51 protein-coding genes (1 of these 51 only partly in view) are annotated in these 55,992 nt (G+C 65.4%); 23 read left to right on the plus strand and 28 right to left on the minus strand.

Annotation, left to right across the window (positions count from 1 at the left end):
• Positions 1–1,701: 1,701 nt before the first annotated feature.
• Both L0D16_RS03810 and L0D16_RS03815 read left to right on the plus strand, forming a co-directional pair.
• Entirely contained in the window at positions 1,702–2,049 is a 348-nt protein-coding gene (locus L0D16_RS03810) for a hypothetical protein (protein WP_243030123.1), read from the plus strand.
• A 205-nt stretch (positions 2,050–2,254) separates the two neighbouring features.
• The gene (locus L0D16_RS03815) at positions 2,255–2,512 is read left to right on the plus strand and encodes a hypothetical protein (protein WP_243030124.1); all 258 of its coding nucleotides are present in this window, start codon (positions 2,255–2,257) and stop codon (positions 2,510–2,512) included.
• A gap of 604 nt (positions 2,513–3,116) precedes the next feature.
• On the opposite strand, the gene L0D16_RS03820 is transcribed toward L0D16_RS03815, so the two are convergent.
• Both L0D16_RS03820 and L0D16_RS03825 read right to left on the minus strand, forming a co-directional pair.
• Positions 3,117–3,539 carry a DUF1640 domain-containing protein gene (locus L0D16_RS03820; RefSeq protein ID WP_279231164.1) on the minus strand — a complete coding sequence of 141 codons (423 nt, stop codon included), beginning with the start codon at positions 3,537–3,539 and terminating at the stop codon, positions 3,117–3,119.
• 460 nt (positions 3,540–3,999) lie between these two features.
• On the minus strand, positions 4,000–5,220 hold the full coding sequence (locus L0D16_RS03825; RefSeq protein WP_243030125.1) for an ATP-binding protein: 1,221 nt from the start codon (positions 5,218–5,220) through the stop codon (positions 4,000–4,002).
• 129 nt (positions 5,221–5,349) lie between these two features.
• Between L0D16_RS03825 and L0D16_RS03830 the strand changes: the two genes are divergently transcribed.
• The 6 genes from L0D16_RS03830 (at position 5,350) to L0D16_RS03860 (ending at position 11,734) form a co-directional block, all read left to right on the plus strand.
• A complete protein-coding gene (locus L0D16_RS03830) occupies positions 5,350–5,976 on the plus strand; it encodes a LexA family protein (protein ID WP_243030126.1) in 627 nt (208 codons plus the stop codon).
• Complete coding sequence (locus L0D16_RS12385) at positions 5,976–7,220, plus strand: Y-family DNA polymerase (RefSeq protein WP_279231165.1); 1,245 nt, start codon at positions 5,976–5,978, stop codon at positions 7,218–7,220. Before L0D16_RS03830 ends, L0D16_RS12385 begins: the two co-directional genes overlap by 1 nt.
• Positions 7,171–7,320, plus strand: a complete 150-nt coding sequence (locus tag L0D16_RS03840; protein ID WP_243030127.1) for a hypothetical protein — start codon at positions 7,171–7,173, stop codon at positions 7,318–7,320. Before L0D16_RS12385 ends, L0D16_RS03840 begins: the two co-directional genes overlap by 50 nt.
• The gene (locus tag L0D16_RS03845) at positions 7,293–10,397 is read left to right on the plus strand and encodes a helix-hairpin-helix domain-containing protein (RefSeq protein ID WP_279231166.1); all 3,105 of its coding nucleotides are present in this window, start codon (positions 7,293–7,295) and stop codon (positions 10,395–10,397) included. The genes L0D16_RS03840 and L0D16_RS03845 overlap by 28 nt, the downstream gene beginning before the upstream one ends.
• Before the next feature lie 526 nt (positions 10,398–10,923).
• Positions 10,924–11,271 (plus strand): hypothetical protein, encoded by a 348-nt coding sequence (locus L0D16_RS03855; protein WP_243030128.1) that lies wholly within the window; start codon positions 10,924–10,926, stop codon positions 11,269–11,271.
• A 205-nt stretch (positions 11,272–11,476) separates the two neighbouring features.
• The gene (locus tag L0D16_RS03860; protein ID WP_243030129.1) at positions 11,477–11,734 is read left to right on the plus strand and encodes a hypothetical protein; all 258 of its coding nucleotides are present in this window, start codon (positions 11,477–11,479) and stop codon (positions 11,732–11,734) included.
• A 285-nt stretch (positions 11,735–12,019) separates the two neighbouring features.
• On the opposite strand, the gene L0D16_RS03865 is transcribed toward L0D16_RS03860, so the two are convergent.
• The 7 genes from L0D16_RS03865 to csm5 form a co-directional block, all read right to left on the minus strand.
• Entirely contained in the window at positions 12,020–12,280 is a 261-nt protein-coding gene (locus L0D16_RS03865) for an AbrB/MazE/SpoVT family DNA-binding domain-containing protein (RefSeq protein ID WP_243030130.1), read from the minus strand.
• A 203-nt stretch (positions 12,281–12,483) separates the two neighbouring features.
• A complete protein-coding gene (locus tag L0D16_RS03870) occupies positions 12,484–14,124 on the minus strand; it encodes a hypothetical protein (RefSeq protein ID WP_243030131.1) in 1,641 nt (546 codons plus the stop codon).
• Positions 14,125–14,170: 46 nt separating this feature from the next.
• Positions 14,171–15,769 (minus strand): hypothetical protein, encoded by a 1,599-nt coding sequence (locus L0D16_RS03875; protein WP_243030132.1) that lies wholly within the window; start codon positions 15,767–15,769, stop codon positions 14,171–14,173.
• Positions 15,770–15,849: 80 nt separating this feature from the next.
• Complete coding sequence (locus L0D16_RS03880; protein WP_243030133.1) at positions 15,850–16,107, minus strand: hypothetical protein; 258 nt, start codon at positions 16,105–16,107, stop codon at positions 15,850–15,852.
• A 285-nt stretch (positions 16,108–16,392) separates the two neighbouring features.
• Positions 16,393–17,934 carry a hypothetical protein gene (locus tag L0D16_RS03885; RefSeq protein ID WP_243030134.1) on the minus strand — a complete coding sequence of 514 codons (1,542 nt, stop codon included), beginning with the start codon at positions 17,932–17,934 and terminating at the stop codon, positions 16,393–16,395.
• A 276-nt stretch (positions 17,935–18,210) separates the two neighbouring features.
• Complete coding sequence (locus tag L0D16_RS03890) at positions 18,211–18,804, minus strand: helix-turn-helix domain-containing protein (RefSeq protein WP_243030135.1); 594 nt, start codon at positions 18,802–18,804, stop codon at positions 18,211–18,213.
• A gap of 521 nt (positions 18,805–19,325) precedes the next feature.
• The gene (csm5, locus tag L0D16_RS03895; RefSeq protein WP_243030136.1) at positions 19,326–20,153 is read right to left on the minus strand and encodes a type III-A CRISPR-associated RAMP protein Csm5; all 828 of its coding nucleotides are present in this window, start codon (positions 20,151–20,153) and stop codon (positions 19,326–19,328) included.
• Between the two features lie 177 nt (positions 20,154–20,330).
• Here csm5 and L0D16_RS03900 point away from each other — a divergent pair, with 177 nt between their 5' ends.
• From L0D16_RS03900 to gcvPB, 7 genes are all read left to right on the plus strand, one after another.
• On the plus strand, positions 20,331–22,061 hold the full coding sequence (locus L0D16_RS03900; RefSeq protein ID WP_243030137.1) for an NAD-dependent malic enzyme: 1,731 nt from the start codon (positions 20,331–20,333) through the stop codon (positions 22,059–22,061).
• 4 nt (positions 22,062–22,065) lie between these two features.
• The gene (locus tag L0D16_RS03905; protein WP_243030138.1) at positions 22,066–22,983 is read left to right on the plus strand and encodes a DNA double-strand break repair nuclease NurA; all 918 of its coding nucleotides are present in this window, start codon (positions 22,066–22,068) and stop codon (positions 22,981–22,983) included.
• A complete protein-coding gene (locus tag L0D16_RS03910) occupies positions 22,983–24,734 on the plus strand; it encodes an ATP-binding protein (RefSeq protein ID WP_243030139.1) in 1,752 nt (583 codons plus the stop codon). Before L0D16_RS03905 ends, L0D16_RS03910 begins: the two co-directional genes overlap by 1 nt.
• 15 nt (positions 24,735–24,749) lie before the next feature.
• Positions 24,750–25,799: a glycine cleavage system aminomethyltransferase GcvT gene (gene gcvT, locus L0D16_RS03915; RefSeq protein ID WP_243030140.1), complete on the plus strand. Its 1,050-nt coding sequence runs from the start codon at positions 24,750–24,752 to the stop codon at positions 25,797–25,799.
• Between the two features lie 18 nt (positions 25,800–25,817).
• The gene (gcvH, locus tag L0D16_RS03920; protein ID WP_114312099.1) at positions 25,818–26,204 is read left to right on the plus strand and encodes a glycine cleavage system protein GcvH; all 387 of its coding nucleotides are present in this window, start codon (positions 25,818–25,820) and stop codon (positions 26,202–26,204) included.
• A 117-nt stretch (positions 26,205–26,321) separates the two neighbouring features.
• Positions 26,322–27,638, plus strand: coding sequence for an aminomethyl-transferring glycine dehydrogenase subunit GcvPA (gcvPA, locus tag L0D16_RS03925; RefSeq protein ID WP_243030141.1), 1,317 nt, complete (start codon positions 26,322–26,324; stop codon positions 27,636–27,638).
• A complete protein-coding gene (gene gcvPB / locus L0D16_RS03930; protein WP_243030142.1) occupies positions 27,635–29,059 on the plus strand; it encodes an aminomethyl-transferring glycine dehydrogenase subunit GcvPB in 1,425 nt (474 codons plus the stop codon). The genes gcvPA and gcvPB overlap by 4 nt, the downstream gene beginning before the upstream one ends.
• Positions 29,060–29,095: 36 nt before the next feature.
• Here gcvPB and L0D16_RS03935 read toward each other — a convergent pair whose 3' ends face one another.
• The 4 genes from L0D16_RS03935 to L0D16_RS03950 form a co-directional block, all read right to left on the minus strand.
• Positions 29,096–29,557, minus strand: a complete 462-nt coding sequence (locus L0D16_RS03935; protein ID WP_243030143.1) for a rhodanese-like domain-containing protein — start codon at positions 29,555–29,557, stop codon at positions 29,096–29,098.
• An 82-nt stretch (positions 29,558–29,639) separates the two neighbouring features.
• Positions 29,640–30,524: a riboflavin biosynthesis protein RibF gene (gene ribF / locus L0D16_RS03940; protein WP_243030144.1), complete on the minus strand. Its 885-nt coding sequence runs from the start codon at positions 30,522–30,524 to the stop codon at positions 29,640–29,642.
• Positions 30,502–30,990 (minus strand): NUDIX domain-containing protein, encoded by a 489-nt coding sequence (locus tag L0D16_RS03945; RefSeq protein ID WP_243030145.1) that lies wholly within the window; start codon positions 30,988–30,990, stop codon positions 30,502–30,504. The genes ribF and L0D16_RS03945 overlap by 23 nt, the downstream gene beginning before the upstream one ends.
• 58 nt (positions 30,991–31,048) lie before the next feature.
• Entirely contained in the window at positions 31,049–32,164 is a 1,116-nt protein-coding gene (locus tag L0D16_RS03950) for a hypothetical protein (RefSeq protein ID WP_243030146.1), read from the minus strand.
• 138 nt (positions 32,165–32,302) lie between these two features.
• Between L0D16_RS03950 and L0D16_RS03955 the strand changes: the two genes are divergently transcribed.
• Entirely contained in the window at positions 32,303–32,803 is a 501-nt protein-coding gene (locus tag L0D16_RS03955; protein ID WP_243030147.1) for a 2'-5' RNA ligase family protein, read from the plus strand.
• Between the two features lie 3 nt (positions 32,804–32,806).
• On the opposite strand, the gene rpoD is transcribed toward L0D16_RS03955, so the two are convergent.
• Entirely contained in the window at positions 32,807–34,096 is a 1,290-nt protein-coding gene (rpoD, locus tag L0D16_RS03960) for an RNA polymerase sigma factor RpoD (RefSeq protein WP_423247856.1), read from the minus strand.
• Between the two features lie 216 nt (positions 34,097–34,312).
• Positions 34,313–35,443 carry a class I SAM-dependent methyltransferase gene (locus tag L0D16_RS03965; RefSeq protein ID WP_243030149.1) on the minus strand — a complete coding sequence of 377 codons (1,131 nt, stop codon included), beginning with the start codon at positions 35,441–35,443 and terminating at the stop codon, positions 34,313–34,315.
• 88 nt (positions 35,444–35,531) lie between these two features.
• Here L0D16_RS03965 and L0D16_RS03970 point away from each other — a divergent pair, with 88 nt between their 5' ends.
• Both L0D16_RS03970 and L0D16_RS03975 read left to right on the plus strand, forming a co-directional pair.
• Positions 35,532–36,749 carry an aspartate kinase gene (locus tag L0D16_RS03970; RefSeq protein WP_243030150.1) on the plus strand — a complete coding sequence of 406 codons (1,218 nt, stop codon included), beginning with the start codon at positions 35,532–35,534 and terminating at the stop codon, positions 36,747–36,749.
• Positions 36,749–37,255 carry a phosphoribosyltransferase gene (locus L0D16_RS03975; protein WP_243030151.1) on the plus strand — a complete coding sequence of 169 codons (507 nt, stop codon included), beginning with the start codon at positions 36,749–36,751 and terminating at the stop codon, positions 37,253–37,255. Before L0D16_RS03970 ends, L0D16_RS03975 begins: the two co-directional genes overlap by 1 nt.
• On the opposite strand, the gene L0D16_RS03980 is transcribed toward L0D16_RS03975, so the two are convergent.
• Genes L0D16_RS03980 through L0D16_RS04005 form a run of 6 tightly spaced genes read right to left on the minus strand, consistent with a single transcriptional unit; the run spans position 37,252 to position 45,936 of the window.
• Complete coding sequence (locus tag L0D16_RS03980; RefSeq protein ID WP_243030152.1) at positions 37,252–38,235, minus strand: malate dehydrogenase; 984 nt, start codon at positions 38,233–38,235, stop codon at positions 37,252–37,254. The two genes, L0D16_RS03975 and L0D16_RS03980, sit on opposite strands and share 4 nt — an antisense overlap.
• Positions 38,236–38,274: 39 nt before the next feature.
• Positions 38,275–40,005: a DNA primase gene (dnaG, locus tag L0D16_RS03985; RefSeq protein ID WP_243030153.1), complete on the minus strand. Its 1,731-nt coding sequence runs from the start codon at positions 40,003–40,005 to the stop codon at positions 38,275–38,277.
• The gene (locus tag L0D16_RS03990; RefSeq protein ID WP_243030154.1) at positions 39,984–42,647 is read right to left on the minus strand and encodes an AAA family ATPase; all 2,664 of its coding nucleotides are present in this window, start codon (positions 42,645–42,647) and stop codon (positions 39,984–39,986) included. Before L0D16_RS03990 ends, dnaG begins: the two co-directional genes overlap by 22 nt.
• 1 nt (position 42,648) lies before the next feature.
• Positions 42,649–43,071 (minus strand): hypothetical protein, encoded by a 423-nt coding sequence (locus L0D16_RS03995; RefSeq protein WP_243030155.1) that lies wholly within the window; start codon positions 43,069–43,071, stop codon positions 42,649–42,651.
• A gap of 9 nt (positions 43,072–43,080) precedes the next feature.
• Positions 43,081–45,282 (minus strand): DEAD/DEAH box helicase, encoded by a 2,202-nt coding sequence (locus tag L0D16_RS04000; protein ID WP_243030156.1) that lies wholly within the window; start codon positions 45,280–45,282, stop codon positions 43,081–43,083.
• 30 nt (positions 45,283–45,312) lie between these two features.
• On the minus strand, positions 45,313–45,936 hold the full coding sequence (locus tag L0D16_RS04005) for a GNAT family N-acetyltransferase (protein ID WP_243030157.1): 624 nt from the start codon (positions 45,934–45,936) through the stop codon (positions 45,313–45,315).
• Between the two features lie 30 nt (positions 45,937–45,966).
• On the opposite strand from L0D16_RS04005, the gene L0D16_RS04010 reads away from it, so the two are divergent.
• A complete protein-coding gene (locus L0D16_RS04010; RefSeq protein ID WP_243030158.1) occupies positions 45,967–47,046 on the plus strand; it encodes a PIG-L deacetylase family protein in 1,080 nt (359 codons plus the stop codon).
• Here L0D16_RS04010 and scpB read toward each other — a convergent pair.
• Both scpB and L0D16_RS04020 read right to left on the minus strand, forming a co-directional pair.
• A complete protein-coding gene (gene scpB / locus L0D16_RS04015; protein ID WP_243030159.1) occupies positions 46,993–47,514 on the minus strand; it encodes an SMC-Scp complex subunit ScpB in 522 nt (173 codons plus the stop codon). The two genes, L0D16_RS04010 and scpB, sit on opposite strands and share 54 nt — an antisense overlap.
• Positions 47,507–48,097: an L-threonylcarbamoyladenylate synthase gene (locus tag L0D16_RS04020; RefSeq protein WP_243030160.1), complete on the minus strand. Its 591-nt coding sequence runs from the start codon at positions 48,095–48,097 to the stop codon at positions 47,507–47,509. Before L0D16_RS04020 ends, scpB begins: the two co-directional genes overlap by 8 nt.
• Between L0D16_RS04020 and pilC the strand changes: the two genes are divergently transcribed.
• Positions 48,096–49,316: a type IV pilus assembly protein PilC gene (pilC, locus tag L0D16_RS04025; protein WP_243030161.1), complete on the plus strand. Its 1,221-nt coding sequence runs from the start codon at positions 48,096–48,098 to the stop codon at positions 49,314–49,316. The genes L0D16_RS04020 and pilC overlap by 2 nt on opposite strands.
• Here pilC and L0D16_RS04030 read toward each other — a convergent pair.
• Positions 49,291–49,743, minus strand: a complete 453-nt coding sequence (locus L0D16_RS04030; RefSeq protein WP_243030162.1) for an EVE domain-containing protein — start codon at positions 49,741–49,743, stop codon at positions 49,291–49,293. The genes pilC and L0D16_RS04030 overlap by 26 nt on opposite strands.
• A gap of 69 nt (positions 49,744–49,812) precedes the next feature.
• Between L0D16_RS04030 and L0D16_RS04035 the strand changes: the two genes are divergently transcribed.
• Genes L0D16_RS04035 through L0D16_RS04045 form a run of 3 tightly spaced genes read left to right on the plus strand, consistent with a single transcriptional unit; the run spans position 49,813 to position 52,657 of the window.
• The gene (locus L0D16_RS04035) at positions 49,813–50,298 is read left to right on the plus strand and encodes a hypothetical protein (protein WP_243030163.1); all 486 of its coding nucleotides are present in this window, start codon (positions 49,813–49,815) and stop codon (positions 50,296–50,298) included.
• A gap of 9 nt (positions 50,299–50,307) precedes the next feature.
• Complete coding sequence (locus tag L0D16_RS04040; protein ID WP_243030164.1) at positions 50,308–51,672, plus strand: FAD-binding oxidoreductase; 1,365 nt, start codon at positions 50,308–50,310, stop codon at positions 51,670–51,672.
• A 49-nt stretch (positions 51,673–51,721) separates the two neighbouring features.
• Positions 51,722–52,657: a GGDEF domain-containing protein gene (locus L0D16_RS04045; RefSeq protein WP_243030165.1), complete on the plus strand. Its 936-nt coding sequence runs from the start codon at positions 51,722–51,724 to the stop codon at positions 52,655–52,657.
• Here the strand turns inward: L0D16_RS04045 and L0D16_RS04050 are convergent.
• From L0D16_RS04050 to mqnE, 4 genes are all read right to left on the minus strand, one after another.
• Positions 52,654–53,733, minus strand: a complete 1,080-nt coding sequence (locus L0D16_RS04050) for a prephenate dehydrogenase (RefSeq protein ID WP_243030166.1) — start codon at positions 53,731–53,733, stop codon at positions 52,654–52,656. The two genes, L0D16_RS04045 and L0D16_RS04050, sit on opposite strands and share 4 nt — an antisense overlap.
• Positions 53,730–54,764 (minus strand): 3-deoxy-7-phosphoheptulonate synthase, encoded by a 1,035-nt coding sequence (gene aroF / locus L0D16_RS04055; protein ID WP_243030167.1) that lies wholly within the window; start codon positions 54,762–54,764, stop codon positions 53,730–53,732. The genes L0D16_RS04050 and aroF overlap by 4 nt, the downstream gene beginning before the upstream one ends.
• Positions 54,765–54,997: 233 nt before the next feature.
• Entirely contained in the window at positions 54,998–55,810 is an 813-nt protein-coding gene (locus L0D16_RS04060; RefSeq protein WP_243030168.1) for a menaquinone biosynthetic enzyme MqnA/MqnD family protein, read from the minus strand.
• Positions 55,810–55,992, minus strand: partial view of an aminofutalosine synthase MqnE gene (gene mqnE, locus L0D16_RS04065; protein WP_243030169.1) — the end only. 966 nt of this gene lie beyond the right edge of the window; only the last 183 of its 1,149 coding nucleotides appear in the window; the start codon falls outside the window, past its right edge; its stop codon occupies positions 55,810–55,812. The genes L0D16_RS04060 and mqnE overlap by 1 nt, the downstream gene beginning before the upstream one ends.

Below are 55,992 nucleotides of genomic sequence, written 5' to 3' on the forward strand. Positions count from 1 at the left end.
CACCCGCAGTCTTGGGCATTGCGAACCCCTCTTCAACGATTAGAGATATGGCCGTTATTGGCCAACAAAGCGTGATTGGCTACCCCTGCAGGGCTGACCCAGCAAGAGGGCCCGGAGCGCCGAGGCATCCAGCACGGCCCTCACTCTGCCTCCTCCTTCCGGGCCTCCTCCCGGCGCTCTCGGATCAGCTCCTCCACCGGGCTCACCCCGGGGGCTAAATGGCCAAGGATGCCATAGGTTTCCCCTACCACCTTCTGCAGGGGTTCCTCTTCGGGGGGAGGGGGCCACTGTAGCTCCGAGCCTCAAGGGGTTCGGACACCCCCAGAAGCCCAGTTCCCAAGCCCAGAGAGGCCCCCACGCCCCTCATGGAGAGCGAGGGGCAGAGCCTGCTCACTGAGGCCTGCTTCCTTGGCCCTACTTCCTGGGCCAGAGGGGAGCTTCTGGGAAAGCCCTCCTTCCCCGAGCCAGAGCCTGCTCCTCCCCCCAAGCCTCCCCACCTTCCCAAAGCCCTAGCCCTACAGTAATCTGCACTACACTCCCACCCCTAACTTGACATGGCGCAAAGGAAACTATCCCAAGCTGTAGTATTGGAACGAACCTTTCCAGTAGCATCCTCTGCCACGCCCACTAGACGCGGTCAAATCTTCGCGGAACTGGTATAATGCTCTTGTCCGGATGCCCGGACGGGGATCTTGAAAGCCTATCCTTCCCATGCCCAAGGGCAATATGCGCTTTATACATCTCATCGCCCCTTCCGAAAGCGGCCCATCATCGCACCAAACCCCGCAAAACCCCCTCTATTCGCCCTATGCATATTCCAAACTTCATCTTTCTCATAAACCCCCTTTTGCCTGCCCTGCCCAGGACGTGATTTCTTGGGGGTTACCGTTGCAAGAGATGCTTCCCCGTAAGGGGATTGCGACCCGAACCACCTTCCGATTTCTTCCCTGACTTCCTTTACCCGTTGCAAGAGATGCTTCCCCGTAAGGGGATTGCGACCTTTTCACCCACGTCCGCATAATCTCCAAGGTGGGTGGAGCGTGTTGCAAGAGATGCTTCCCCGTAAGGGGATTGCGACCGGCGGCATAGGACATGATGTCCCAAGCTGCCTCGTACCTGTTGCACGAGATGCTTCCCCGTAAGGGGATTGCGACCTTTGGACAGGAAGGGGGAAGGGATAGTCCGGAGAATATGTTGCACGAGATGCTTCCCCGTAAGGGGATTGCGACCAAAAAGAATCTTGCACTCCTCATAGGTGGGTTCCAACGTTGCACGAGATGCTTCCCCGTAAGGGGATTGCGACAAGCCTCCTTCCCGCAGCGTATCCGCCGCCAGGAGACCGGGTTGCAAGAGATGCTTCCCCGTAAGGGGATTGCGACACAAGGGCTGGGACATACATCCTCGTAATCTTTTCGTGTTGCACGAGATGCTTCCCCGTAAGGGGATTGCGACGTCCTAGACTCATGCGCCTGGTCCCAGAGATTGTCTTCCCAGTTGCAAGAGATGCTTCCCCGTAAGGGGATTGCGACCCCGACGGTGTCGTCGCCGTTAGGGCGCTGGAAAGAAACAGGTTGCAAGAGATGCTTCCCCGTAAGGGGATTGCGACTTGTTAGTCCTGCAATTCGGACACTTGCTGGGAGGCCGAGTTGCAAGAGATGCTTCCCCGTAAGGGGATTGCGACGATGTGGTAAAATGGAATCCATGGAAGAGACTCTGGACCCCATCACCGCTGAGAAGGCTAGGAAGGCCCTTTACTACCTTCAGGTTGTGGCTAGTGGGGGTGAGTCCCTCCCCCCTGAGGAGAGGGAAGAGACCATGAACACCGGCCTGGAGGACTTCTATGTCCCCGAACTAGTGGGCCTAGCCGAAGACCTGGGCCTAGACAAGATGACCCTTGATGAGATTGAGGAGTATGTCCGGGAACTCTACCGGAAGAATGCTCCCACCTTCATAGAGTCCAGGGGAGAACCGGAAATCCTGACCCCGGAGGAGGTGAAGGAGTTTTACCGCAAAAGCTGGGGTATCACCCTTGAGGAGGAGGGGAAATGAGGTTGAAGAACAAAGGTCCATGGCCCCTATCGGTCCCCTTCCCCCCGCGGGAAGGAGTGGAGAGGCGAATGGCTGACCCCTCCTCGCCCTGAGCGGAGGCGAAGGAGGAGGCAGGAGCGGACAAAGGGTCCACGTCGGCCCGTCTGGAGGCGAAGGGCCGGAATCCGGATTCCGTAGCGGCACCTGGTGGTGTTCAGGAGGCAAGATGGAGAGGCTGGTGCGGCTTTGGGAGTTTGATTGGCATACGAGGAAACGAAAACTGATCTACGAGGGGGATATTGAGGGGCTGCCGGAAGGGGAGGCCAAGGAGTACTGGGAGGAGATCAAGAGATACCACAAGGGCCTAGCCTGGGAGTACTTCTTGGCCAAGGCCCCTCCGGATGCCCTCTTGTACCGGGGATATGCGCTAGAGCCCGTGATGGATGAGGAGGAGGCTGACGGGGAGGGGTTTTCCGTGGATTGATGGGCTTCCGCGGGGATCGCCCGGAGGCTTCCTCGCCGCATCCTGGGTTCGCCTGGCGTTGGCCCGGTACAACCCCCAAAGAGGTTGCCGGCACCCTAAGCCTGGACGGAAGCCCAAGCTGAGCCCGGAAGAGAGCTAGGTTTTGCTCAAGGGCCCCTACCCGACGGGGGCCTGAAGACGGGGCCAAGCTGCGGGCTTGGGTGAGGGAATCCTTGAGCCCCATCTGCCGATATCAGACCTTTCCGCACTTTAAGGCCAGCTACCCTCTTAGAGAAAAAGGGGGGTGTGGGGGGCTATAATCCCCCGGTTTTCAAACCGGGGATACATGGACCCCCCACGTGCCCCGCAGGGGCACATGGCATAGTTCTCGGGAGATGTGTGGTACACTTTTCTTGGGGGCAGCGTTTCCCGGGGACCTTGAAACTTGGAGTAGGGGGTTCCATCGGGTAGTCCGATGGGTAAAACTCCAAACGAACACCCGTGGCAGAGCCAGAAGCATTGGGCTCGCCTGCCGATAAGGAGTCAGGGGTTTTCTGGGGTCGGACGGAGCCTTCAGGGATGAGCACTGGGCAAGCAGTCTCATCGTTCCTGAGAAGCCCTGTTCTTAAGAACAGGGAGTCGTCACCAGGGTGAGGATGGTTAGGACGACGGCCAAACCGGTAAGGTACAGGGTGAGACGGTTGAAGGCCACCCCAATATCCCCCTTAAGCTCCTGGCGCAGGGCCTGGAGATCCGATTTGACTTCCCGGCGCAGACCTTGAATCTCTTCCTTTACCTCCTGGCGCAGGCCCTGGAACTTTTCCTCCATTTCCTGGCGTAGGGCCTCGCTGTCCCCCTTGACCTCCTGGCGCAGGCCTTGCAGGTCCGACTTGACCTCGTGGCGCAGGAGGTCCAGGCGGGCTTCCAGGGAGGTCATCCGGTTCTCCAAAGCCTCCATCCGCCCCGGGAGGATGACCATCACCCCCTCCACCAGACCCTCCAGTTTGTAGACCCGCTCCTCAATGGTTATCTCCTTCCAGCCTAGCATGGTGCGGTGCCCCTTTCCACGGTTCCCACCCGGACCTTGGGGTCCAGCTTTGGGCATCCCTCGGGACGGACCCTGGGGAGGGCTCCGCCTGGACCCCTGAAGGCGCAACCCCTGGCGGGGGGGAGGTCTGGGGATGAGGCTCTTGACTACATGGACTATGGGTCAACACCCTGTAGCCAAGATGCCCGCCAGCCCATCCCTTTGAGTAGGGGCCCACAATGGCAATCCCCTTACGGGGGGCACCCTTGCAACCGCACCCCGCTAAGAACCGTCTCCCGGGCGATGCCCCCAGAGGGGGTCTTGGGGGCAACCCGGGTTTTCGTACCTGGCAAGGAAGCCATGGGCACAAGGCCCCCCGGGGCCAAGAGCCTTGGCTGGGACCGGCAGGCGCCTCGAGGCCCTCATCCCTGAGGGGATTGGGGGTAGGGAAGGGGCCCCCAGGTCCTCCCCCAAAGGCCCCTTAGGCCACCATCCACCAGGGGGCCGCCACCACCCGGTCCACCAAGGGGAAGACCTCTTCTCCCCCATGGAGGAGGAGGCCTCCTGGGGCCTCGGGGTACTCGGCCAGAAAGGAGAGGAGTCCCTGGGCGTCCTTGGGGGTGGGCCTGGCGGTGGCCTTCACCTCCACGGGCAGGAGCTTCCCCTCCGCCTCCAGGATGAAGTCCACCTCCTGGCCGGAGGCGGTGCGCCAGTAGTAGAGGCCGGGAGGGTTTACCTGGGAGTGGGTAAAGGCCAGGAGGTCCAGAAGGACCAGGGTCTCCAGGTGGGCGCCGGAGGGTTGGCCCCCCGTCAGGTGGAGGGCCAGGGCGGGGTCCGGCAGGTAGGCCTTGGGGGCCTTGATCAGGCGCTTGGTGCGGCTACGGGCGTAGCCCCGAAGCCGGATCAGGAGGAAGCTCACCTCCAGGAGGTTCAGGTAGCGGTGCACGGTGGGTTGGGAGATGCCCAGGTCCCGCGCCAGCTCGCTCTGGTTCAGGAGGCTTCCCGAGCGCAGGGCCAGGGCTTCCAGGAGCCGGCGGAGCTCGGGCAGGTTCTCCACCGCCCTCAAGGCCGGCACGTCCCTTTCCAGGTAGGTTTGGAGGTAGGCCCGGAGCCACATCCGCCGCTCCTCCCAGTCCTTGAGGAGGAGGGCGGGCACCGGAAAGCCGCCCCGGGCCACGGCCTGCTGCCAGTCTTCCCTCAGCCCCGGTAGCTCCCTTAGGAGGTAGGGCCAGGCCCGCACGGGGGCGGCGAGGAGTTCCCCCCAGGGGCCCGCCCTCCCCAGGCCCTGCTGCTCCCGTCGGGTCATGGGCCAGATGACCAGATGGGCGGCCCTCCCCGCCAGGGTTTCCCCCAAGTGGGCGTGGAGGAGGAGGTGGGCGGAGCCCGTGAGCACGAAGCGTCCGGGGATGCGGGCCGCATCCACGGCGCGCTTGATGGCCAGAAGGAGCTCGGGTACCCGCTGTACCTCGTCCAGGATGAGCCTCTCCCCCCTGTGGAGGAGGGCTTGGGGGTCGGCTTCCGCCTGGAGGCGGAGATCCAGGTCGTCCAGGTTGAGGTAGAGGTGCTGGCCCAGGCTGGGCAGGTGGCGCACCAGGGTGCTTTTGCCCACCTGGCGGGCCCCCATGACCGCCACCACGGGAAAGACGCCCAATAGCCTCTCCAGATGGGGCCCGGCCGCCCGGGGGAGAAAACCGGTTTCCATATCTGAATGATAGTCATTCATATGCGGAAAGGCAAGGGGCATCCTCCTGGCCTGGGGAGGGCTAGGGGGTGGCGTGCCCCCTTGACGATCCCGTATACCTGCTATATAACAGGTACTCAAGGAGGAGGTATGAGGCTACCCCCTGGACAAAGACGGGTCCTCGAGGCCCTCTCCGCCCTGGTGCGGGAAGGCCTCACCCCCACGGCCCACGACCTCACCCGGGCCCTGGGGCTCAGGCCCCAAAGCCTTCGGCAACACCTGGAGGCCCTGGAGAGGAAGGGCCTCCTGCGCCTCTACCCTGGGGGGCACGGGAGGCCCACCCACCTGGAGCTCACCCCCGAGGGGAGGCTCCTCGGGGGCCTGGCCATTCCCCTGGTGGGGCGGATCCCCGCCGGCCCCCTGGAGGCCAACCGGGAGGAGGTGGAAGGCCTCCTCCTCCTTCCCGGCAAGCCCCACCTCTTCGCCCTGGTGGTGGAGGGGGACAGCATGGCGGAGTACCTTCTGGAGGGGGATGTGGTGGTGGTGGAGCGGGGGGCCAAGCCCCGGCCGGGGGAGGTGGCCGCCCTCCTCCACGAGGGCCGGACCACCCTGAAGTACGTCTACCCCAAGGGGGACCGGGTGGTCCTCAAGCCCCACAACCCCGCCTACCCCACCCTGGAGCTCCCCGCGGGGGAGGTGGAGATCCAAGGGGTGTTCCGCTTCCTCCTTAGGGGCCAGGAGGCCCTGGAGCGCCTTGGGCTCCTCTGGAGGCCCTGATGGTGGCCGCCCTCCTCTTCCTCCCCTGGCCGGTGTGGTTCTGGCGCCGGGAGGACCCGGCCCTGGAGGCCTTCCCCCTGGCCGTCCATCGGGGGGGGCGGGTGGTGGCCCTCTGCCCCTGGGCCCGCCGGCTTGGGGTGCGGGAGGGGATGGACGGGGAGGTGGCCCGGATCCGGGCCCCGGGGCTGCGGCTCCTCCCTTACCCCCTCCAGGGGGAGGTGGCCTGGCGGGGCCTCCTCCGGGAGCTCCACCGCCATAGCCCCAGGGTGGAGGCCCTGGGGCCGGGGACGGCCCTCCTGGCCCTGGCCCCCGGAGAGGGGCCGGCCCTGGCCCAGGCCTTGGCCCGGGCCTACCGGGCCCGGGTGGGGGTGGCCCCGTGGCGGGAGGTGGCCCTCCTGGCCGCCTGGGCCAGCCGGGAAGGCCAGGCCCGCTGGGTGGGGGAGGGGGAGGAGGTGGCCTTCCTGGACCGCCTGCCCCTCCACGTCCTGCGGGGGGTGGGGCTTTCCCCGGAGGGGCTTGGGCGGCTTCGCCTTCTGGGGCTAAGGCGGGTGGGGGAGCTCCGCCGCTTCCGCCCTCCCCAGCTTCTGGCCTACCTCCGGGAGGGACGGGCCCTTTGGCCCTACCTCTTTGGCCCTTGGCGCCGGGAGGTGGCCCGTTTCCTCGAGGAGGAGGGGGTGGAGGCCGGGGTGGTCCTGGACCCTCCCGCCGAGGCGGAGGAGGGGCTTTTCCGGCACTTGGCCCGGGAGTTGGCCCGCGGGCTTGCGGGAAGGGCGGCCTGGCGCCTGGAGGTGGAGGCCTTGGCCGAGGGCCTGGCCTTCCGGGGGGAGGACTGGCCCAAGGCCCCCGTGCGGGAGGTGGGGGAGGTGTACCGGGCCTTGGTGCGGGCCTTCGGGAGGAGCGGGGCCCTGGGCCTGGCCCTGGAAGGGGTGAGGGTGCGGGCCCACGGGCTGGTGCGGCCCGCCCAGCAGGAGGGCCTTTTCCGAAGCCCTGGGGAGGGGCTTGGCCTCCTCTTGGGGCGCCATCCCGGGGCCCTTTTGCGGGTGGAGGTGGTGGACCCCGGGGCCCTGGCCCCGGAGTGGGGGTTCCGCCTCCGCCCATGGGAGGTGGAGGATGCGGCTCTATCTGCAACCCGTGGCGGTGGTCCTGGAGGGGGGGAGGCCCCGGTGGGTGGCCTACCGGGGGCGGCGGAGGGTGGTGCGCCAACTGGACCGCTGGCGGGCCGGGGGGAGGTGGTGGCGCTTTGAGGAGGGCCGGGACTACTTCCTCCTGGAGGTGGAGGGAGGGCTGGTCCTGGAGGTTTTCCGCCAGGGGGAGGCATGGGTGCTGAGCCGGGTTTGGGACTAGCCCTCCTCTGGGCCGAGTCCTACTTCGGCCGCGGGGTTTCCTCCCCCGAAAGGCTTCTGGAGAGGGCCCAGGAGCTGGGGCACACCCATCTGGCCCTCACGGACTGGCTCTCCCTCTCCGGGGGGGTGCGGCTTTTCCGGAAGGCCCGGGAAGGGGGGGTGGTGCCCCTCATCGGGGCTGGGCTTCCCCTGAGGACCCCGGAGGGCACCTTCCCCGTCCTCCTCCTGGCCGCGAGCCGGGAGGGGTACGCCCGGCTTTCCGGGCACCTGACCCGGGCCCTGGAGGAGGGGGAGCTGCCCCTGGAGGCCCTCCTTGCGGACCACCAGGACCTGGTCCTCCTCACGGGGGGAAGGTGGGGCTTCCCCAGCCGCCTCCTGGCCCAAAGGCGCCTGGAGGCCCTAGGGCGCCTCCTGAGGGCCCTCAAGGAGGCCTTCTGGGAGCGGCTCTTCCTCTCCCTCTACCACGGCCGGCTCCCCGGGGACGACCGTCGGGTGCGCATCCTCCGGAGCCTGGCCCAGGAGGAGGGCCTCCCCTATGTGGCCGCCTTGGAGGTGCGCCAGGCCACGCCGGGGCTCTACCCCCTCCTGGACGCCCTCACCTGCGCCCGGCTGGGGGTGGAGGTGGAGGCCTCCCCCCAGGGGGCCTTTCCCTGGGAGAGGCCCCGCAACGAGGCCCTGGCCCTCCCCTCCCGGGAGGAGGCCTGGGACCGGATCCCCTTCCCCGAGGCCTGGGCCAACGCCCGGGACCTGGCCAGGAACCTGGCCTTCCCCCTCCTGCCGGAAAGGCTCCTGGACCCCCCCGTTCCCCTGCCCCCAGGGCGCACCCCCATGGAGGAGCTTAGGGCCCTGGCCTGGAGGGCCCTGCGCTCCCGCTACCCCCACAGGCCCGCCTACGAGGCCCGCCTGCGGGAGGAGCTGGCCACCGTGGAGGCCCTGGGCCTGGCGGGGTTCTTCCTCCTGGCCCACGGGGTGGCCGCCTGGGCCCGGGGCCGGGGCATCCTGGCGGTGGCCCGGGGGAGTGCGGTGGGGAGCCTCCTGGCCCACCTCCTGGACCTGACTCCCGTGGACCCGGTGGCCGAGGGCCTCCTCTTTGAGCGCTTCCTGCACGGGGGGATGAAGGCCCTTCCCGACATAGACCTGGACCTCTCCAGCCGGAGGCGGCAGGAGGTGATCCGCCACCTGGAGGAGGCCTACGGGGCCCAGGAGGCCATGGCCGCCGCCTACGTCACCTACCGCCTGCCCCTGGCGGTGCAGGACCTGGGCCGGGCCCTGGGCCTGCCGGCGGAGCTCAGGCGGCGCCTCACCCGGGCCCTGGGCCGGGACTTCCGCCACCTGAGCCCCCACCGGGCCCAGGAGGCGGAGCCCCTCTTCCGGGAGGTGCTGGGGGAGGCCCCGGTCAAGGGGCTCCTCCTGGGCCTCCTCTCCCAGATGGAAAAGGGGCATGTGCGCCACCTGAGGCCCCATGTGGGCGGGGTGGTGGTGGCCCCCAGGCCCTTGAGCCACTACGCCCCCCTGGTGCGGAGCAGCGGGGGGGTGCGGATGCTCACCCTGGACAAGGACGACCTCGAGGCCCTGGGCCTGGTGAAGCTGGACCTTTTGGGCCTCCGGACCCTCTCCGCCCTGGAGGCGGCCCGGGAGGAGGTTTTCCGCACGGAAGGGGTCTGGCTGGACCTGGAGGCCCTGCCCCAGGAGGAAGGGGTCTACCGCCCCTTGTGGCGGGGGGAGACCCTGGGGATTTTCCAGCTGGAAAGCCCAGCCCAGACGGCCATGAGCCGCAGGCTTCGCCCCCAAAGCCTCCAGGACCTGGCCCACCAGATCGCCCTGGTGCGCCCCGGGCCCATCCAGTCAGGCACGGTGCGCCCCTACCTCAGGAGGCGCCTGGGCCAGGAGGAGGCCAGGCCCATCCATCCCGTGGTGGACCGCATCCTGGCCCGAACCCATGGGGTCCTGCTCTTCCAAGAGCAGCTCCTCTCCCTCCTCCACCACGGGGCGGGGATGGACTGGGCCGAGGCGGAGGCCTTCCGCAAGGGGGTGGCCCGGGCCCGGGATGAGGAGGACCTGGGCCCCTTTAGGGAGCGGTTTCTCCAGGGGCTGGCCGCCACCTTGGGCCTGGTGGGGGAGGAGGCGGAGAGGCTATGGCGGATGGTGGAAGGGTTCCGCGGCTATGGCTTCACGGAAAGCCACGCCCAAGCCTTCGCCCGTCACGCCTACGCCACCTTGTGGCTGCGGCACCACTACCCGGCGGAGTTCCTGGCGGGGGTGCTTTCGGAGATGCCGGGCATGTGGCCCCCCGCCACCTGGCGCCAGGAGGCCCGGCGGCTTGGGGTCCCCTTCCTGCCCCTTTCCCTGAACCGCTCCGGCCTCCGCTACCGGGTGGAGGTGGTGGGGGGAAGGAAGGCCCTGAGGCCCCCCCTCACCGCCGCCAAGGGGGTTTCGGAGGAGGCGGCCAGGGAGATCCTGCGGGAAAGGCTCCGGGGCCCCTTCACCTCCTTGGAGGATTTCCGGGCCCGCCTGGGGGCTAAGGAGGACCTCCTCCTGGCCCTGGCCAAGGCGGGGGCCTTTGACGAGCTCCTCCCCCGGCGGGAGGCCCTTTACCGGACCGGCCTCCCCCCCGGGGGGCCCCTCCTGGTGGAGGAGGCCTCCCCGCCCCCCTTGCCCCCCCTGGCCCCCGGGGAGCGGCTCCTCCTGGACCTCGAGGCCAAGGGCTTCTCCGAGCTTCCCCTCCACCCCCTGGACCTGGTGCGGGGCTGGCTTAAGGAGCTGGGGGCCACCCCTCTTCCTGCCCTGCGCCCGGGGCCGGTCCTCACCGCGGGGCTGGTGGTGGCCCTGCAGAAGCCCCCCACCGCCCGGGGCTACGCCTTCTTGGTGCTGGAGGACGGCCCCCACCGCCTACAGGCGGCCGTGCCCCCAGAGGTCTGGGAGCGGCACTACGCCCTCTTCCGGGACTGCCGCCTCCTCCTGGTGGCGGGGGAGTTGGCTGGAGGGACCCTGCGGGTGACGGAGGCCTGGCCCCTTGGGGGCGGGCCCCTAGCCCCGCCCCCACCCCTGGCCCATCCTCCTAAGCGGCAGGGGCCGTGAGGCCGAGGGCAGCGGCCAGGCCGGCCCCACCCTTCCCTTAACCCCCCGTTCCCCCGCCGCCGGGAGAAGGGGTGGGCAAGGCCCGGGGCAAAGGGCGGCCTGGACCCCCTAAAGGGGGTGGCCCGGGAGGAGGGCACCGGATGGTTCCGCGGCCTAAAGGGGGTGGCGGCCGGCCCTGCACCCAGGGGCGGAAGGTCCACCCGCCGCTTGGGGGCTTTCCCCGGATTCCCCTGCCCACGGAACCCCCGGGGGGGCCCTCGAGGCCCCAGCTGCGCCCCCCCTTGGCTGTGCACGGCTCCCCCGCCCCCTTTCTGGTAAAAAGGGGGCATGGTCCTGGCCTCCATGGTGCTACTGCTGGAAGGGGAGTCGGCCCCGGAGCTTTATTCGCCCTATGGATATTCCAAACTTCATCTTTCTCATAAACCCCCTTCTGCCAGCCCTGTCCAGGACGAGATTTCTTGGGGGTTACCGTTGCATGAGATCCTTCCCCGCAAGGGGATTGCCACGATGTGGTAAAATGGAATCCATGGAAGAGACTCTGGACCCCATCACCCTTGAGAAGGCCAGGAAAGCCCTTCACTACTTCTGTGTAGTGTACGAAGGGGGCAGGCCCCTTACTCCTGAGGAGAGGGAAGGGATTATGAACGCTTCCCTGAGAGGCTTCTACATCCCCGAACTGGTGGGCCTAGCCGAAGACCTGGGCCTGGACAAGATGACGCTTGATGAGATTGAGGAGTATGTCCGGGAACTCTACCGGAAGAATGCCCCCACCTTCATAGAGTCCAGGGGAGAACCGGAAATCCTGACCCCGGAGGAGGTGAAGGAGTTTTACCGCAAAAGCTGGGGTATCACCCTTGAGGAGGACGAAAAATGAGGTTGAAGAACAAAGGTCCATGGCCCCTATCGGTTCCCTTCCCCCCGCGGGAAGGAGTAGAGAGGCGAATGGCTGACCCCTCCTCGTCCTGAGTGGAGGCGAAGGAGGAGGTAGGAGCGGGCAAGGGGGCCAGGCTGGCCCGTCTGGAGAGGAAGGGCCGAAATCCGGATTCCGTAGCGACACCTGGTGGTGTTCAGGAGGCAAGATGGAGAGGCTGGTGCGGCTTTGGGAGTTTGATTGGCATACGAGGGAGCGAAAACTGATCTCCGAGGGGGATATTGAGGGGCTGCCGGAAGGGGAGGCCAAGGAGTACTGGGAGGAGATCAAGAGGTACCACAAGGGCAAAGCCTGGGAGTACTTCCTGGCCAAGGCCCCTCCGGATGCCCTCTTGTACCGGGGATATGCGCTGGAGCCCGTGATGGATGAGGAGGAGGCTGACGAGGAGGGGTTTTTCGTGGATTGATGGGCTTCCGCGGGGATCGCCCGGAGGCTTCCTCGCCGCATCCTGGGTTCGCCTGGCGTTGGCCCGGTACAACCCCCAGGGGCGTTGCCAGCACCCTAACCCTGGACGGAAGCCCAAGCTGAGCCCGGAAGAGAGCTAGGTTTTGCTCAAGGCCCCCCACCCGACGGGGGCCTGGGGACGGGGCCCAGGCTGCGGGCCTGTGAGAGGTTGCAGAGGGAGCTATCTTTGAACCCCATCTGCCGGTATCAGACCTTTCCGCACTTTAAGGCCAGCTACCCTCTTAAGCTAGCCCGTCTCCTCCCTTCGGCCCTGAATCAACTCTTCCACCAGGCTCTCCCCGGGAGCCAGGTTCCGCCAAAGGCCCCTGGCCCGTCGAGCCATCTGGCGGAAGCTCAGGAGTTCCAGGCTACCCCCTGGACGCAAGCGCAGGAGGAGGTGCTCCCCCTCCTTAAGGCCCAAGGCCTCACGCACTTCCGTCGGCAAAACCATCCGGCCCTTGGCTTCCAGCCGAACGACAAAGTGGGTTTCCCCAACGGTATTCCCCACACTTAGATGGTACCGCATCGGGAAGAGAAGCCCTTCCCCTAAGGAGCGCCTGGCCCTGCTAGAGCACGCGGCCTTAGGCCCAGGCCTCCTGGAACCCCCTGCCCCCTTGCTGGGGGAGGCGATCCCCCTCCTGGTCCGCATCCTGGTGATACCGTGGGAAAATTTAGCCCCAGGGTCTCCCCTGGGGCTGCCCCTCTCCTACCCTACCAACCCGGGGGCAAGGCCCAGTCGGGGAGCTTCACCGCCCCCGGAGGCACGAGGAACTCTGGGGTGTAAGTACTGTCAACAATCATCCCAATGTTCCCCAAGACAGGCGTAGTGGGGTAGAAGACCGCCATCTCGTCGTTTGCGGGGCTGGGCACATCCGTGAGGCCGAAGAGGCTGTCCAGGCGCATGCTGGTGGAAAGGTCATACATGTGGTAGCCGATCCTCTCCACCGCGCAGTCGGGCCGGTCCACCGTCCCCGCCAGGCGTACATCGGACCAGACGATGTGCCAGTGGTCCTCCCCGTAGGCGTGGGAGGGATGGGGACGCCAGTCCCCGGTCTTCCTGGTGGCGTTGCGGTAGAGGATGGCCGCCCGCAGGGTGGTCCCCGGAGGGTTGCCCTTCCCCGCGGTGGGGTAACGGTCCAGGTACGCCTTATCCCTGGGGGCGACGGGATGCCATCTGGTGTACTCGTAGCCGTTTCTGGGATGGGAGTACCAGATCCAGTAGTCCACCACATCCCTTTCCACCAGCACCACCAGGTGGAGGGTGTTATCCCAGTAGGGGCGTGGGATCTTGGGGTAGTCCTTTTGCGCCTCCCTTTGCCAGACCTCCTGGGGCACGGCATCGTAGTCGTAGGGGTTGGCCCGCAGGAAGGGGAGGGCCCCGTAGCTCCTCACGGTCCAGCCAAAACCCGGGGCGCAAAGGGGTATCGGGGGGGTCATGTTCCCCGAGGCGTAGCGGTAGGTGTAGTAGTCCAGGTTGGTCCAGTGGAACTGGTAACGGGGGGCCAGGGCCTCCAGTTCCAGATCCCGGGGCATCCCTGGGGACACCCGGTAGAGCTGGGCGTCCTGCATCATGTAGGCCCCGCTACCCCGGGACAGGGGGTAAGGGTCCAACTCCCTGGCATAGCGTAGTCCCCTGGCTTCCTCCTCCAGGGTGTAGCCCAGGATCTCCCCCTGGGAACCAAAGGTGAAACTGTAGCGCTGGCTGAAGGTGAAGGCCTTGCCGGTGAGGGGCTCGGGAGCCCGCTCCAGCCTATCCCCGTAGTCCAAGGGGTCGGTCAGGATGCTGTGGTCCTGCGGTACCAGGTACTGGGCCACCCACTCCAGCTCCGCCTCCCCGGTACCGTAACGGTTGGTGATGGCGGGGAGGTGGGAACTGACTGTGGCCCCACCAAAGACCACGGGCAGGACATTGTAAGGGTAAACGGGGTTCGTCATGTCCCAGTCCCGGAGGCGTTCGATGAAGGAACCCCTACAAGGTAGCTTGTAGCATCCCTCGTTTATTGGGGAGGAGAAGAGGGTACCTATCAGGAAACGCTCCTCAAAACCGGGGATGCGCAGGAACTTCAGGGCAGGCCCTAGGCCATAGGGGGATGTCCAGATCTCCCCGGGTACCCTTTTCCCGATCTCCCACGGCGTCTCTGGGGGAGGGGAAGGGGCCTGCCACCGGATCCTCATGGGCCAGTAGTCGGGCTTATAGCAGAAGAGCTTCGGGGTGTCCTTCCCCAGGATGGGATGGGAGCAGGCGCTACCCGTTCCCCCTTGGGAGGACTGGAGGTTGCACCCTCCAAGGATTCCCAACAGACCTAGAAAGGAGAGGATGGCCAGCTTGGCGGTCATGGTTCGCATCTTCATGCCTTCAGTTTAGGGGAAGGGGAGATTTTCCACGGTCTAGGGACCCCTACTGCGGCTCGAGGCCAAACACGCCCGACATAAAGGAAACCCCTACATCTTCCCAGGTCCCTGTAGCAGCATTCCATTGCCGCTTCATTACATAGGTGGTCATCCGGCACGTGGAGGATATGCGCGGACGGCTTGTCTCCCAGCATCCATTTTCACCACACTGTGTTTGCCTCTTTTCGTAGCCAGGGATTGCCATATAAAGCCCGTACGTCCCCACCGTTACCTGCTGCCCGGGCCTTAGGACGTGAACAGGAGCAGTGTAGGTGGCCACGCTTCCGATATCGGCGGAGTAAGTACCGGGAGGGGTGAGCTCGTAGATGGTAATGGTTTCATCCGAAGTAACGTTCCGCAACGTGCAGGCATTGGGGTAAGACCCCAGCGTCCAGGAAAAGCGCGTCTGCGAAAAGGATGGACTCCACGTGGTGTCGTAGTAGGGGGCACCAACAGCCGCTCTGCCAGTGTTCGGCAAACCGACTAAGTTGGGCGAAGGGGTGAAGCGGGCCCGAATTCCCGGGATCCCGGTCTTGGTCTCACCACCCCCTGTGGCCTCCCCGGAAACGGACTCGAGGGTAAGGGTACCAGGAAACTTCAGCCGAGGGGTAAAAGAAGCCGAAACATAGCGGTCGGTGTTCCAGTTGGCGACACGGTAGCGGGCCACGGAGGACCACCAGAGGCTTTCCCCTTCCCGGAAGGAGAATCCAGAAGGGTTGAAGGGTGAATTCCTATAGTGGAGGTAAACCGCCCCGGGTACTCCCGAATAGGCTGGGGGGTTGGTTCCCTCGTATGTCCAATCCAGGACCAGCCTGGCATCGATGGGGGAGGCGGAAACCGGCATGGTACCCCCATTTCCAATGGGTAAGCGAATATCTTGAATAGCGCCCCACCTTGTAACCCGTTGTACCCTTGTTCCGTATTGGGTCTCCACTTCCCTTTCGTCAACGTAGGGATAGCCCACGTAAGGCTCGCCGGTGTAGCCCCAGGGAGCTACGATTGCCAACGGGGTAAAGACAATGCTCCCGAGGTAGTCATAGGGCGGGGGTGGGTTGGGCAATTCCAGGCGTATGTATATGGGGTATTTGTTAAAACCGAACCCCGTTTGGAAGTTGGGGAATATGGCCCGCTGGTACACGCCGGCCCAGTTCCCGATTCCAATGAGTCCGCAACTACCTTGCACATCCAAGAAGTAGGCCCCGTCTCCTTCCATGGCCGACACGGGGATATTCACCGTGCCCAGGTAGTCGCCAAAGGCCGTGCACCCGGTCATGTGGTAGTAGAGGGTTAGGGAAGGGGTGTCATTGGTCAGAAGGAGGGTAATGTCTTGGCTGCCAGACCCCCCTCCCCAGATCAGGGCTGCTATCGGGATACCCGCGCCTGTCAACCAGAAGGCACCCCCCAAGAGGGCCCGCCAAACGGGGATGGAGTTTACCCCCTTCACCTCGGCGTAGACCCTTCCCGCCAAGGAGGGATCCTTCCTTTCCGCTGCCTCCTTGCTGTCGGAAAGGGAAAGCCAACCCCTATTGAAAAAGTTGCCCTCGAAGACCCAAAGGCGTAGCTGCAGGACCTTTATGTCGTTGGTGGGTACGTAATCAATGTACACATCGTAAAGGTTCCCGGCCCTGGCCGAGAAGGAGAGGTTGTAGTGGTGGGTAGGGCGGTTCTGGGGGTCTTTGAGTCGCTCTACAGTGAGCTGCGGCCGCCCTTCAACACCCCCCTAACGGAAAAACTGCCAGGCACCCCCTGGGCTCTCGTGAGGCCGTCGCTTCCCAGGGTATACCCCACCAAGAAGTTGACCGTCTTTTCCCCGGTGAAGTTCCCCAGGGTGAAGGTCCGGGTACCCCAGGAATCGATCTTGATCTCTGCGGGCTGGGCCAAGGCCAAGGAAAAGGAAGCAAGGAGGCCTAGGACTTCTTTCCGGTGGAGTATTCCGCTCCGCATGGTTCCCTCCTACCTGCTTTGCGCATTGGGGCAGGCGACAAGGGGTTGGTTGGGTACAGTGCTGGGCCTGCTTCCGATGAATCCGCAGACCATGGGGCGAAGGGCGTTCCTTTGCTGGGAGGTGCAGGTGGAGCACTCCACGGTCACCTGCAGGCCCACGGTGTCCCTGGGTACCTGGGCGGTGTAGGTGACCGTTACCTCCGCCACCTTCCCCACCTGTACATTCGCCGTGGTGCTGGTGGGTTTTAGCCCCAGGGTCTCCCCTGGGGCCGCCCCTCTCCTACCCTACCAACCCGGGGGCAAAGCCCAGTCGGGGAGCTGGAAGGAGCCCGCGGGTATCTTAAAGCGAACGTTCCCCAGCAAAACGGGTTCCCACTCCCCAATCCGGGTGAGGAGGGGGAGGGTACGGAAGAGAGTGCCCGGGGAGTACCAACGGGGAGGGGTTGGGGTCTCCGCCAGACCGAAGAAGTCGTCCAGCTGGGCGCTGGTGGCCAGGTCGTACATGTGGTAGCCGATGGCCTCCACCCGGCAGTCGGGGTTGGCCAGGGTCCCCCCCAGATGGACATCGGACCAGACGATGTGCCAGTTGTCCTCTCCTAGGGGGTGGCTCGGATGGGGCTGCCAGTCTCCCGGCTTGGAGATGGTGTCCCGGTAGAGGACCGCCATCCTCACGGTCTGGCCTGGGGGCGGGGTACCCCAGCCGTAGAGGGGGTAGTTCGTAAGGTTCTGCCCTGCGTCCATGGTGTAGTAAAGGGGCGTTTTGATAGGGTTATGGTAATCGTCATATAACAAGTACCCTACCACATCTCGACCTACCAATCTAACCCCGTGAGTCACGTAAGCCCAGAAGGGATAGACCTCTATGAGGAACCTGTAGGGATCCTCCGCCCGCCGGATGTCCTCGGCAAAGAGGCCATCGGGCAAGGAGGCGTAGTCAAAGGGCTCGTTGCGTAGCTGGGGAACGGTGAGGTAGAACTTCACCGTCCACCCTACCCCGGGGGCACAAAGGGGTACCGGGGGGGTTATGTGCCCGGACGCGTACCCGAAGGCGTAGTAGGCCTGGTTGGTCCAGCGGAACTGGGCCCGCCAGGCCCGCTCCACATTGCCGTTTTCCGCGCAGGGCCTCCCTGTGATCCGCTCCACCAGCTGGCACCACCAGACCTGGATGGCCACCACCTTGTTCCCTCCCTGGGAGATGGGGTAAGGGTCCAGCTCAGAGGCATAGCGCAGGTCCCGAGTCCTCTCCTCCAGGGAGTAGCTACCCTCCCCCTGGGGGCCAAAGGCGAAGGTGTAGGCCTGCTTGAAGGTGAAGGCCTTCCCTGTGAGGGGATGGGGGTCCCTCTCCAGGCGCTCGGCCAAGTCGTAGAGCCCAGCAAGAAATTGGACCCAATTCCGGGGAACAGTGTACTGCACCACCCACTCCAACTCTCCCCCAAGCCGGCCCTCGCGATCCGTCACCGCAGGGAGGAAGTCGCTCACCGCGGCTGCACTTAGAAGTCTAGGGTTATGATCGTAGGGAAACGGGCGGTAGTCGTAGCTCACAAAACAACTCTCAAAGGGAGTTTCAGTGCATATGGGTGTTCTGATGCTGTCCCCCACTCCCATTCCCACCAGGAACCGCTGGGGAAAGCCAGGGATCCTCAGGAATTGCAGGTAGGCCCCTGTGGCGGAAGACCCTAACCACACCTGCCCTCCTACCCAGTCCCCCAGCTCGTAGTGGAACTCGGGAGGCCTTCCCCCTTGGGCCTCAATCTTCAGGGCCCAGTAGTCCTGCCTGCCCAGGATCTTCTCCTGGTAACAGAGGAGGGGAGGGTTGTTTGCGCCCAAGGGGGGGGTAGTCGCAGAAGTCCGTGTCCCCCCCACCACCCCGGGGGGAGCCTGTGAGGTTGCAACCCCCAAGGACACCCAGAAGGCCCAGGAAGATGAGGGGAGTTGTCTTCTTGGCCATCTCTCTCAGCATGAGTCCATGCTAGCACGGGGAGGGATTTCTCCCAGAGGGTGCTAGTAGAGCATGAAGTAGCCCTTGGGAAAACGGTAGGTTTCTTGTTGGTCTGGGGGACCTACGGGTTGTATCCAAGCTTCATAGCTTGGCTACGTTTCAGGCTAGTCTCGGTGGACCCTAACCTCGCCCACCACCTGATGTAAGGTCCAATCCTTCTTTTCCAGGGTGAGGGGAGGTGCGGCACCGTCAGGCCCTTCCACCACATAGCTTCGCCGGCTGTTTAGGCCCAAAAAGCGCACGAATCGTAGTTCGGAGGTGTCCATCCGCTGGGCTATGGCCAGTTCCCCGGGTTGGGGTTCGGTCCCTTCTCGGAAAATAGCAAAGCCCTTTTCGTGGACCATGGCCCTCAGGTTCCTGGGGTCCACCTCCCACCCGGGAAGTCCCAGGATCAGGTACTCCTTCGATCCCACCAGGGGGACCTTCAGTAGGGGAACGGGAGGGGCCCCTGGGACTTCCTCCGCGGTTAGACCGGGCACGGGGATTCCCGTGGCCTGGGTAAACTCCTCAGGCGTCCAGCGAAGGGCCTTGAGCAAGGCCCGCATCCGCCCGTAGGAGATGTTCCTCAGGTTCACCAACCCCTTCTCCAACTTCCATACATACCCGTCCGATACCTCCATCTCCTGGGCTACCTGCCCTAGGGTTAACCCCAACTCCCGCCTACGCCTGGCAATGGCCTCCCCAGCTTCCCGTCGCATTCCCTCTACCATGGTATACACTTTACCATTCGTCAAAGCCGTAAGCGTAGACTGCCCGGGGAGGGACCCTTGCCCTTTGGAAAGCCGGGAATCCCCTATGGATGCCCTCCTGGACGGGGTTTTTCTCTTACCCCTTATCTGCATGAAGAGGTACCGAATCTGTACCCGTTACGACGATGTTCTGTGGGGCGTTTATCCCCTTCCCATGCTAACTTTTAAGGGTTATCCGTGGGTGGGAAGGGGGTGGAAAGTAAACTCACACGCGAGAGGTCGTAGGTTCAAGTCCTACGCCGCCCACCACCATGGGAAGGGAAAAGGCCCGGGGTTTGACCCCGGGTTTTCTGGTTTTCACCCTTGCGACGTGTTCAAGCCAGGCCAAAGACCCGTCGCCTGGCAAAGGCTTCCATGACAGACTTTGCCGTAGGGTAGCCTGCGGACGCTAAACAAGGCAGGGGCCCAGCAGGGCCTCTTCTTTTTGGCTCGGTTGGCTTTGGGGAAGATGGTGGGGGGTTACCCGGTTGTCAGAGGGAAAGCAGGCGCCCGACGGCCCAACCTAAGGGGTAGCCATCCCTGGGCTCGAGGCTTCCCGCCTTCTTGCGGGTTATGGGTTCTGGGCCCTCGGGATGCTCCTCCGGCAATAGGAGCGCTAGGCATATGGCCAGCCGTCCCGAGCCAAACCCCAGGCGGATAGGGAAGACGTCCGGGTCCTTAAGGCGCTCCTCCAAGCGGTGGTACACCTCCAAGGCTTTGACCAGCTGGTCATCCTCAGCAATGCGCCTTTCCCACTCGGCCACGAGGGAGTAGTATTCCCTCAAGGCCTGGACCAGCTTTGCGGGGGGTATGGGTTGGGCCACGCCCTGGTGTTGGGCGAGCCCAGGCTGGTAGCGGAAGAGGAAGCGGAACTTGCTTCCCACGGGGAAGGTCTCTGCCAGGAGCACAGTACCCTTCATTGTGCCCTTGAGGTGGAAGATGCCAATGCGGTTTAGGAAACCTTCCCCGGGGTTGGAGTCCGTGAGGCGTACGGCGCGGAAGGGGTCGGCGTAGAGGTCCAACTTCAGCTGGCCCTTCTTGTCAGGCTTGAGGTAGCCAAGAACGGCCCCTTCAAAGTGTTGGTTATGGGAGGGCTTCAGGACTTTGGGGGGCCTTATCCGAGGCTCGGGGCCGGTTTTCCCGACAAACAGCCACCGGTCACCCTTTAGGACCACGTCCTCCCCGCGGTTGAGCACGCTCTGAAAGAGCCAGGCGGTGCGTAAGGCCCCTTTCACACTGGAGCCGGGGAGGTAAGGGCCTTGCGGGCTTTGCGGAAGAGGCCTGAACTCTAGGAGGGCTTCTTCTACCGCTTCGCTCACGGTTCTTAGGAAGGCGTTCCTGGCCTTGATGGCGCGGAGGACGGCCTCTTTGGGAATCCTTCCCTCTTGGTAGAGGCGGCGAAGCGCCTCCTGGGCGCGCCCAGGGCAGGGCCAACCCCTCCCCCCTTAGGGCTTCACACCCTAGCCTTGCCGCCTTGGCGGTGGAAGAATAGGGCTATGCCGGTTAGCCGCTATTACGACGTCAAACGGGACGAGCGAGGCGAGCGGTACCTGGAGCCCTATGTTTCCGGTTTTCTTCTCCTTAGGCTTCCCCTCCTCAACAAGGGTACGGCCTTCACCGAGGAGGAGCGAAGAGCCTTGGGCCTCGAGGGCCTCCTTCCTCCCCACGTGAACACCCTGGAGGAGCAAAAGGAGCGGGTCTACCGCCGCTACCGCCTTATCCAAAGTCCTTTGGAGAAGCACATCTACCTACGCCACCTCCAGGACCGCAACGAGGTCCTCTTCTATGCCCTGTTGGTGGACCACCTGGAGGAGATGCTCCCCATCCTCTACACCCCCACGGTGGGGGAGGCGGTGCGGGAGTTTTCCCACATCTACCGGTATCCCCGGGGCTTCACCGCCAGCACCCGCAACATTGACCTCATAGACCAGGCCTTGGCCAACGTGCCCTTGGAGGAGGTCCGCCTCATCGTGGCCACGGACTCCTCGGCCATCCTGGGCATCGGGGACCAGGGATATGGGGGCATGGCCATCTCCATCGGAAAGCTCACCATCTACACCGCCGCCGGGGGTGTGGGCCCGGATAAAACCCTTCCCGTGGAGCTGGACGTGGGCACGGACCGGGAGGACCTCCTCAAGGACCCCCTTTACCTGGGGGTGCGGCACAAGCGCCTAAGGGGGGAGGAGTACTACCGCTTCCTGGACCGCTTCGTGGAGGCGGTGCGCAAGCGCTACCCCAAGGCCCTCATCCAGTGGGAGGACTTCGCCAAGGAAGCGGCCTTCCACGTGCTGGAGCGCTACCGCAAGGTGGTGCCCTCCTTCAACGACGACATCCAAGGCACGGGGGCGGTGGCCCTGGCGGGGGTACTCTCCGCCTGCCGCCTGAAGGGGGAGAAGCTTTCGGAGCAGACCATCGTCATCTACGGGGCTGGGGCCGGGGGGATTGGGGTGGCCTGGGCCTTGCGGGAAGGCATGAAGCGGGAAGGGCTTTCCCAGGAGGAGGCCCGGGCCCGGGTGCTGGTCCTGGACTCCAAGGGGCTCTTGGTGGAAGGGCGGAGCATGGAAGGCTACAAAGCCCCCTACGCGCAAAGGCCTGACCGGATTGCCGGCTGGCGGTTTTCCGGGTCCTACCCAAATCTATTGGAAACCATTCAGAATGCCCGGGCCACGGTCCTCCTGGGCCTTTCCGGCCAGGGGGGAAGCTTTACCGAACCCGTGGTCAAGGCCATGCTGGAGAACACCCCTAGGCCCATTGTCTTCCCCCTTTCCAACCCCACCTCCGCCTCCGAGGCCTTGCCCGATGACCTCATCTACTGGACGGAGGGGAGGGCCCTGGTGGCGGCGGGTAGCCCCTTTCCCCCGGTGGGCTATATGGGGCGGACCATCCCCATCGGCCAGGGGAACAACGCCTTCATCTTCCCTGGCCTCGGCCTGGGGGCGGTGTTGGCCCGGGCCCGGGAGGTGACGGACGGGATGGTTCTAGAGGCGGCCTACGCCCTTTACGACTACACGCAAAGCCATTTCCCCGAGCTCCTTTACCCCCCGGTGGCCCGCCTTAGGGAGGTGTCCCCTTATGTGGCGGCCCGGGTGATGCAGAAGGCCCTCGAGGAGGGCGTGGCGGAGGAGGAACGGGTGAAGGGGCTTTCCTTCAAGGGGCTTATGGAGTTCGTGCGCAGCCGCTACTGGGAGCCCCAGTACCTCCCCTACCGCCCGGCCCCGGTAATCTAAGGGCATGGCCTGGCGGCTCTACTCCTTAGAACCCCTTCGCACAGAGGCCTTGGCCGGGCTAGGCGAGGGCCCGCCCCACCTCCAGGATTCAGGGGGGAGCTACCCCTTCCACCCTTTGGAGGAGCCTTGGGAGGCCAAGGGGGCCCCGCCCGTGCCCTGGCCAGAGCCCCTTTACTTCGTGGATGGGCGGGAGCGGGCCGAGGCCTTGATCTCCGATGGCCGGAGGCTGGTGCTCTTGGGGTGTGTGGCCGCCGGGGCGGTGGCGTTTGCCGAGGGGGGGATGCGCCTTTTGGAACCCCGGGTGCGCCGGGTGGGGGTGGGGCTTTGGGAACCCTTGGGCCTGGGGGAGTTGGTGTACGAGCCCTTGCCCCTGGAAGGGGGTGGGGAACCCCTTTCCCCCATGGCCTTGCAGGAGGGTTTGGCCAAGGCCCGGGCCCTCTTGGAAGAGGACCTGGCCAAAGGCCTTGAGGGGGGTCTCCTCATCGTGGATGGCCCGGTGCGCCTTAGGCGCCAGGGTCCGGTCCTGGGCTACATCAAAACCCACTGGGCCCGCTACCTCCCTGAGGACAAGGAGGCCCTCATCCCCACCCTAAGGCCGGGGGAGCGCACCCCCATGTTCCGCGTGCGCCGAGGAGGGCAGGAGCTGGCCAGCTGGTACCTGCGCCTGCCCCTTCCTCCCGAGGGGGTGCGGCCTCCCGAAAGCGGCCTCCTGCGGGTGGAAACCCCCCTCTCTCCGGAGGCCAAGGGCCTGGCGGACCTCTCCCTAAGCCTCTTCCCGGCCCTGGCCTCCCATCCGGTTAAAGACCCCCGGGCCCCCCAGAACCTCTTGCCCGTGGGAAGCCTGGAACGGGAGCTATCCCGTAGGATGGGAAGCCGGGATCTGGTGGGCCGCATCCTGGCCCGGTATCTGGGAGGTGGATGATGGGTGGGCCGGAAAACGGGCAACGGATCGGTGTGGTGCTGGGTCGGCGGGAGGCCACCCCCTTGGAGTTCTGGGTGGGGGTGGAAGGGGAAGGGCTTTTGCGCCTGGACGACCTGGTGGTGGTGGAGGGCTATCACCCCAAGGTGGGCAGGGTGCGCTACTTCGGCATGGTGGACCACGTGGCCAAGGCCCATGAGGGGGAAAGCTACGATACCGACACCTTCTTGGCGGTGGAGGGCAAGATCCCCGTGAGCCTGGCCTACGTGGCCCATGTGAGCGTGACCCGCATCCTGCCCGAGGAGTTTTTCCCCCCAGACCCGGGTTCTGCCGTCTACCTGGCCCAAGGGGAGGACCTGGAACTGGCCCTTTACTACGAGGCCATGAAAAACCAAAGGGGAAGCACCAAGCTTCCCGCGGGGTTTCTGAAAAACGGGGAGGTGGCCTACCTCAACCTGGAGTTTTTGAACGGGGTCAAGGGGGGGCATGTCAACATCTCGGGGATCAGCGGGGTGGCGGCCAAGACCAGCTACGCCACCTTCCTCCTGAAGAGCCTCTTGGAAAGCGGGGTCCTGGAGGACGCCCACCAGGCCCGGGTCCTCCTTTTCAACGTGAAGGGGGAAGACCTCCTCTTCCTGGACAAGCCCAACCTGCGCCTTTCCCCGGAGGCCAAAAGGGATTACGAGAAGCTGGGCCTTGACCCGGGGCCCTTTAGGAGCGTCACCTTCCTGGCCCCGCCCAAGAAGGGGGGGGAGGGGATCCTTCCCCACGTGGAAACCCGGCTGGAGGGGGTGAAGGCCTACTACTGGGACCTGGTGCAGTTTGCCCAGAAGGGGCTTCTTCCCTTCCTCTTTGCCGACCGGGGGGGGATGAGCAACCTGGGCTACCTCATCGTCCACGTGACGGAAAAGCTGAGGCGGCTGGCGGAAGGGCAGAAGGGCCCCCACCTCCTGGTTTCGGACTGGCCAGGAGCGGAGCTTCCGGAGGAGATCACCTTTGACGACCTGGGCCGGGTGCGGTTGAAAAGCTTCGCCCAACTGGTGCAGTACCTGGAGTACAAGCTTCTGGGGTCCGAAACGGGGGAAGGGAAGGGGGACGAGACCTGGGTGGCCCGCCAGGCCCGGGGGACCCTCGAGGCCTTTGTGCGCCGCCTCCGCTCCAGCGTGGAGAACGTGGGCCACCTGATCCGGGGAGACCGCCCGGGCAACCCCCCGGACCCCCTTTCGGGGAGCCATCAGGTGCACGTGGTGGACCTGGCCAAGCTCTCCCCCCAGGCCCAGATGTTCGTGGTGGGTAGCCTCCTCTCCGACCTCTTCGCCAAGAAGGAGCGGGGCCAGTACCGGGGGCGGGTCTTCGTGGTCTTGGATGAGCTCAACAAGTACGCTCCCCGGGACGAGGAAAGCCCCATCAAGGACGTGCTCCTGGACATCGCCGAACGGGGCCGCTCCTTGGGGGTCATCCTCATCGGGGCGCAGCAGACCGCCAGCGAGGTGGAGCGGAGGGTGGTGGGCAACGCCGCCATCCGGGTGGTGGGCAGGCTGGATGCCGCCGAGGCCGAGCGGCCCGAGTACCGCTACCTCCCCACCTCCTTCCGCCAACGGGCCCTGATCCTGCCCCAGGGGATGGTGATCCTGCACCAGCCGGAGATCCCCGTGCCCCTTTTGGTGCGCTTTCCCTTCCCGGCTTGGGCCACCAAGCGGGAGGAGGTCCTGGAGGACAACTCCGCCGAGGCCCTTAGGCGGGAGTTCTTCTAGTAGGATGGGGCTACCATGAAGGAGACCCCGCTGTATCAAGCCCACCTGCGCCACGGGGGACGCATGGTGGAGTTTGCCGGCTACGCCCTGCCCTTGCAGTACACCTCCATCGTGGAGGAGCACCTCTTCGTGCGCCGGGAGGCGGGGCTTTTTGACGTAAGCCACATGGGGGAGTTTCTCATCCGGGGCCCTGGGGCCCTGGCCTTTTTGCAGTGGGCGACGGTTAACGACGCCGCCAGGCTCAAGGTGGGCCGGGCCCAGTACTCCATGCTTCCCAACGCCCAAGGGGGGGTGGTGGACGACATCTACCTGTACCGTCTGGCGGAGGAGGAGTACCTCATGGTGGTGAACGCCGCCAACATCGCCAAGGACTTTGCCCACCTGAAGGAGCTTGCCCGGGGCTTTGCCGTGGAGCTCACCGACGTCTCGGAGGAGACCGCCCTTCTGGCCCTCCAGGGGCCTAAGGCGGCCTCCCTCCTCCAGGGATTGACCGAGGCCGACCTTTCGCAAAGGAAGAAGAACGAGGTGTTCGCCGCTCGTGTGGCGGGCCGGCCCGCCCGCCTGGCCCGGACCGGGTACACCGGGGAGGATGGCTTTGAGCTGTTCCTGGCCCCGGGGGATGCCGAAGAGGTCTTTGAGGCCCTCTTGGCGGCGGGGGCCAGACCCGCAGGCCTAGGGGCCCGGGATACCCTGCGCTTGGAGGCCGGCTTTCCCCTTTACGGCCACGAGCTCACCGACGCCACCAACCCCCTGTGCACCCCCTGGGCCTGGGTGGTGAAGAGGGAGAAGGAGTACTACGGCAAGGAGGCGATGCTGGCCACGCCGTGCGCGGATAAGCTCATCGGCCTGGTGTTGGAGGTGGGGATTCCCCGGGAGGGGTATGGGGTGTACTCCGGTGACCGGGCGGTGGGCCGGGTGACCAGCGGGGGCTATTCTCCCCTATTGGAAAAGGGCATCGCCTTGGCCTATGTGGAAAAGGAGGCGGAGGGACCTTTTGTGGTGGAGGTCAGGGGACGGAAGGTTGGGGCTTCCCTTAGCCCTTTGCCCTTTGTACCGCTAAAATAGCGGGGGTTAGGAGGCGCTATGGACATACCCAAGGACCGCTTTTACACCAAGACCCACGAGTGGGCCCTGCCCGAAGGGGATACGGTTCTGGTGGGCATCACCGACTACGCCCAGGATGCCCTGGGGGACGTGGTCTACGTGGAGCTCCCCGAGGTGGGGCGCAGGGTGGAGAAGGGGGAGGCGGTGGCCGTGGTGGAGAGTGTGAAGACCGCCTCCGACATCTATGCCCCTGTGGCTGGGGAGGTGGTGGAGGTGAACGCCGCCTTGGAGAAGACCCCGGAGCTCATCAACCAGGACCCCTACGGGGAGGGTTGGATCTTCCGCCTTCGCCCCCTGGACATGGGGCACCTGGACGACCTTCTGGATGCCGCTGGCTACCAGGAGGTCCTGGAAAGCGAGGCGTAGGGCGGCCGGTATGGCGGGTTTTGGGCTTTGCGGTGCCCGGATGTCCTTAGCCGGGCAGCGGAGCCCTTCTGTGGCCCCGGGTCAAATGGCCCGGGGGTTTTGTTTAAGGATGGACCTATGGACTACACGCCCCATACGGAGGAGGAGATCCAGGCCATGCTGCAACGGGTGGGGGCGGGAAGCCTCGAGGACCTCTACCGGCACCTGCCCCAGGAGGTTCTAAACCCCCAGATTTCCCTGCCCGAGCCCTTGCCCGAGTGGGCGGTGTTGGAGGAGCTCAAGCGGCTTGCGGCCAACAACAAGCCTGCCTTCAAGGCCTTTTTGGGAGGGGGGATACGCAGCCATCACACCCCGCCCGTGGTCCAGGCCCTGGCAAGCCGGGGGGAGTTCCTCACCGCCTACACCCCTTACCAGCCGGAGGTAAGCCAGGGGGTTTTGCAGGCCATTTTTGAGTACCAGACCATGGTGGCGGAGCTTGCGGGCCTGGAGGTGGCCAACGCCTCCATGTACGACGGGGCTACCGCCTTGGCGGAAGGGGTCCTTTTGGCCCTCAGGGAGACGGGGAGGATGCGGGTGGTGGTTTCCCAAGGGGTGCACCCCGAGTACCGGGAAGTCCTCCAAAGCTACCTGGACGCCGTAGGGGCCGAGCTTCGCACCTGGCCTTTGCGGGAGGGCCGTACGCCCCTAGGGGAGATACCCGAGGGCACGGGGGCGGTGGTGGCGCAAAACCCCAACTATCTGGGCGCCCTGGAGGACCTCGCCCCCCTGGCCGAGGCCGCCCATAGGGCGGGGGCGCTTTTCGTGGTGGTGGCCGACCCCCTTTCCCTCGGGGTTCTGGAGCCGCCCGGGGCCTACGGGGCGGACATCGCCGTGGGGGACGGCCAGACCCTGGGTCTGCCCATGGGGTTTGGCGGGCCCCACTTCGGCTACCTGGCCACCAAGAAAGCCTTCGTGCGCCAGCTTCCCGGCCGGCTGGTGTCGGAAACCGTGGACGTGGAGGGCAGGCGGGGTTACATCCTCACCCTGCAGGCGCGGGAACAGTACATCCGCCGGGCCAAGGCCAAGAGCAACATCACCACCAACGCCCAGCTCACCGCCCTCATGGGGGCCATGTACCTGGCGGCCTTGGGGCCAGAAGGCCTTAAGGAGGTGGCTCTAAAGGGCGTGGCCATGGCCCACCGCCTTTGGGAACTCCTCTTGGAGATCCCCGGGGTGGCGCCCTTTACCCCGAAGCCCTTTTTCAACGAGTTCGTCCTCAGGCTTCCCCGGGATCCCCAGGCGGTGCGAAAAGCCCTGGCGGCACGGGGCTTCCACGCCGCCACCCCGGTGCCCAGGGAGTACGGGGAGAACCTGGCCCTTTTCGCCGCCACGGAACTTCACCGGGAAGAGGACCTTATGGCCCTCGCGGAGGCCATGCGGGAGGTGCTGGCATGAACTACCCCACCATCTTTGAACGGAGCCGTCACGGAAGACGGGGCTTGAGGCTGGTGCAGGAGGTTCCCGAGGCCACCCGCTACATCCCGGAAGGGTTCCTGCGCAAGGAGCCACCCCGGCTTCCCCAGGTGGACGAGCTCACCCTGGTGCGCCACTACACGGGGCTTTCCCGCCGCCAGGTGGGGGTGGACACCACCTTCTACCCCTTGGGCAGCTGCACCATGAAGTACAACCCCAAGCTCCATGAGGAGGCGGTGCGGCTTTTCGCCGACCTCCACCCCTACCAGGACCCGAGGACCGCCCAAGGGGCCTTGGAGCTCATGTGGCAGCTTGGGGAGTACCTGAAGGCCCTCACCGGCATGGACGCCATCACCCTAGAGCCGGCCGCCGGGGCCCACGGGGAGCTTACCGGGATCCTCATCATCCGCGCCTACCACCAGGACCGGGGGGAGGGGAAGGAGAGGCGGGTGGTGTTGGTGCCGGACTCCGCCCACGGCTCCAACCCCGCCACCGCCAGCATGGCGGGGTACGAGGTGCGGGAGGTCCCCTCGGGGCCGGATGGGGAGGTGGACCTCGAGGCCCTAAAGCGGGAGCTGGGCCCCCATGTGGCCGCCATCATGCTCACCAACCCCAACACCCTAGGGCTTTTTGAAAGGCGGATCCTGGAGATCGCCCGCCTGAGCAAGGAGGCGGGGGTGCAGCTCTACTACGATGGCGCCAACCTCAACGCCATCATGGGCTGGGCCCGGCCTGGGGACATGGGTTTTGACGTGGTGCACCTGAACCTGCACAAGACCTTCACCGTGCCCCATGGGGGAGGCGGCCCCGGTTCCGGGCCCGTGGGGGTGAAGGCCCACCTGGCCCCTTACCTCCCCGTGCCCACGGTGGAAAGGGGAGAGGAAGGCTTCCACCTGAACTTTGACCTCCCCAAGAGCATCGGCCGGGTGCGAAGCTTCTATGGCAACTTCCTGGCCTTGGTGCGGGCTTGGGCCTATATCCGCACCCTAGGGCTAGAGGGTCTTAAGAAGGCCGCGGCCCTTTCCGTGCTGAACGCCCGCTACCTGAAGGAACTCCTCAAGGAAAGGGGCTACCGCATCCCCTACGACGGGCCTTGCATGCACGAGTTCGTGGCCCAGCCGCCCGCGGGCTTCCGCACCCTGGACCTGGCCAAGGGGCTTTTGGAGCTGGGCTTCCACCCGCCCACGGTGTACTTTCCCCTCATCGTCAAGGAGGCCCTGATGGTGGAGCCCACGGAGACGGAGAGCAAGGAGACCCTCGAGGCCTTCGCCGAGGCCCTCGGGGAGCTCTTGCAAAAGCCCAAGGAGTGGCTGGAAGGGGCCCCCTACACCACCCCCGTCCGCCGGCTGGACGAGGTGCGGGCCAACAAGCAGCCCAAGCTCACCTACTTTGACGAAGGATAAAGGGGAGGGGCCTAGGGCCCCTCCCCCAGGGCGGCCTTATTTCTCCACGGGTAGGCCGGCTCCCGTCCAACCTTTCCAGCCCATGCGGATGTTGTAAACCTCATAGCCCTGGCCGCGGAGGAAGAGCAAGGCCATGGCGGCTCTATGGCTGGAGCCACAGTAGACCACGATGGGTTTTCCCTTGGGCAGTTCTGCTAGGCGGTTGGGTAGCTCGTGGAGGGGGATGTTTACGGCTCCGGGAACATGTCCGTTCTTGTAATCCTGAGGAGGCCGGACATCCAGAACAAAGGCCTCCATGAACTCCATCAGCTGCTTGGCCTCCACCGCATCCCGGTTGTAGTCGTCCGTGGTGATGGTGGCCAGGAAGCTCCCTACCTCCTTGACGGTGGGCGGGGAGAAGAAGGTTGGAAGCTTGGTTTGCGCCAAAACGGGAAGCAGTAGGAGAAGGCCGAGCCAAGGCCACTTCGGCAACCTTGCTAAAGAAAAGTTTTTTCTCATGGTTTCCTCCTAGGCTTGAAAGCCTAGCTCACCACCCTTCAGCTGTCAAGAAACGGGAATACAGTTTTAAGGTGTAGAGGGTTCAGAGGCCGAAATAGGCCCGCGCCAGGGCCACATCCTTGGCGATCTGGCCCTTTAACTCTTCCAAGTTAGGGAAGCGCCGTTCCTCCCGCAGGCGCTTTAGGAAGGCGATGCGCATTTCCTCCCCATAGAGTTCCCCGGCAAAGCCCAGGAGGTGGACCTCGAGGCGCCGCTCGCTCCCGTTTAAGGTGGGCCTCGTGCCCACGTTGGCCACTCCCTTATAGCGGCCAAAGGCTCCTTGGGCCTCCACGGCAAACACCCCGGGGGGAAGGACCTTCTGGGGGTGGACGGCCAGGTTGGCGGTGGGAAAGCCGAGCTTCCTCCCCAGCTTTTCCCCTTCCACCACCACCCCGTAAGCCCCATAGGGCCGGCCCAAAAGGTGGCGGGCCTCCTCCACCCGGCCCTCTTGCAAATGGGCGCGGATGCGGCTGCTTTTCACCGGTTCCCCACCTAGGGTCAGAAGGGGAACCGTGCGCACCGGGGCCACCCGGGCCAAGTCCTCGGGCCCCCCGGTCCTTCCCTTGCCAAAACGGAAGTCTTCCCCCACATAGATGCGGCTGGCTCCCAGCCGCTTTAGGTCCTCCAGGAACTCCTCCGCCTCCCTCTGGGCGAAGGTCTCGTTGAAGGCTACCGCCAGGATGAGCTCCACCCCTAGCGCCCTTAAGGCCTCCACCTTTTCCGTAAGGTCCATCAGGAACCCCTCCCCCCGGGTGAAGACCTTGGTGGGAGGGTCAAAGGTGTAGACCAAAAGGGGCTGGTGAAGGCTCTTGGCCTCGGCCTGGGCCAGGTGCAAAAGGTGCTGATGGCCCAGGTGCACCCCATCAAAGGAGCCCACGGCCACCACCTTGGCCCCTTTGGGGACGTCAGCGACCTCGGAGAAAAGCATGGTAGTAAAGTACGCCCACCAGACCGGTGGCGGAAAACTCCACCTCGCCTTTATGGTGCATCTCTAAGGCCTTTTCCGGCTCCAGCCAGACCACCTCTATGGCCTCGTCTTCGTCGGGGTTTGCGCTTGCTTCCCTTAGGTTTTGCGCCAGGAAGACGTGGGTCTTCTCATCGGTGAAGCCTGGGGAAACGTAGTAGCTGAAAAGGTACGTAAGGTCCCCCGTAAGGCCTGTTTCCTCGGCCAGCTCCCGCCGGGCAGTTTCCCAGGGGTCTTCCCCAGGTTCCATAAGGCCAGCGGGGATTTCCAGGGGAGCTAGCCCCACGGCAGGCCGGGGCTGGCGCACGAAGAGCATCTTCCCGTCCTTCATGGCGATGACGGCCACCGCTGGTCTATGCTCCACGATCTCGTAGTGGCCTTCCAAGGCCAGGTTCAGGATGCGGCCCCGGTAGAGGTAGGTGCGGCTCACGTCCCCATGTTAAGGCCAACGGCCCCGGGGGACACCCCCCGGGGTTACCGCAAGGGAATCACTGGAGGGCGTTCAGGGTAGCCAGGAGGACGGCGCGGGTGTAGGTGGGATTATGCACCCCCTTGGAGCCGTCGTTCACCAGGAGGAGATAGTTCCAGCTGGCCCGGACGATGGGGTCCTTGGTGAGGAAGACGGGCTGGCCCTTTTCGTCCCGGATATCCCCAAGCTGGCTGTAGAGCACGGTGCCGTCGGTGAGCGTCATCTTGAAGGCGATCTGCCCGGCGATGGAAACGATGTCCACTCGGTACACCGGAGCCTGCACCGGGGTGTTGGGGGCGAACTGGCCGGTTTCCGGGTTATAGGCCCGGACAGTCTTAATGCGGTCCCTTACTGCCAGAACCCGGGCGTTCACCTGGCTACGCAGCAGGGAGAGGAGGTGGTTGGTGTTTTCCTGGACCATTTCCTTGGTGTACTTGGTACCGTGGCAAGAGGCGCAGAGGTTTTCCGGGGTCTTGAAGGTGTGGCTGGAGTACTCCCCTGTACCCGCCAGGCTCATGTGGCAGGTGGAGCAGGCGTTCCCGGTGAAGAAGGCATGGGGGTTGGGCCATTCCTTGGTGTCATCCACAAAGAAGGCGTTCTTACCCAGGATTACGTCCCCTTGGCTGGAGGCGTGGGGCGGCACATACCGGCCAGGGTCCTCGGTGTTCCAGGTAATGCGGCCGTTCCGGGAGTTGTGGCAGGCGATGCACAGGGCGGCGTTGCCCACGGCCGTGGCCTTAAACCCCGAGGGCAACATGGGGGTATCGTGCACCAGGCGCAAATCCCCCTCCTCGTCGTGGCAGGCCTTGCAGGTGATGGGTCTGACCTGGTCCCTGGTCAGCCCCAGGGACTTGAGGTAGTCCACGGTGGCCGGCTTGCCGTCCGGACCCACCAGGTTTCCGGGGTTGCCCTTTTTAAGCTGGTCCAGCCAAGCGATGAAGCCCTGCTCGCTGTGGCAACGGGCGCAGTGGGCGGCGCCCTCGGCTCGGGCCTCCACTGTGGCCACGCTCAGGGTCTTGGCCCCCATCACCCCGTTATTATGGGCGCTTTGCTCCCATTCCTTTTGGATAGCCTCCTTGTTGGAAAGGGCTACCATGAGGCCCAGGGCCAAGAGGACCAAAAGGGCTTTTTTCATAAGCATCACCCCTTACGCGTCCATTACATACCCCCATTACCACCTGAGTCAAGGGCAAGGTGTCCCCGCAAGCGGGGGCACGTTCCCCCGCGATAGCCAGGGGTAGGGTATCCAGGTACAGAGGGTATACTGGGCGGCATGTATGGGGTGCTGGTGTGGCCGCCGGAAGACCTGAAGGGTTTTCTGGAAGGCCTGCAGGCCCAGTATGGGGTGAGGGGCTTTGGCCCTCCTCACCTCAACCTGCGCCAGCCCTTTGACTGGCCCTACGAGGAGGAGGCGTTGAAGATCGCCCTTTCGGGCATCCTCCGGGGGCATGCTCCCTTTCGCCTGCGCCTGGGGAGTTGGGGCTATTTTCCCCAAGGGGTGGTCTACCTGAGGGCCTACGGGGGTACGCCTTTCCGGCGGCTCTACCATGCCTTGGAGCCCTTGGCCCCGCCCCTTAAGGAGATTGAGGGCCCCAGCTACCTACCCCACCTTACCCTGGCCCTGGGGCTTTCCGAAGAGGAGGCTAAGGGGCTGGTCCAAAGCCTTCCGCCCCCACCCCGGCATTCCTTCATGGTGAGGGAGGTGGCCTTGGTGCGGGACGAAAACGAGGGCCACCTCTTGGAGGTGGCCCGCTTTCCCCTGGGTACCGGGTGAGGGCTAGTCCAGGAAGTCCCGGAGCTTACGGGTGCGGGACTCGTGGTACTTGAGCTTTCTCAGGGCCTTGTTCTCAATCTGGCGGATGCGCTCCCGGGTGACCCCAAAGTAGGCCCCCACCTCCTCGAGGGTATGCTCCCGTCCATCTATGAGGCCTTTGCGCAGCTTCAGCACCATGGCCTCCCGCTCAGAAAGCTTGGAGAGGGCTTTTTCCAACTCCTCGGCCAGGAGGCTCTGGGCGGCGGCGTCCACGGGGGAGGGCAGGTTCTCGTCGGGGATGAAGTCCCCATAGAAGCTGTCCTTTTCGTCCCCGATGGGAGTTTCCAGGGAAACCGGCTCCTGGGCAATCTTCAGGGTTTCCTCCACCCGCTTGGCGTCCCAGCCCGGGCCCATGGCCTCGGCGATCTCCTCGTAGGTGGGTTCCCGCCCCAGCTCCTGCTGCAGGGTGCGGGCGGTGCGGGAGAGCTTGTTGATGGTCTCCACCATGTGCACGGGGATGCGGATGGTGCGGGCCTGGTCGGCGATGGCCCGGTTGATGGCCTGGCGGATCCACCAGGTGGCGTAGGTGGAGAACTTGAAGCGCCGCTTGTACTCAAACTTCTCCACCGCCCGGATGAGGCCTTGGTTGCCTTCCTGTATTAGATCCAGAAAAGAGAGCCCTCGGCCGGTGTATTTCTTGGCGATGGAAACCACCAGCCTCAGGTTGGCCTCTATGAGGTGCTGGCGGGCGGCCTCCCCCTCGCGGGCGAGGTGCAGGTAGCGCTTAAGCTCCTTGGGGAGGCTTTTGAGCTTTTGGTCAATCTCCTCCACCGTCTTGGGGTCCAGTTTCTCCTTTAGGCCGGGGATCTGGCCGATGCGGGCGGAGCCCAGGATCTTGGCCCGGACCACCTCGCGGATCAAATCCCCATCCAGGCCCGTGGCCTCGGAGAGCTTCTTAATGGCCTCCATGCCCTCCTCCACCTTGCGGGCCAGCTCGATCTCCTCCTCCAAGGTGAGGAGGGGAACCTGGCCGATCTCGTGCAGGTACTGGCGCACGGGATCGGAGGTGGAAACCTTGGGAAGGGCCAGTTCCTCCTCTTCCTCAAAGAGCTCCTCGCCCAGGTAGTCCGGGGAAGGCCCTTCCTCGGGGAGAAGAAGGTCGTCGGCCTCCAGGAAGCCCTCCTCCCCCATGGGGTCCAGGGGCTCCTCCAGGAAGATCTCGGGGGCGAGGTCGGGCTCCTCCACCTCGGGCTGGGGTTCCTCCGGCCCCTCCTCCGGATAGCTCCTCTGGGGATCCTGGGCAGCTGGGGCCATCTCCTCGAGGGGGGTTTCCTCCTGGGGAGGGGTTTTCCCCCGCTTTTCCGAGGCGGCCCCCTCAGGGCTTGCCTTGGCCGGGGAGGCCTTGGGGGATTTCCCTAGGGCGTTGGTGGGTTCTTGGGTTTGGACGGACATCCTTTCCTCTTCCCCAGCGGTAACCTGCTTTGCCTTGTTCTTGCTCTTCTTCAACGCGGACCTCCCTCCTTGGGGTTTCTATCCCCGGTTGGCCTTTTGGGCGAAAAGCACCTTGTACTCCCTCACCAAAAGCGTCCTAAAAGCGCCAAAGCGCTCCTCCAGTAGGGGCTCATACTTGAGAAAGGGGTTGGCCACCAGGAAAAACCCACCGCCCGGCTTTAGCCGGGCCGCCGCCGCTTCCACGAAGGCCTGGGCCACATCCAGGATAACCGCTCCCCCCACGTGAAAAGGGGGGTTCGTAACTATGATGTCAAATGCCTGGCCTTCTGTCAAGGCCTCGTCCACATCGGAGTGGAGTACCAGGGCGGTGAGCTGGTTCTCCACCAGGTTCCTCCTCAAGGAGAGGACCGAGACCAGGTCGTCCTCTAGGGCCGTCACCTCCCCGCCCATGTGGGCCAAGGGCAGGGTGAGGGCCCCGTAGCCTGCCCCCAGGTCCAGGATGCGCTTTCCCCGGATGCCTTCCCGGCCCACCTCCCCCACCAGGGCCTCCAGAAGAAGCACCGAGGCTTTGTCCACCTTCCCGGCGGAAAAGACCCCAGGGAGGTGGAAGAAGGTGAAGGACTCTCCGAGAAGCGTGGCCGCAAAGCGGTGCCAGAGGGCGGGTAGGGGTGGAGCCTCTTTTTCCTTTTCCAGAAGGGCCACCCGCACCGGGCCTTCCCGCTTCAGCACCTTGCCGTAGCCCAAGAGGGCCTGGGCCTCCTTAAAGTAGCGCTCGAACCCCTTGTTCTTATCCCCGGCCAGATACACCCGCCCCCCCATCCGTAAGGCGCGGGCGGCGGCCACCAGGGTGGCCTGCACGTAAGCGGTGCCCCGGCCTGCGGGCAGGGCCAGGACCACCAGGTGGTAGGCGTTCTCCTCCGCCTCCCAGGGAGGGGCCAGGCGGACCCTTAGGCCGCTGGCCTCGAGGCACCGCAAGGCGGCCCTGGAGGTCTCCAGCCTCTCCACCACCATCCGGCCTTCCAGGGGAAGGCTTCCCAGGCCCACCCCGGGGTTGAGGTCCAGGGCCTTTTCCCCGTAAGGCGTTACCACTTTTTGCAGGAGCTCATAGACCGGATCCCGGTATCCCCGGGCCCCCGGCTTCACGTAAAGCACCCCTCCCGGCCGGGGTAAGGGGGTGAGGTGGTGGTACTCGGTTAGGGTCAGGCCCACAATGCTCCAGGATACGGGGCTTGGGGTGGATGGGCAAATGTGATAGTATTCCTTTTCAAGCCGCCCCCATGGCGGCAAGGAGGCAGACGTGGCCCTGGTCGTGCAAAAATATGGCGGCACCTCCGTGGGGGACCTGGAGCGCATCCACAAGGTGGCCCAGCGCATCGCCCACTACCGGGAAAAGGGGCATAGGCTGGCGGTGGTGGTCTCGGCCATGGGCCACACCACCGACGAGCTCATCGCCTTGGCCAAGCGGGTGAATCCGAGACCACCTTTCAGGGAGCTGGACCTCCTCACCACCACCGGGGAGCAGGTTTCCGTGGCCCTCCTCTCCATGCAGCTATGGGCCATGGGCATCCCGGCCAGGGGGTTTGTGCAACACCAGATCGGCATCCTCACCGATGGGCGCTTTGGCGATGCCCGCATCCTGGAGGTAAACCCTACCCGCATTCAGGAGGCTTTGGACCAAGGGTATGTGGCGGTGATCGCCGGCTTCATGGGCACCACCCTCGAGGGGGAGATCACCACCTTGGGCCGGGGAGGTTCCGACACCACCGCCGTGGCCATTGCCGCTGCCCTGGGGGCCAAGGAGTGCGAGATCTACACGGACACGGAAGGGGTCTACACCACCGATCCCCACCTGATCCCCGAGGCCCGCAAACTGGAGGCCATCGGCTACGACCAGATGCTGGAGATGGCCGCCCTGGGGGCCAGGGTACTCCACCCTCGGGCGGTGTACTATGCCAAGCGTTACGGGGTGGTGCTCCACGTGCGCTCCAGCTTCTCCTATAACCCCGGTACCTTGGTGAAGGAGGTCAACATGGAGATGGGCAAGGTGGTGACGGGTGCGGCCTTGGATCTGGACCACGCCCAGATCGGGCTCATTGGGATCCCGGACCAGCCGGGGATCGCCGCCAAGGTCTTCCAGGCCCTGGCGGAGCGGGGCATCGCCGTGGACATGATCATCCAAGGGGTTCCCGGGCACGATCCTTCCCGGCAGCAGATGGCCTTTACCGTGAAGAAGGACTTTGCCCAGGAGGCCCTCGAGGCCCTGGAACCCGTCCTGGCCGAGATCGGGGGGGAGGCCCTTCTCCGCCCTGACATCGCCAAGGTCTCCATCGTGGGGGTGGGGTTGGCCTCGGCCCCGGAGATCCCCGCCAAGATGTTCCAGGCGGTGGCCTCCACCGGGGCCAACATTGAGATGATCGCCACCAGCGAGGTGCGCATCTCCGTCATCATCCCCGCCCAGTATGCCGAGGCGGCCCTAAGGGCGGTGCACCAGGCCTTTGAGCTGGATAAGCCCTGATGGAAAGGACCTTCCTCTCCTGGGAGGATCTCCTTCGCCTGGTGCGCCACCTGGTTGGGAGGCTTCCGGGGGAGGAGTTTGACCTCATCCTGGGCATCGCCCGGGGCGGGCTCATCCCCACGGCCCTTCTGGCCCAGGCCTTGGGAATGCGGGACATCGTGACGGCAGCGGTGAGGTTCTACGAGGGGGAGGAGGCTCTTCCTGAGCCGGTGTTCTTGCAGTTTCCCCCGGATCCTGTGCTTTTTGGCAAAAGGGTTTTGGTGGTGGATGACGTGTGGGACTCGGGGCGGACAGCCCTGGCGGTGAAGCTCCGGGTGCGCCAGGCGGGCGGTTTTCCCTTGGTGGCCACCCTGCACTTCAAGCCCGGCCGGAACCAGGTGCCGGACCAACCCGACGTGTACGCCGAGGCCACGGAGGCCTGGGTGGTCTACCCTTGGGCCCCGGAGGCCTGGAGGAAAACGCAAGCCACCCTGGCCTTGGGCCAGGGTGGGGTGCGGAAGCCCTAGATGAGCCCCAGAGCCTTTACCTGTTCCATCTCGTCCAGAAGCTCCTGGGCGGTGATCTCCATCCGCTTCCGGGCGAAGTCGTTGATCTCCAAACCCCGGACGATCTCGTACCTCCCATCCTTGGCGGTGACGGGGAAGGAGTAGACGATCCCCTCGGGGACCCCGTAGGAGCCGTCGGAAGGGATGGCCATGGAAACCCAGTCCCCTTCAGGGGTGCCCAGGGCCCAGTCGCGGATGTGCTCAATGGCGGCGTTAGCGGCGCTGGCGGCGCTGGAGGCACCCCGGGCCTGGATGATGGCCGCTCCCCTTTGGGCCACGGTGGGGATGAACTCCTTTTCGTACCACTCCATGTCCACCAGCTCCAAGGCGGGTTTGCCGTCCACCTCCGCATGGAAGAGGTCGGGGAACATGGTGGAGGAGTGGTTACCCCATACGGCAATCCGGCGGATGCGGTCCACGGGAACCCCGGTTTTCTTGGAAAGCTGGGCCTTGGCCCGGTTGTGGTCCAGCCGGGTCATGGCGGTGAAGTTCCTGGGATCCAGGCCCTCGGCGTTTTTGTAGGCGATGAGGGCGTTGGTGTTGGCGGGGTTGCCCACCACCAGGACCCTGACCTGGCGCTTGGCCACCTCGGCCAGGGCCCGGCCCTGCTCGGTGAAGATCCGACCGTTCATCTCCAGGAGGTCGCGGCGCTCCATGCCCGCCTTCCTGGGGGCCGCCCCCACCAAAAGGGCGTAGTCGGCGTCCTTAAAGGCCACCTTGGGGTCGTCCGTGGCCACGATCCCCGCCAAGAGGGGGAAGGCGCAGTCCTCCAGCTCCATGATGACCCCTTCCAGGGCTCTGAGGGCCTGGGGGATCTCCAAGAGCTGGAGGATGATGGGCTGGTCCTTTCCCAGCATCTCCCCTGCAGCGATGCGGAAAAGAAGGCTGTAGCCGATCTGGCCTGCGGCGCCGGTGACCGCCACGCGAACGGGGCTTTTCATCCTGTACCTCCATGGGCCTATGCCCAAAAGGATTCTACCTCAAAGGTTACGGTAGATGCGCCTTTCCGCCTCAATGGCCTGGTCCAGTTCCTGGATTTCTCGCAGGATCTCCAGGCTGGGGTTGCGGTGAAGCTCTTCTTTCAGCTTGGCCCGACGCTCCAGGTAATAGGCTTCCCGCAAGCGGGCCAGGGTTTTTTCCAGGAGTTCTGGGAACCTGGGCTCGTCCATGGAGGGGACCAGCATCAGCCTTTCCAGAAGGATGCCCCCCGCTTCTTTGCGGCTTAGCACCTGGCGCAGGTAATCCCGTCGGGGTTCGCGGCTGGCCAGCTCCAAGAACTCGGAGAGCAGGGAGCCTTCCGGGGGCCATACGTGAAGGGCCGTGTGGTGCACCCACTCGGCGAAGCGCTCCTCCGGCAGGGAGAGGAGGAGGGCCATCACGTCCAGCTCCAAAAGGAGGACCCGGTTTTTGGGCTCGGCCTTGGGGGGTTGGGGGGGTGGGCGTTTGCCCCGCTTGAGGCTGGCCAGGTAGTCCTCCAGCTGGCGCGGGGAAAGCCCTAACCGCTCCACCACCAGGGCCTTGAGGCGGTCGGCCACGGGATCAAAGGGCTCCGGGGAGAGCATCCTGGGGGTGAGGGCTTCCAATACTTTGCGCTTGTGCTCGGGCCGGGTTAGGTCGAGGCCCCGGCTGGCCTCCTGGAAGCGGAACTCCACCTCGGGGAGGGCCTCCTCCAGGGCCTTTTGGAAGAGGGCCGGGCCCTCAGGGAGGAGAAGGAGCTCCCCGGGGTCCTTGCGGGGCAGGCGCACGGCATAGAAGAGGAACTTCCGGGCCAAGGAGAGGTCCAGGCTCTGCAGGGTGGCCTTTTGTCCGGCCTCGTCGGCGTCAAAGGCCAGGTAGACCTCCCGCACCTCCTGCATGGCCAAAAGGTGGGCCTGCTCCTCGGAAAGCCCCGAGCCCAAAACCGCCACCGCCTCGGTGAAGCCCATCTGGTGGAGGGCGATGGCGTCAAAAAGCCCTTCCACCACGATGACCCGCCCCTCGCGCAGTTTGGCCTTGGCCTCGGGGTAGGCGAAGAGCACCTCCCGCTTGCGGAAGAGGGGGGTTTCCGGGGAGTTCAGGTACTTGGGGGTTTCCTCCCCCAAGGCTCTTCCCGTGAAGGCCACGATCCGCCCCAGCTGGTCCTTGATGGGGAAGGTGATGCGGTTCCGGAAGCGGTCGTAGAAGCGCCCGTCCTTTTCCGCCAGGACCCCGGCCTTAAGGCCCTCCTCCGGGCTGATGCCGTGCCGGCTCAGGTGGGTGAGGAGGCCATCCCCCTTGGGGGGGGCATAGCCCAGGCCAAAGCGGGCTATGCTTTCCGGGTTGAGGCCTCGGCCCTCCAGATACGCCTGGGCCTCGAGGGAGGCCTTGAGCCCCTCCAGGAAGTACTCCTGGGAAAGCTTGAGGACATCCAGAAGCTCCCGGCGCTTGGCGGGAGCCCCGCCCTTGGGGAGCTCTACCCCTGCCTCTTCCGCCAGGCGCTCTAAGGCCTCCCGGAAGTCCAGGCCTTCAATCCTTTCCACAAAGGCGAAGAGATCCCCTCCCGCCTTGCAACCGAAGCAGTGGAAGAGCCCCTTCTCTTCGTCCACGTAGAAGGAGGGGGTCTTTTCCTGGTGGAAGGGGCAAAGACCTTTCCAGCGGCCGCGGCCTGCGGGCTTTAGGGCCACGTACCGGGCAACCACCTCCCTTAGGGAGAGGCGACGCTTGATGGCCTCTACCGCATGGGCCGCCTCCATCCTACCCCCCGCTCACGCCAAAGCCTCAGGACCCACCTTCCCAGGATACCGTATCCCCGGAGGTCCCCTTGGGGTTCCTCCCCCAGGAGGACCTTTTGCCAGACGTGAGTTAGGGGCACAGAGGGGGTGAATCCCAGGAGGTGTTCCACCCTCTCCCCCCCTTCAAGGAGGAGCTGGGCCCTTAGGAGCCGGGCCACCTCCAGGTGTACGGCGAAGCCCGTGCGGTGGGTCTGGTAGAGGAGGTACTGGGAGAGGGTCTGGGCCCTTCTTGGGGCCTTGGGCCAGAGGTAAAGGGCCAGGGAGGTCAGGGCCAGGTGGTACACGTAGGGGTTGGAAAGCCTCCTGGCCTCCCGCAGGGCCTCCTTCAGGAGGGGGGTGGGATCATGGCCCTTTTGCCAGCGGTGGTGGGCCAGGGCCAATACCCCCAGGGCCTTACCGTCCGGGTGGTGCAGGGCGGCCTGGAAGAGATCCTCCCGGAACCGCCCCCTTAGGGTCCAGGTGGAGAGGAGGGCGGCAGCCAGCCAGGGGTGGGGCATCCGGTGGTAAGCGGCCTCGCCCTCCTCCAGGGCTTGGGGGAGGCGGCCGGTTTCCAGAAGGAGGCGGATACGGGTGGCGTGGAAGCGGGTTTCCGACTCCAGGTCCCCGGGCGGGGCCTCGGTTAGCAGGGCCTCCGCTTCGGCGTAGCGGCCCAGGTCCATGAGGAGGCCCGCTCTTAGGCTCTGCCGGTGGAGGCGTAGGGAAGCGGGGATAAGGGGATGGGGCTCGGTGAGGACCTCCAGGGCTTGCCGGGGCTGGAAGGCCCGCCAAAGGGCCCCCGCCACCCTAAGCCTGGCCTGGGCCTCCTCCAGGGGGTAGGGCTTGAGGCTGGGCAGGAGGGGAAGGAGGTGTAAGGGATGCTGGGCCTGGCGGAGGGCTTCCAGCACGGGGTCTTCGGACCTAGGGCCCCCTGGGGCCTCCTCCGCTTGGCCTAAGGAAGCCTGGGCATCCTGGAGCTCCTTGGCCAAGGCCTCCCGCCAGGAGGGTGGGGCGGCCTTCAGGGCCTCGTGGTAAAGAGGAATGGCCTGTTCGGGGTGGCCTTGCCGCCAGGCGGCCTGGGCGAGAAGCCTCAGGGCCTGCACCGCCTCCTGCACCTGCCCGGCCTGCTTCAGGTGGTGGGCCATGGGCCAGAGGGCCCCCTTTTCCCGGTAAAAGCGGGCCGCCGCCTGGTGCCAGGCCTTGGCCCGCTCCTCCGGCACGAGGGCCCGGGCCGCTTGGGCGATCTCGGGTAGGACCCTGCCCCCTTGCACCAGGCCCTCCTCCTCCAGGCGCTCGGCGGAAAAGGTGCCCGCTAGCACCTGCAGGAGCTCCACCAGGTCTCCTTTGCGCCTTTCTTCCTCCAGGAGGGGGGAGTCCTGCTCCAGCACCCCAAGGATCAAAAGGACCTGGCGTTCCGCCGGGGGGAGGGCGTCTAGGGCGGGTTGCAGGGCCAGTAGGGGAGGGGCCTTGAGGCCCTGGACCTCCAGGATAGGCGGGAATAAGGGCCTGCGGCTTTCCGCCAGGACCGAGAGGTTGGGGAAAGGGTGCCGAAGAAGGGCCCGCAGGATGCGATCTGGGGCATGGAGGTTTTTGGCCACCAGGAGGAGGGGGTGGGGCAGGTTTTGCAAAACCCTTTTCCAGGCTTCGTAAATGGCCGCCTCCAGGGTGGTGCGTTCCCAGGGAGGGCGGGGCACCCTAGCCAACCTAGCCCCTTCGGGGCCCTTTTCCTCGAGGCCCAGGCTGTAGCGCCAGGCCAGGGCAAGCTCGGGGGAAAGGTCCGCCAGGGCTAAGAGGGCTTCCGGTTCACCAAAGGCCTTCTCCACCGCCTGGCGCAGGGTGGTCCGCAAGGGGGTTTCCGGCCCCATGCGCTCCAGGACCACCACGGGGTGAGGAAAGGCTTCCAAAAACTTCTCCAGAAGAAGGGTTTTGCCGCTTCCCGGCGGGCCCACCAGGTTCAGGCGGGCGGGGAAGCGGCCGAAGGTTTTCTGAAGCACGTCCAGAAGAGCCTGGCCGTCCGGGTCCAGCCCTACCTGGACCGCCTTCACCCGGGACACCTCCACCGTTCCCAGGCCCTTGGCCTCCCGGAGGCCCAGGCCTTCCGCCTCCACCCCTCGGGCCAGGGCCAGGGTTTGGGGCTCGGTGAGCACCTCTCCCGGGAGGGCCATCTTGCTGAGCCGCTCCGCCAGGACCACCGGGGGGCCCACCGCGGTGGGTTCGCCTGCCTGGCCGCTTCCCAAGGGGGCCCAAAGCACCTCCCCGCTGGCCACCCCGGCCCGGGCGGGCAAAGGGGAGGTGCGCACCATCTCCAAGGCGGCCTCCAGGGCCCGCCAGGGCTCTTTGCCCCGAGCCCTGGGGGCCCCAAAGAGGACCAGGATCCCGTCCCCCAGGAAGCGGTGGACGAAACCTCCTTGGGCCCGGGCCACGCGAGCGGCTTCCTCGAGGGCCTCCTGCAGGTGCTGGTAGGCCACCTGGAGGCCCGCTTGGAAGTGCTGGCTGGAGTTCACCAGATCGTAGAAGAGAACGCTTACATACCGCCTTTCCTCGGGCAAAAGGGCCCCCAGGGCCCGGCCGCAGGCCATGCAAAAACGGGCCTCGGGGGGGTTTTTCTGCCCGCATTCGCAGCGCATCTCACTCCCGGAAGAGCATTAGAGGTGGCCAGAGGAGCACCTCGGCCATCTCCGGCAAGGGATCTTCCGCATACACCACCAGGGGCAGGAGGCTTTCCAGCAAGTAAAAGCCCTCGGCCAAGGGGAGGGCTTTCCCCCCTAGGCGGTAGGAGGCCCCCTCCCGTTGCCAGAAGGCCTCCCCCCTTAAGGGTTTGGCCTCCCGCACCATCCCGTGCAGGAGCACCCAGATGGGGCCGGTGGGGGCAGGGGGGGTACCCCGGTCAAAGGCGTAGAAGACCTGGCCCCGGGCCAGGCCCTCCAGCAAGGGGCTTCCCCAAGGTTCGGGAAACAGGTAAGCCTCCACCCCATGGGCTCGGAAACGGGCGAAGAAGGCCTCGGGGCTTTCCTCTATGGCGTGGCCGGTGGCGGTGGCCCTGGGGGTCATGGCTAAAGTCTAATGCAGGGTCCTCTGGGGTAGGGAGAGGGTGAGGTGGGCGGCTAGGAAAAGGGCCGCCTCCTTGTCCAGGTACTGGTTGCCGTTGCCGCACTTGGGGGAGAGGACACACCGGGGGCAACCTTCCTGGCAGGGGCAGGCCTTGAGGAGCTCCAAGGCCGCCTGGATCCACTGGGGGAAGCGGCGGGCCGCCTGGCGGGCGTAGCCCACGCCCCCGGGGTAGCCGTCGTAGATGAAGATGGTGGGGCCGCCGCCCGAGGGCAGGGGCTTAGGGTAGAAGGGGTAGGAAAGCCCCCCAAGGTCCTGCCTTTCCGCCAGGACGAAAAGGGGAAAAAGGCCGATCAAGGTGTGCTCCAGGGCGTGGATGCCCCCGGGGATCCGGTGGGATGGGACCACCAAGGGGGGGTGGAACCAAAGGGCCTCGGTGGGGAAGGTGATCTCCGGCAGATCCAAGGGCACTTCTTCCAGGACGCTTCCCGTGAAGAAGCGCTTCTTGGCATAGGCCACCACCCGCTCCCGCAAGACCACCTGGCCCACCCAGACCCCATGGGCCAAGGCTTCCCCGGAGAGGACTTCCAGATGGGTTTCCGCCCGGGGCTCGGTGTAGTAGTCCTCGAGGGCGGGAAGAAGCCAGATCTCCCGCCTTTGGGGGTCGATGTTCCGCACCAGGTAGCTCTCCCCCCCGTGCAGGTAGACCGCCCCCGGGTGGGCCTCCCAGTAGGCCTGGCGCTCGTCCAGGTAGCCCAGGACCTCCCCATCCGGGCCCCTTAGGGTGAAGGTGGCCCCCAGGCCCCTCAGGGAGATGTCCCGGTGAGGGCGGCGCCTGGGGGTGTAGTAGCGCCCATCCTTTTCCCTAAGTTGGGCCAAGGCCTCCGGGCAGAGGATCTCCTCCCGCACAAGGGGTTTCTCCCAGGCGGCGGCGTGCAGGTGGAGGGGGCAGAGCACGGGGTTTTGCGGATCCGCCACCGCCACCTCAGGAGGGGTCCTTAGGAGGAGTTCGGGCCGGTGGAGGAAGTACTCGTCCAAGGGGTCCTCCCGGGGGATGTAGACCACCAAGGCCCTCCGCCTCCCCCTTCCCGCCCTGCCCGCCCGCTGCCAGAAGGCGGAGATGGACCCGGGGTACCCCACCAAGGCCACGGCGTCCAGTTCCCCGATGTCCACCCCCAGCTCCAAGGCGCTGGTGGAGACCAGGACCCGCACCTCCCCAGACTTCAAGCCCTCCTCCAGGCGGCGCCTTTCCTTGGCGGTGTAGCCCGCCCGGTAGGGGCGCACCTTGGGGTGGGCGGCGTAGCGGGCGATGAGCTCCGCGCTTTTCCGGGCGTTGGTGAAGATGATTCCCCTTAAACCCCCTTCCGCCAAGGCCCGGGCCAGGTAGGCGGCCTCCAGGAGGGGGCTTCGCCGCCTCTCCCCCTTGGCGTCCAGGGGCTTGGGCAGGAGCACCAAAAGCTCCCGTTCCGAGCGGGCCACCTCCTCCCGGAGCTCCACGAAGGGAAGGCCGGTCAGACCTTCAGCGTGCTCCTGGGCGTTGCCGATGGTGGCGCTGGCGGCGATCACCTGGGGGTTGGCCCCGTAGTGGCGGGCCAGGCGCAGGAGGCGGAAGAGGACCAGGGCCACGTGGGTGCCGAAGACCCCTCGGTAGGCGTGGAGCTCGTCCAGCACCAGGTAGCGGAGCCGGGAAAGGAAGGGGGCCCACTCCCCGTGCCGGGGCAGGAGGCCGAAGTGGAGCATGTCGGGGTTGCTGAGGAGGACCAGGCCCTCTTGGCGAGCCTTCCGCCTAAGGTCGGCGCGCGTGTCCCCATCGTAGGGATAAACCCCTTGGATCCCCAAGGCCTCGGCCATGGCCCTAAGGCGCCGCAGTTGGTCGTGGGCCAAGGCCTTGGTGGGGAAGAGGAGGAGGCTGGTCCCTCCCTCCAGGGCGGCCTTGAGCACCGGGGCCTGGAAGACCAGGCTCTTACCGGCAGCGGTGGAGTAGGCCATGACCACGTTGTTCCCTTCCTCCACCCTAAGGAGGGCCTCCTTCTGGTGGGCGAAGGGTTTCAGGCCCAAGGCCTCGAGGACCCCGGCGAAGGTCCCCCGGTAGGGGACGGTCTTGGGGGGACTGGGGGGAAGGGTGCGGGCGAAGACGATCCGGCCTTGGAACTCCGGGTCTGCCTCCAGCCAGTCCCGGTAGCTTTTCCACCCCCTTAAGGCCTCGGGCAGCACCCTTCCATTATGGCCCCTTGCGGCCTGCGCCTAGAGTTCCTTGACCCAGACCTCGTGGATCACGGGATGGCCGTGGTAGGGGGCCCAGAAGGGGCTGGCCCGCTTGGCGTAGAGGCGGAAGCCCAGGCTTCCGTAGAGCTTCCGGGCGGCGGCGTTGGCCCGGGTGGTGGAAAGCTGCACCCCTTTTACCCCGCTTCTCTTTAGGCAATCCAGAAAATCCCTAAGGAGGGCCTTTCCCAGGCCTTTCCCCTGGGCCTTGGGATCCACGGCGATGTGGAGGTGGGCGGGGTAAAGGCTCTTGGGGGCCTTAGGGCCTGGGAAGAGGAGGAGCCTCAGGAGGTAGCGGAGGTGGGGAAGAGGTGGTCCGTAACAGCCTAGCAGAAGCTTGAGGAGAAGGAGCGGTATGCGGGGAAGGAGGTAAAGGGTGAGGGCGAGGTGGGAACAGGCGCCCAGGATGTAGCCCAGGATCTCCCCTTCTTCCTCCGCCACCCGGCAGCAGCATCCCCGCCTCAGGTAAGGGGCTACGAAGAGCTCCCCCCAAAGCTCCTGGCTGGGGAAGACCAAAGGGCCTTCCCGCCCCAGGAGGAGGGTCCGGTGGGAAAGCCGGGCGATGGCGGGGAGGTCTTTTTCCTCGGCGGGGCGAAGGAGGGCCACAGGACCACTTTATTCCGTACAATGCCCCTTGTGCGCCGCCTGGCTCCTTGGCAGTGGCTCCTCTTCCTTTTGGCCCTCTACCTGGTTTTGGCGGAGGCCTTAAGGCTTTGGCTGGGCCTCCTCTGGGCGGAGCGGGTGGGGCTCATCCTGGCGGCCCTGGGGGTTTGGGCCTTCATCAACGGGAGGTTCATCTTCGCCTACTACCACGCCCTTACCACCTCCCTCCGGGTGCGGAGGCTTCCTCCCTATCCGCAACCCCAGCCGGGGGAGCACCTCCTCCTCCTGGCCCCCCACCCGGACGACGAGGTGCTAGCGGCGGCGGGTCTGATGCGCCGCACCCTCCTAAGGGGAGGGCGGGTGAGCGTGGTCTACCTCACCTCGGGGGATGCCTTTGACCTGGCTGCGGGAAGCCCTCTGCCCTCCAAGGAGGCCATGCGCCGGCTGGCCTTAAGGCGCATGGTGGAGGCCTGGCGGGGCCTCGAGGTCCTGGGCCTTTCCCGGGATAACGCCTATTTCCTGGGGTTTCCCGACCAAGGGCTTTTCGCCCTCTTCACCTCCCACTACTACCTGCCCTACGAAAGCCCCTACACCGGGCTTAAGGCGGTGGCCTACCCCGGGTGTTACCGCCTGGGGCTTCCCTACACGGGCAAGGCCCTGGAGGCCACCTTGGTGGAGCTTTTGGCCAGCCTTAAGCCCACCCGCATCCTCCTGCCAAGCCCCCTGGACGCCCACCGGGACCACCAGGCGGCGGCCTACTTGGGCATGCAGGCGGCGGCTTCCTTGGGAATGGAGGACCGGCTGGAGTACTACCTCATCCACGGGGGGTACCAGTACCCCCTGCCCAAAGGGCTCCATCCCCGGCTTCCCCTCTACCCGCCCCCTAGGGGAAGGGGCCTCCCTTGGCGCCGCTTTCCCCTGAGCGAGGAGGAGGTGAGGCTTAAGGAAAAGGCCATCCGGGCCCACCGAAGCCAGATGCGGCTATTGGGCCGCTTTCTCCTGGCTTTCGTGCGGCAGAACGAACTGTTTAGCCCCCTGCCCATCCCGGCGCGGGAGGCCCTAGCCCCGGAGGAGGAGGGGTGGGCCGTCCTCGAGGGGCGGGAGGTCCTCTAGGCTTTCCAGGCCGAAGACCTCCAGGAAGCGCTCCGTGGTGCCATAGAGCTTGGGCCGGCCCGGGGCTTCCTTCTCGCCCACCACCCGGATGAGCCCCCGTTCCAAGAGACTGTCCAGGACTCCCTCCACGCTTTTGCCCCGCATGGCCTCCAACTCCGCCCGGGCCACGGGCTGGTGGTAGGCGATGAGGGCCAGGACCTCCAGGGCCGCCTTGGAAAGCCGAGGCGGGCTGGGCTTGAGGACCTTTTCCACGGCCCCTAGAACTCCCTCGTGCACCACCAGCCGCCAGCCTCCCGCCACCCGTTCCAGGGCCACCCCTAGGCCTCCCTCCTCGAGTTCCGCCTCCAAGGCCCGAAGCGCCCTCAAAAGCCCCTCCTCCGGATGGCCCAAGGCCTTTAGTTCCCGTAAGGACACGGGCCTGCCCGCAGCGAAGAGGACCGCTAGAAGCTCGGCCTTTAGGCTAGGCATCTTGCAGGTAAGGCCAAAGGGCCTCCCGGGGAATGGACCCTTCCCTGAGGACCTCCCCCGTGCGCAGGTCCACCACGCTGGAGGCTAGGCCCTTCGCCTCCCCGGGGAAGACATAGTCCACGGCGAAGGCCCGGGCCTCGGCCTCTGTGCGGACCGGGGGTTCTCCGCTTTTGTTGAGGCTGGTGGCGGCGGCGTACCCGCCCACTTGGCGGAGGAGCTCCCTAAGAAGCCCGTGGTCCGGCATCCTGAGCCCCACGGAGCCATCCCGGCTGATCCAAGGGGGAATGTTTCGCCCCGGTACCACCACGGTGAGCCCGCCAGGCCAGAAGGCCTCCACCAGGCGTAGGAACTTCCCCTTAAGAGGCCCCAGGTCCGCCAGGCCCAAGGCGCTTTCCAGATCCGCCACCAGTACCTGCAAGGGCTTTTCCTCCCCCCGTCCCTTCAGGGCGTAGATGCGCCGGCAGGCGGCCTCATCCTCCATCCGGGCCAGCACTCCCCAGACGGTGTCGGTGGGAAAGGCCACCAGGCCCCCGCCCTTGAGGGTCTCCGCCGCTTCCTGGACCTTCTGGTATACTTCTACCATGCCGGTCTACCAGTATAAGGCCCGCGACCGCCAGGGCCGCCTGGTGGAGGCCACCATTGAGGCCGAGGACCTGCGCACCGCCGCCAGGCTCCTTAGGGACCGGGGTCTTTTTGTGGCCGAGATCAAGGAGCCGGGAAGGGGCCTGCAGGCGGAGGTGCGCCTTCCCGCTTTGGAGAGGGGGCCTGGGCTAAAGGACCTGGCCATCTTTTCCCGGCAGCTGGCCACCATGCTGGGGGCGGGCCTCACCCTTCTCCAGTCCCTTTCCATTCTGGAAAGGCAGACGGAGAACAAGAAGTTCCGGGAGATCATCAAGAAGGTCCGCACCGACATAGAAGGCGGCATGGCCTTTTCCGACGCCCTGGCCAAGCATAAGCTCTTCTCCCGGCTTTACGTGAACCTGGTGCGGGCTGGGGAGACCTCGGGCGGTTTGGACGTGATCCTGGACCGCTTGGCTACCTTCCTGGAGAAGGACCTGGAGCTGAGGGGCAAGATCCGTAGCGCCATGACCTACCCCACCATCGTCTTCGTCTTTGCCGTGGGCGTGGCCTACTTCCTCCTCACCGGCATCGTGCCCCAGTTTGCCCAGATCCTCACGGATTTGGGCTCGGAGCTCCCCCTCCTCACCCGCTTCCTCATCGCCCTTTCGGACTTCCTCCGGGCGGCCACCCTGCCCCTTTTGCTGTTGGCCGTGGTCCTTTTCTTCGTCTACCGCTGGTACTATGGCACCCCCCAGGGGCGGAAGGCCATTGACCGCGTGAAGCTTCGGGTGCCCGTCTTCGGCAACCTAAACCGCAAGACGGCGGTGGCCCGTTTTTCCCGCACCCTGGCCCTCCTCCTTTCCAGCGGGGTGAACATCGTGGAGTCCTTGGACATCACCAAGGGAACCGCGGGGAATAGCGTGGTGGAGGAGATCGTGGACATGGCTAAGCTCAAGGTGCAACAAGGGGAACCCTTGAACCTTACCCTGGCCCAGCACCCCTTCGTCTTTCCGCCCATGGTGAGCTCCATGGTGGCCATCGGCGAGGAAACAGGGGCCTTGGATACCCTGCTTTCCAAGATCGCCGACTTCTACGAGCGGGAGGTGGACGAGGCGGTGGCCAGCCTCACCGCGGCCATTGAGCCCCTCATGATCATCTTCCTGGGGGTGATCGTGGGCATGATCGTGGCGGGGATGTTCCTGCCCCTCTTCAAGATCATCGGCACCCTTTCCGCGCAATAAGCTTCTCGGCCACCTCCGGGGGAACCGGCATAATGGAAAGCCGGTTCCCCTTCCTCACCAGGGGGTGGTCTTGGGGAAAGCAGGCCTTGAGCTGGGCCAGGGGGATGAGGGGCCAGGCCTCGAGGAAGGCCACCTCCACCGTGTACCAGCGGGGCTTTTCCCGGGTGGCCTTGGGGTCAAAGTAGGGGCTGCTGGGGTCAAACTGGGTGGGGTCGGGGACGTGGGTCCTCACCACCCGGCAAAGCCCGGCGATCCCCGGGGGGTTGGTGCCCGAGTGGTAAAAGAAACAAAGGTCCCCCACCTGCATCCGCAGGAGGTAGTTCCGGGCCTGGTAGTTGCGCACCCCATCCCAGATGGCCTTGCCCTCCCGCTTTAGGTCCAGGATGCTATACACCTGGGGTTCGGACTTGAGAAGCCAGTAGGCCATGGCCCAAGTCTAAAGGGGGCTTTAGCCAGGACCAAACCTTTTGCGAAGGGGTTTTGGGAGGATAAGGCCATGCGCATCCTCCTTTTACCCTTCCTGGGCCTCCTTTCCGCCTGTACCCTCACCCTGGAAGTGGTCTATCCGGGCCACCGCATCACGGGCCTAAAAACGCAAGGCACCTACTGCGCCTCTGCCAATACCCGGGTGGATTTCCGCTTTAGCCTGGAGGGAAGGCTGGACCGGCTGGAGTTTTTCTGGATTCCTGAGGGCCTAAGCCCAAGCCAAGCCCGCCCGGAGGAGCGCTATACCCTTCCGGGGCCGATAGATTCTGGAGAGGTCCGGGGCTTTGTGGAGGTCACGCCCTCGGGAGGGATACAGGCGGTTTCCCTGGCCTGGCCTTCGGGGGCGGCGTTAAGGCCCCAGGGCGTCACCGTGGAGCCCTTGCCCGAGCGGAGGCTTTGGCTTCGGGGCCACACCGGGGGCTTGGCTGGGCCCTATGTACGGGCAACCAACCCGGTAATCCCCGATTCCTTCCCCTATTGCGATCCGGACTGGTAGCCTTAGGGCATGGCGGCTTGGGGAAAAACGCAGACCGGGGAGGTGCGCGCGGAGCTGAAGGCCCTTTTCGGCTCCAGGGCCCTCCTTTCCCCGGCGGAGAAAGGGGTGTACCGCTACGACGCCATCCTGGTGGGGCCGGAGCCTTTGGCGGTGGTCCTGCCGGAGTCCCGGGAAGAGGTAGAGGCCCTGGTGCGCCTGGCCCGGAAGTACCACCTTCCCCTGGTTCCCCGGGGTGCGGGAAGCGGCCTAAGCGGGGGGGCGGTGCCCGAGGAGGGGGCCATCGTGGTGGCCTTCACCCGCATGACCTGCCTGGAGCTGGACCCTGTGGGGCGCACCGCCTGGGCCGAGCCTGGGGTGACCACGGCCCGGATCTCGGAGGAGGCCAGGCCCTATGGGCTTTTCTACCCCCCAGACCCCGCTTCTTGGCGCACCAGCACCCTGGGGGGCAACCTGGGGGAGAACGCCGGGGGGCCCCTGTGCTTCAAGTACGGGGTCACGGGGGATTACGTCTTGGAGCTGGAGTTCGTGGACGCCTGGGGGCAGGTGCACCGCCTAGGCCGGGAGGCCTACGATGTGGCTGGCCTGCTTATCGGCTCGGAGGGTACCTTGGGCCTGATCACCGGGGTGCGGGTGCGGCTCTTTCCCCTTCCCCGGTACCGGGCCACCTTGATGGCGGCTTTCCCCGAGGTGGGCGCCCTGGCGGAGGCGGTCTCCCGGGCCATCGCCTTGGGGGCGGTGCCGGCGAAGCTGGAGTTTTTGGATCCCGTTTGCGTAAACGCCGTGGAGGACTACCTGGGCCTGGGGCTTCCCCGGGGGCATGCCCTTCTCCTGGCGGAAACGGATGGGGAGGACCTCGAGGTGGTCCAGGAGGAGCTCTCCTTGGTGGAGAGGACGGCCCAGGAACTTGGGGCCAGGGTGCAAAAGGCGCGGGACGAGAAGGAGGCGGAGGCCCTTTGGCGGGCCAGGCGGAGCGTGAGCCCCGCCTTGGGCCGCATCCGCCCCAAACGGGTCAACGAGGACATCGCCGTGCCCAGAAGCCAGCTTCCTGAGGTGGTGCGGGAGATCCGGGCCTTGGGGGAGGCCTACGGCCTGGTGGTGGCCCAGTTCGGCCACATCGGGGATGGGAACCTGCACCCCAACATCCTCTTTGACCCCAGGCGGGAGAGCGAGGAACGGGTCTGGGAGCTGGCCCACCAGATCGCCCGGGTGGCCCTACGGCATGGCGGCGTGCTTTCCGGGGAGCATGGGATCGGCCTCATGAAGCGGGAGTTCATGAAGGAAGCGGTGGAGGAAGGGACCCTCGAGGCTTTCCGCACGGTAAAGGCCACCTTGGATCCCCAGGGGCTCCTGAACCCGGGCAAGATCCTGCCCTAACGGGTCTATTTTCACGGGGTTTTGACAGGAAAGGGTCTACCCTGGAGGCATGGATGGCCGGGGCCGGGTCTTCTACTTTGCCAGCTGGGCGGGGTTGGCCCTGGGCCTTTTGCTGCAGGTGAGGCGCTTCCCCCCCCAGGGCCTAGAGGTTCTCGTCCACCTTTTGCTGGTCCTCTGGGCCCTTTGGGCCATGAGCCGGGGCCCCAAGGTGGTGCCCCGCCTTCTCCTCCATCCCCTAGGGGCCTATCTGCTTTTTGAGATGTGGCGGATGGGGGAGGGCTGGTCCTTGGCTGGGCTCTTCACCCCGGCCCTGTACCTGCTTTCCGGGTTCGCCTATCCTCCTTGGTCCTTGGGGTATCTTTTGGGGGCCTTTTGGGGTGGGGTCTTGGTCCTGGCCCCCCTGGTGTGGGGCCGGAACCCGGACGCTTGGCCCCATTTTGCGGTAAGCCAGGTTATCCTCTACAGCCTCACCTTCCTCCTGGCCCGGTTCCGAGAACTTCATGGCCAGATGCGCTTTTGGAAGGAACAAGCCCTAACCTGCCCCCTCACCGGCCTTCCCAACCGCCGGGCCTTGGAGATGGCCCTAGAGCGGGAGGCGGCCCGGGTGGAACGGGGGGAAAAGCCCTTTAGCCTGGTGATCCTAGACCTGGACGACTTCAAAAAGGTCAACGACACCCACGGTCACCTGGTGGGGGACCGGCTCCTGAAGGAGGTGGCCCAGTACCTGGTGGCCCACGTGCGCCAGGGGGATCTGGTGGGGCGCTGGGGTGGGGAGGAGTTTGCCATCCTCCTTCCTAGGACCCAGGGGGAGGAGGCGATGCAGGTGGCGGAAAGGCTCAGGACCGGGCTTAGCCGCTTGGGGGTCACGGGAAGCTTTGGGGTGGCGGTGTACCAAGGAGATCTAGGGGATCTATTCCAGAGGGCGGATAGGGCCCTTTACCGGGCCAAGGGGGAGGGAAAGAACCGGGTGGAACGGGACCTTTAAGAGACCCGGTACCCCGCTTGCGAGAGCACTTCCCGGGCCCTTGCCCGCTCCTCCCGGCTGGCGAAGCCCAAGCGGATGGCCCCGGCTTCCTCGCGGATGGTAAGGACCTCAATGTCCTTGATGTTGACCCCAGCCTCCCCCAAGGCGGTGGCGATGCGGGCGATCTGGCCCGGGCGGTCGGGCACCTGGACCACCAGGTCGTGCATCTCGGGCAGGAGGCTGCGGCGCACGATGGGGAGGCTATCCCGGGTGCGCTTGGCCTCAACCGCCGCTTGGAGTAGGGCCTCGGGTTCGTCCAAAAGCCCCTCCAGTTCCCAAAGAACCCCCCTTAGCTCCTCTATGGCCTCCTTGAGGGCTTCCTTGTTCTCCACCACCATGTCCCGGCTCATGCGGGGGGAGCCGGAGGCCACCCGGGTCAGGTCGCGAAACCCCCCGGCGGCCAGGAACATGAGGAGGTCCCGGTGGGGGCTATGGGCCACCAGGTGGTTCAGGGCCACGGCCAGGAGGTAGGGGAGGTGGGAGATGCGGGCCACCAGCTGGTCGTGAAGCCCTGGGGGGATCTCCAAAGGATAGGCCCCCAAGGCCTCCACCAGCTGGCGGAGGCTTTCCTTGGCCTGGGGGCTGGTCCTTTCCGTGGGGGTGAGGACCCAGATGGCGTTTTGCAGGAGGCCGGCGTGGGCGTTTTCCACCCCGGCCCGCTCGCTTCCCGCCATGGGATGGCCCCCCAGGAAGTGGGGGAGGGTATCCTCGAGGGCCGCCACCACCTTGGCTTTCACACTTCCCACATCGGTCCAGAGGCTTTGGGGGTTGGCCCAGGGGGCCAGGGTCCTCCCCAGGTCCGCCAAGGCCCCCACGGGTGCGGCCAGGATGCCCAGCTCCAGCTCCGCCACCCAGGGCCCCAAGGTGGGATGCACCCGGTCCGCCACCCCCAGGAAAAGGGCCCTTTCCAGGGCCTCGGGGTCTTGGTCGTAGGCGTGGACCTCCTCGGCCAGGAAGCGCTCCTTCAGGCCCAAGGCCACGCTTCCTCCCAAAAGCCCCACCCCAAAGATCCCCACCTTGCCAAAAAGGGGCTTCATCCTAGGACCGGTGCGGAGAGGGTTTTGTCCAAGGCCTCCACCAGGCGGCGGGCCTTTTGCATGAGCTCGGCGAACTCGTGCTCGTGGAGCTGCTGGGCGGCATCGGAAAGGGCCTTTTCCGGCTCGGGGTGGGTTTCCACGATGAGGCCGTCCGCCCCTGCCGCCAGCCCCGCCAGGGCCAAGGGGATAACCCATTCCCGACGGCCTGCGGGGTGGGAGGGGTCCACCCAGACGGGAAGGTGGGTAAGGCTCTTGAGCACGGGGACCGCGGAGACGTCCAGGGTGAAGCGGGTGGCCTTCTCAAAGGTGCGGATTCCCCTTTCCACCAGGATCACCTGCATGTTCCCCCGGGAGAGGATGTATTCGGCGCTCATTAGGAACTCCTCCAGGGTCATGCTCATGCCCCGTTTGAGAAGGACGGGCTTCCTAGTCTCGCCCACCGCCTGCAAAAGGGTAAAGTTCTGGGCGTTACGGGCTCCGATCTGCAGGGCGTCGGCGTATTCGGCCACCAGCTCCACCTGGTCCGGGGCAAGGACCTCGGTGACCACGGGAAGCCCCGTTTCCCTTCGGGCCTCGGCCAGAATCTTGAGGCCCTCCAGCCCGAGGCCCTGGAAGGCGTAGGGGCTGGTCCTGGGTTTGAAGGCCCCGCCCCTTAGCATCCCCGCCCCGTGGGCCTTCACGTAGCGGGCGGCCCTTAGGGTTTGCTCCCGGGACTCCACCCCGCAGGGCCCGGCGGCGATCAGCACGTGGCCCCCTCCCGTCTTTCCGGTGGGGAACTCCAGGACCGTGGGGAAGGGCTGGACCTCGAGGCTCGCCAGCTTGTAGGGCTTGGAGATGGGGATCACCTCCGCCACCCCGGGAAGGGCGCGGAAGTGCTCCATGAGCTCCGGGGTGGGCCCGCGGCCGATGGCTCCCACCAAGGTGGTCTCCACCCCCCGGGAAACGTGAGGCCGGTAGCCCACCTTCTCAATCTCCCGAACGACCTCTTCCAGCTCCGCTTCCGTGTGTCCTCGCCGCATCACGATCAGCATGGTTCCCTCCTAAAAGCCTTGGGCGCCCCCTTTTTGGGGGCGCCCTCCTTGCGGAAATACCTTATGCGGACCGCAGGGCGCCCCCGGCGGGATAATAAAAGCCGAAGTAGCGCCTTGGAGTCCGCATATTGCCTCCAAGCATAGGGAAGGGAAAGGACCCTGTCAAGGGGGGAGGCCCCCGCCCGGGGTTCGTACCCCAAGGCTGGCGGTAGGGGGCACCGGCCCGTCTAGGGTCAGGCGGGATAGTAGAGGGGGGCAAAGGGGAGGCCCAGGGCCTGGGCGAAGGCCTTAAGGCCTAAGCGGTCGGGCTCCTCCAGGTGGTAGCGGAAGTTCCAGAGGTAGTGCTCCATTAGGGCCGGGTGGATTCCCAGCCGCGTGGCCTCGGCTTCCGCCACCTCCCCAAGCCGGGCAAGCCCCTGGCGCCGGGCTTTCCTCAGGGCTTGCACCAAGGGCAAAGGGGGAGGGTTCTCCCTGCGGTAGGCCCAGACGGCGAAGACGAAGGGAAGCCGGGTGCGTGCAAACCAGAGCATGGAGAGGTCCACCACCGCCACCTCCCCGAAGCGGGTGGGGAGGGCGTGGGGGGTTTCGGGAAGGCGGTCTAGAAGGCTGGCGTAGGCCCTTATGGCCTTGTCGCCGATGAGGAGGACCCCGTCGTATTCGCCGAGGAGTTCCAGCCCTCCTTCCCGGTTTTCGTACCGGGGGAAGATGCCCCGTTCACCCAAAAGGAGCTTTAAAAGCTCCACGCTGGTGGCGCTTTCCGTGGTGAGGGCGACGCGCCTTAGGCTCCCAAGCCCCCCCTTGTGGAAGAGGTTTACGGAATACACCCGCCCCAAAACGGCCACGGAGAAGTCGGGAAGAAGCCCCAGCTCCTCCTGGTGTTCCAGGTAGAAGTAGCTGGAAACCAGGGAAAGCCCCACCTCCCCCGAGAGCACCATGCGGTTGAGCTCCGCGGGGACCCCATAGCAGAGCCGCCAGCTCCCTGGCTCCAGAAAGCGGTAGAGGGGGGCGGTGTTGGCGTAGAGGGGAACCCCTAGGGCGTAGACCATCAGGCCTCTTTGGGGCCCCTTTCCCCCCAGGGAACCGCCACCTGGTCCCAGACCCGGATCTCCCGGTAAAGGGCGTCCCGTTCCACGGGGATGCGCCCTGCCCTCCGGATGATGCCCGCAAGCTCCCTTTTGGAAAGTCCCTGGGGGGTGGGGCTTCCCGCCATGTGGACGATGCGCTCCTC

The organism is Thermus altitudinis (genome assembly GCF_022760835.1).
GTDB classification, from domain to species: Bacteria; Deinococcota; Deinococci; order Deinococcales; family Thermaceae; genus Thermus; species Thermus altitudinis.

Coding starts and splice junctions, on each gene's coding strand:
- L0D16_RS03810 (WP_243030123.1), top strand. CDS start 1,702: ATGGAAGAGACTCTGGACCCCATCACCGCTGAGAAGGCTAGGAAGGCC.
- L0D16_RS03815 (WP_243030124.1), top strand. CDS start 2,255: ATGGAGAGGCTGGTGCGGCTTTGGGAGTTTGATTGGCATACGAGGAAA.
- L0D16_RS03820 (WP_279231164.1), bottom strand. CDS start 3,539: ATGCTAGGCTGGAAGGAGATAACCATTGAGGAGCGGGTCTACAAACTG.
- L0D16_RS03825 (WP_243030125.1), bottom strand. CDS start 5,220: ATGGAAACCGGTTTTCTCCCCCGGGCGGCCGGGCCCCATCTGGAGAGG.
- L0D16_RS03830 (WP_243030126.1), top strand. CDS start 5,350: ATGAGGCTACCCCCTGGACAAAGACGGGTCCTCGAGGCCCTCTCCGCC.
- L0D16_RS12385 (WP_279231165.1), top strand. CDS start 5,976: ATGGTGGCCGCCCTCCTCTTCCTCCCCTGGCCGGTGTGGTTCTGGCGC.
- L0D16_RS03845 (WP_279231166.1), top strand. CDS start 7,293: ATGGGTGCTGAGCCGGGTTTGGGACTAGCCCTCCTCTGGGCCGAGTCC.
- L0D16_RS03855 (WP_243030128.1), top strand. CDS start 10,924: ATGGAAGAGACTCTGGACCCCATCACCCTTGAGAAGGCCAGGAAAGCC.
- L0D16_RS03860 (WP_243030129.1), top strand. CDS start 11,477: ATGGAGAGGCTGGTGCGGCTTTGGGAGTTTGATTGGCATACGAGGGAG.
- L0D16_RS03870 (WP_243030131.1), bottom strand. CDS start 14,124: ATGAAGATGCGAACCATGACCGCCAAGCTGGCCATCCTCTCCTTTCTA.
- L0D16_RS03880 (WP_243030133.1), bottom strand. CDS start 16,107: ATGCGGAGCGGAATACTCCACCGGAAAGAAGTCCTAGGCCTCCTTGCT.
- L0D16_RS03890 (WP_243030135.1), bottom strand. CDS start 18,804: ATGCGACGGGAAGCTGGGGAGGCCATTGCCAGGCGTAGGCGGGAGTTG.
- L0D16_RS03900 (WP_243030137.1), top strand. CDS start 20,331: ATGCCGGTTAGCCGCTATTACGACGTCAAACGGGACGAGCGAGGCGAG.
- L0D16_RS03905 (WP_243030138.1), top strand. CDS start 22,066: ATGGCCTGGCGGCTCTACTCCTTAGAACCCCTTCGCACAGAGGCCTTG.
- L0D16_RS03910 (WP_243030139.1), top strand. CDS start 22,983: ATGGGTGGGCCGGAAAACGGGCAACGGATCGGTGTGGTGCTGGGTCGG.
- gcvT (WP_243030140.1), top strand. CDS start 24,750: ATGAAGGAGACCCCGCTGTATCAAGCCCACCTGCGCCACGGGGGACGC.
- gcvH (WP_114312099.1), top strand. CDS start 25,818: ATGGACATACCCAAGGACCGCTTTTACACCAAGACCCACGAGTGGGCC.
- gcvPA (WP_243030141.1), top strand. CDS start 26,322: ATGGACTACACGCCCCATACGGAGGAGGAGATCCAGGCCATGCTGCAA.
- gcvPB (WP_243030142.1), top strand. CDS start 27,635: ATGAACTACCCCACCATCTTTGAACGGAGCCGTCACGGAAGACGGGGC.
- L0D16_RS03935 (WP_243030143.1), bottom strand. CDS start 29,557: ATGAGAAAAAACTTTTCTTTAGCAAGGTTGCCGAAGTGGCCTTGGCTC.
- ribF (WP_243030144.1), bottom strand. CDS start 30,524: ATGCTTTTCTCCGAGGTCGCTGACGTCCCCAAAGGGGCCAAGGTGGTG.
- L0D16_RS03950 (WP_243030146.1), bottom strand. CDS start 32,164: ATGAAAAAAGCCCTTTTGGTCCTCTTGGCCCTGGGCCTCATGGTAGCC.
- L0D16_RS03955 (WP_243030147.1), top strand. CDS start 32,303: ATGTATGGGGTGCTGGTGTGGCCGCCGGAAGACCTGAAGGGTTTTCTG.
- rpoD (WP_423247856.1), bottom strand. CDS start 34,096: ATGGCCCCAGCTGCCCAGGATCCCCAGAGGAGCTATCCGGAGGAGGGG.
- L0D16_RS03975 (WP_243030151.1), top strand. CDS start 36,749: ATGGAAAGGACCTTCCTCTCCTGGGAGGATCTCCTTCGCCTGGTGCGC.
- L0D16_RS03980 (WP_243030152.1), bottom strand. CDS start 38,235: ATGAAAAGCCCCGTTCGCGTGGCGGTCACCGGCGCCGCAGGCCAGATC.
- dnaG (WP_243030153.1), bottom strand. CDS start 40,005: ATGGAGGCGGCCCATGCGGTAGAGGCCATCAAGCGTCGCCTCTCCCTA.
- L0D16_RS03990 (WP_243030154.1), bottom strand. CDS start 42,647: ATGCGCTGCGAATGCGGGCAGAAAAACCCCCCCGAGGCCCGTTTTTGC.
- L0D16_RS03995 (WP_243030155.1), bottom strand. CDS start 43,071: ATGACCCCCAGGGCCACCGCCACCGGCCACGCCATAGAGGAAAGCCCC.
- scpB (WP_243030159.1), bottom strand. CDS start 47,514: ATGCCTAGCCTAAAGGCCGAGCTTCTAGCGGTCCTCTTCGCTGCGGGC.
- pilC (WP_243030161.1), top strand. CDS start 48,096: ATGCCGGTCTACCAGTATAAGGCCCGCGACCGCCAGGGCCGCCTGGTG.
- L0D16_RS04020 (WP_243030160.1), bottom strand. CDS start 48,097: ATGGTAGAAGTATACCAGAAGGTCCAGGAAGCGGCGGAGACCCTCAAG.
- L0D16_RS04030 (WP_243030162.1), bottom strand. CDS start 49,743: ATGGCCTACTGGCTTCTCAAGTCCGAACCCCAGGTGTATAGCATCCTG.
- L0D16_RS04035 (WP_243030163.1), top strand. CDS start 49,813: ATGCGCATCCTCCTTTTACCCTTCCTGGGCCTCCTTTCCGCCTGTACC.
- L0D16_RS04040 (WP_243030164.1), top strand. CDS start 50,308: ATGGCGGCTTGGGGAAAAACGCAGACCGGGGAGGTGCGCGCGGAGCTG.
- L0D16_RS04045 (WP_243030165.1), top strand. CDS start 51,722: ATGGATGGCCGGGGCCGGGTCTTCTACTTTGCCAGCTGGGCGGGGTTG.
- L0D16_RS04050 (WP_243030166.1), bottom strand. CDS start 53,733: ATGAAGCCCCTTTTTGGCAAGGTGGGGATCTTTGGGGTGGGGCTTTTG.
- aroF (WP_243030167.1), bottom strand. CDS start 54,764: ATGCTGATCGTGATGCGGCGAGGACACACGGAAGCGGAGCTGGAAGAG.
- L0D16_RS04060 (WP_243030168.1), bottom strand. CDS start 55,810: ATGGTCTACGCCCTAGGGGTTCCCCTCTACGCCAACACCGCCCCCCTC.